Here is a 54,768-nt window from a genome sequence, read left to right on the forward strand (position 1 = left end):
TCCTCGGGATCGGAGATAGGGGTGAAGCCCCAAAGGACGATACCGGAGGGGCTGAACCTATGGCGGCGAACCCCGAGTCTGAAAGCCCGTCGGCTAGTGACCGACTGATGGAAGAAGTCTGTGAACGGGAGAACCTGAAACAGGCGCTGAAGCGTGTGCAAGCAAACAAGGGGGCGCCTGGCGTGGACGGTATGACGGTCCAGGCATTACGGCTGCACCTGCGTGAGCATTGGCCGTCGATACGGTCGTCATTGCTGGACGGAACCTACCAACCCCAACCTGTGAGACGGGTCGAGATACCCAAGCCGGACGGTGGCGTGCGCAAGCTCGGCATCCCGACGGTGATTTCATAATGCACCTCTGCCAGTTGAGTGTTGGAATGTTACCGCTGAAGATGTCCTGAAGTGCGTATCCAACGCCGCAGTTGTTGTTCTTTGGTGCGATTGAGCGTGATCCACCAAGGACCGCGTCCATCGAGCTTGCGGGCCTGGACAACCTGGCGCTCGATCCAGTAATACACCATGTGTGTACTGATGCCCAGCCGGTCAGCGACTTGCTGTACCGTAAGCTCGTCGGGCCGTTTGAAGCTGGTTGCGGCGATCTCGTATCGGTAGCGTATCCATTTGACCATGGAGAGCGTGAACGATTTACCAGTCGCACTGCGCAAGCCTTCCTGATTGAGGTGCGCAACGATTTGCAGGTCGGACAGACGCTGCGACAGTTTGCGGACTTGGTCGACGGTCTCCGCCGGATAGCGTATTGCTTCGGGGCGCGGCCTGGGCAGATCCACGGTGATTTCAGTGCATGCGCTGCCCTGCCAGCGGATATGCAGCACGGCTTGTCGCGTGGCAGATAGTTTCTCGACCGTGATGTCCCGGATGAGTAGTCGCAACATGCGCTTGCGGTCCTTCGCTGACGTCGTCGGCGCACGCCACAGGCGCGGCAGATTGCGCGCCAGTGCGAGGACCTGGGCCTTCTGTTCGGATGTGGCGACGTGTGCCTTCTGGCTCTGGAATTCGGCGGCTTGCGTCTTGATCTCATCGAGCCGAAGCATTGCGTCGTTCCAGCGCCGCTCGAGGGTACCCGCGACCAGACGGTTGGCCGGATCGCATTCCTGGTAGCGGCGTTCGGCGAGTGCGACTTCATACTCGGCTCGCTCGATGCGCATGTGCCACTGACGCATGATGGCATGATCGCGCTGCTCGAGTTCGTTCAGGGCAGTGACCGCGAGCTCGAGTTCGGCAGGTTGTAGCGCGGTGAGTACTGCCTCGCCAATCGCGTTGTCGAGCAGATTGCTGCGCATGCTCATGCAATCGGTGGTCGCCAGACCCTCGCGGCGACGCCTGCTGCACAGGTACAGTGGATGAAGGCCACCGTGACTCTGGTACCGCACGGTCAGCGCCCGGCCACAGCGGCCGCATATCAGCATCCCTTGAAGCAGCGCCAGACCTTCGCGCGCCGCACCGCTGAGCACGGTACCTTCGCCGTTGGTCCGGTTGCGCGCCAGGCGTACCTGGTTGCGTTCGAATTCGTCAGGGGTAATATACCCTTCGTGATGGTCGGGAAGATGGACCCGCCAGTCAGCCTTGGGTACCGGCTGTACGCGCTTCTGGATCTCTCCTTGTGCGGTTATGCGTTGACGATACTGATACCGTCCAAAGACATAATCGCCCGCATAGGAAGGATTCCTGATCAGACCGAGTACGCGTTCGTGGCTCAGGCGCCCCCAGATGAGTCGGCCTGCCCAGGCACCGCCATAGGCACGCTTCGGAAAGCGCAGGCCCTCTTCGGCAAATCGCTTGACGACGGCATAGGCGCTGCCGGTTTCCTGAAAGAGACGAAACACCAGCTGCACGGCGCCGCGTACCTCGTCATCGGGATCCAGGACGATGCGACCGTCATCGTCATAGCACAAGCCGACGGGCAGTGGAAAGCGCAACTCACCTTTCTTCGCCTTGTTGAGTTTGCCGCCCTGGAGGCGCCCGCGCAAGAAATGTAGTTCCGCCTGTGCCATCGTACCTTTGAGACCCAGTATCAGGCCGTCGTTGAAGTCGCCTGCGTCGTAGCAACCATCGGCATCGATCACGAGGGTATGGGTGAGCGCACACAACTCGAGCAGGCGATGCCAGTCCAGATTCGAGCGTGCCAGGCGGGAAACTTCCAGTGCGAATACAGCACCCACGTTCCCCATCGAAACGTCCGCCACGAGGGTCTTGAAGTCCTCGCGGCCCGTCATCTGCGCCCCCGACTGACCGAGGTCGCGGTCCAGGATCCGGATCGCTGTCTCCGGCCAACCCAGTGCCAGCGCTTTGTCGCGCAACGCGTATTGACGCTCGGTGCTCTCCTGATTGTGCCGTACCTGGGCCAGCGTACTTTGGCGGATATAGATGTACGCCGGTTTGCTCTGATGTTGCGGGGTGATCTTGGTGTTCATCGAAGGCCTCCTCGGTCAGCTCCAGCGCGGGCTCGGCGGTGAGCCAGGCCTCGAGCATGTTGGCGATGAGTACGCCGGCCGATTGCGGATCGATGATGTGGGTGAGTGACAGCGGCGACTGGCTCACCGGCGCCCCTCAGAGCGCCTCGCGGCGGCGCAATAGTTCGCGGTTGATCTCGCAGATCTCCTCGATGATCTCGCGGACGCGGTGATAGTTCGCCAGGCGTTCGGTGACGTCGGCGTAGTCGGCTTGCGGCACGTAGTCCATTTGCGGCCGGCGGCCGGGAAAGCTCACAGACAGGTAGTACTTGGGACCATGACCGGGACCCTCGGCGCACTTGCAGCCAGGTTTGCCGCAGCGCTTGTAGCGCTCGATGAGCGAGCCGCGCAGAAGCGTCTCCAACGCCGGCATTTGCTTGAGCAATTGCGCGCGGCGTCTGCGTAAAGTGGACGACGGAATATCTTCCATTGGCGGACCACGTTAAAAACTGGTCTGATAATAAGTGATGGAAGCTCATTGATCAAGCTCCTTTCTTCGAAGACTTCCTGGATGGAGCAAGCTGGTCGATCAACGCGATCAGCTCTAGCAACATGCCCAGATCGAAGTAGCACACGGGCGCGATGGCGCCATCGTAGACAGACGGTGTGCCCCAGTCGGTCCATTCGCGCGCAATGCTAAAGCTGCCGCGTTCTGTATCGCGCAGAAGTAGTGTCTCGGCGCCTGCGACGCGGCGCGCCTTCAGCACGGAAAAGCGTTGGCCCCTGAGGGGATGAAATGGATGACGGATCTCAGCCCATCCCAAATGCTCGTTGAGCACTTGTGCAGTTCGCACTGACCGTCCCGTGCGCGCTAGATCGCTTCGTTCAGCAGGCGGTGTTGCAGGTGCTGCAAAAGCGGTGGGACCAGACGTTCTCGGACTCCAGCTACGGATTCCGTCCGGGGCGTTCGGCACATCAGGCCGTGGAACGTGCCCAAAGCTACATTCAGGCGGGACACCGCTGGGTTGTAGATTTGGATCTCGAGAAATTCTTCGATCGCGTAAACCACGACATTCTGATGTCTCGGGTAGCCCGGCGGATCAGCGACAAGCGCATGCTCAAACTGATCCGCTCGTTCCTGACGGCGGGCGTGCTGGAAAATGGGCTGGTTGGTGTGACGGATGAAGGTACGCCGCAGGGCGGACCGCTGTCACCGTTGCTATCCAATCTGATACTCGACGATCTTGACCGGGAGCTTGTCCGACGCAACTTGCGATTCGTGAGATACGCAGATGACTGTAACGTCTACGTGCACAGCGAACGCGCGGGGCTTCGGGTGATGGCAGGGCTGAAGGCCTTCCTCACTAGCAAGCTGAAATTGAAGGTCAACGAATCGAAGAGTGCCGTTGCGCGGCCACACACGCGGAAGTTTCTAGGATTTACCTTCTCGGACCGGGAGCAGGTCCAGCGGCTCATAGCGCCCAAGGCACTGTCCCGGTTCAAGGAGCGAATTCGGGAACTGACCCAGCGCACGCGCGGCATCAGCGTCGACCAGATGATCGGCTCGCTGAAGCGGTATCTGACGGGTTGGCGCGGATACTTCTGTTTCTGCGAAACGCCATGGGTGCTTCGGGACTTGGATAAATGGATTCGTCGCCGCATTCGCTGCTTCTTCTGGAAGCAGTGGAAACGTGGCCGGACCCGATTCGAGGAACTCACTGCCCGTGGCGTGAAACGCAATCTTGCGGCCCAAACCGCCGGAGCACCGCACAGCGCGTGGCGGCTCAGTCACAGTCCTGCAGTGAACCTCGCCCTGTCAAACGGGTACTTACGTTCTCTCGGTCTCCCCTCGGTTAGCCGGTAGTTGATCAACCGATCCGAACCGCCGTGTACGGACCCGTACGCACGGTGGTGTGGGAGGGGTCGGGCCGCGAGGCCTGCCCCTATCCCGATCGCCCGCCGGATGGGTAAGTCCGGCGAGGCGCTGCGAATTCACGCTACGGCGCCGCATTGCACGGCGCCGTTTTTCTGCTGCTGCCGTTGCCCGGCTCCCTGCGCGCCCAGTCGTGATTCCAGGCGTGATCCCGGGCGTGACCTCAGTCGTGACGATGGACGATTTCTCCATCGCCGTCGTGGTCGTGCTCGTCGTCGAATTCCCAGGAAGGGAACGGATCGGCGTATGCCTGCCAGGCGTCGGGGCCCGCAGCAAATTCGGCGTCTGTCAGAAGGCACGCATCGAGCTTGGCCTGCCACGCTTCGCGATCGAGATCCACGCCGATCATCACAAGCTCCTGGCGCCGGTCGCCGATGCTCGTATCGTTCGCGTCGCCAAACCAGTCGGCCTCGATTTCCTTTTCCAGTTCGGCGTCCTGCGGCCACTCTTCGCGCGGTTGCGCGGCCCACCAGGTGCCCGCCGGGCCATGGCGGCAGACGCCGCCCGCCTGCGAGAGCGAGCCCGCCAGGTCATTGCGCGTCGCGAGCCAGAAGAAGCCCTTCGAGCGCAGCACGCCCTTCCACTCCTGGTTGAGCAGCGCCCACAGACGCTCGGGATGGAACGGCTTGCGTGCGCGATAAACGAAGTTACCGATGCCGTACTCGTCGGCTTCGCTGTGGCTATGGTGGCCGTGCGCCGCGCCGCTGTCTTCGTGTTCATGCTCGTGCAGCGACGTGAGCCAGCCCGGCGCGCTCGCGGCGGCGTCGAAGTCGAAGCGGTTCGTATTGAGCACTTCGGCAAGCGGCACCTCGCCAAAACGGCTCACCACCTGCACCGCGCGCGGATTGATGCGCGCGAGAATGCGCTGCAGGCGCGCGAGTTCGTCGGCGCTTACGAGATCGGCTTTGTTGAGCACGAGCACGTCGCAGAATTCCACCTGCTCGATCAGCAATTCGACGATCGTGCGGTCGTCGGTGTCGCTGGCCGCCACGCCGCGCTCGGCGAGCGGGTCGGCGCTCGCGTAGTCGCGCAGGAAGTTGAAGGCGTCCACGACGGTCACCATCGTGTCGAGACGCGCGATGTCGGCAAGTGTTGTGCCGTCTTCATCCGCGAAGGTGAAGGTTTCGGCGATGGGCATGGGCTCGGCGATGCCGGTCGACTCGATCAGGATGGCGTCGAAACGCTGCCCGGCCTGCGCGGGGTCGGCAAGGCGCCGGATCTCGGCGAGCAGGTCGTCGCGCAGCGTGCAGCAGATGCAGCCGTTGGACAGCTCGACGAGCTTCTCCTCGACGTGGGAGAGCGCGGCGGCGTCGCGCACGAGCGTGGCGTCGATGTTGACGGCGGCCAGATCGTTGACGATCACGGCCACGCGCAGGCCGGCGCGGTTCGCGAGGACGTGGTTGAGCAACGTGGTCTTGCCCGCGCCCAGAAACCCGGAGAGCACGGTGACGGGCAGTGGCGGCTGATTCATTGCAGTGTGCGTGCAGTTGGTGATGAGAAAGGCGGGAAGTCGGGCCGCGCGGGCCGGCAAGCGTCCGGCGATGCCGGAAGCGGCCAGAGCGGCGCAAGCCTGCATTTTGCACCATGCGCGCGCGGCGCGCTGACGGTGCGCACCCAGGCCCGGCCGCGAGCGGCGACAGCCCGCTTATTGCGGCCACTCAGTGCAGCCATTCAGTGCGCCCGCTCAGTACATCGATCAGGGCATCAACTTCCACTTGCGCAGGATGGCCGCGATCTGCTGCGCATACCGGTCGCGCAAGGCGGGCGTTTCGGAGTGGTATGCGCCCACGGCGGCCCAGGTGTTGCCGTACTTGTTCATCTTCTGGCGCAAATGCCAGGCGGCGATGTAGACGTTCTTGCACGGCTGCATGAGCGTATTGGACGAAATACCGTATTGCGCAAGCGCTGGCAGATGAATCGAGTTGATCTGCATCACCCCGTAGTCCACCGAACCATTCGTATTCCTATGCAATGCGTCGGGCGTATTGTGCGATTCCTGCCAGGCGATGGCGCGCAGAATGAGTGGATTGACCTTCTGGTAGCGAGCCGCCTCGTCGAAACAGTCCGCGCGCGCCGGCGCGCTCGCGCAGGCGGCGGCGAGCATCAGGGCAGCGGCAGTCGTGGCAAAGGCAACCTTTTTCATTGGAAGGCCGAGGGGAGTTGCACAGGGACGTTGCGGTACGCCGGCCGGTTTTGCCCGGGATGGGGGAAACCCGTGCCTGCCTTGCCTGTTCCGGGCGTTGTGCGCAATGGACCGACCGTATGATACCGGCAGGCGAAGTCGCGTCAAGACAGCCGAACGGCACGCGGACCGAGAGCGGCCGAGGGCGGCGAATCGGCAGTAGAGAGTCGGTGTGATTGGGGCTCGGGACTGTTCCCAATCCTTTCGGAAGGCTTCTGGGTGCGCTTCTGCGTGCAGGTGGGAGTTAGAGGAAATCCCCAGACGCAATTTCTTTGTGACAAATTCGACACGAAAAGCTGCTACTGTTGCACTTTTTGCTGGTCGTCGATCGCAGGGATGAGGGACGTCGGCGGGCCGTAGCCGGTGGGCCGATTAGTCGATGGTCGTTGCGGGCCGTGTCCCGCAGGCTGCCTGGCCCGAAAAGACGCGACGATTACAGCAAGCACGTTGAGCACGATAAGTACGACTGGCCGGCGGCGTCCGTTACCGGCCTCGATATGACACCCATGAGAAGAAATCGTATGGCTTTGCGTCGCGTCGCCAAGGCGCTGCTCCTGAGCGGGCTTATGGCGGCGCAACTCGCGCACGCCCAGGTCACGCTCAACTTCGTCAACGCCGACATCGACCAGGTGGCGAAGGCAATCGGCGCGGCCACCGGCAAAACGATCATCGTCGATCCCCGCGTGAAGGGGCAGCTCAATCTCGTTTCCGAGAACCCGGTGCCCGAGGATCAGGCGCTCAAGACGCTGCAATCGGCGCTGCGCATGCAGGGCTTCGCGCTCGTGCAAGATCATGGCGTGCTCAAGGTGGTGCCCGAGGCCGATGCCAAGCTCCAGGGCGTGCCGACCTACGTGGGCAATAGTCCCGCAGCGCGCGGCGACCAGGTGGTCACCCAGGTGTTCACGCTGAAGCACGAATCGGCGAACAACCTGCTGCCCGTGCTGCGCCCGCTCATTTCGCCGAACAACACGATTGCCGCGTATCCGGGCAGCAATGCGCTCGTCGTGACCGACTATGCGGACAACGTGCGCCGCATCGCCGCGATCATCGCCGGCGTGGACACGGCCGCGGGCCAGCAGGTGCAGGTGGTGCCGCTGAGGAACGCCAATGCGCTCGACATCGCGCCGCAAATTTCGAAGATGCTCGATCCGGGCGCGATCGGCGCCTCGGACCCGTCGCTGAAGGTTTCGGTTGTCGCCGACCCGCGCACCAACTCGCTGATGCTGCGTGCATCGAATGCGCAGCGTCTCTCCTCTGCGGTGCAACTGGCAAAGCAGCTCGACGCGCCAACGAGCATGCCGGGCAACATGCACGTCGTCATGCTGCGCAACGCCGATGCGGTGCAGCTGGCCAAGACGCTGCGCGGGATGCTGGGCAAGGGCGGGAACGAATCGTCGTCGGGCAGCAGTGCGAATTCGTTCAACCAGAATCCGGGCAGCTCCAGCGGTGGTGGTGGCGGTGCCGGCTACGGCAACACCTCGACGGGTCTTTCGGGCACGCCGCCGCTGCCCAGTTCGCTCGGCGGCGGCGGTGGTTTGTCGTCGGGCAACTCGATGGCGGGCGGTGCTTCCGGCGGCAGCAACGAGTCGCAGTTTCTCGGCGGCGACAAGGACAAGGGCGACGAGAATCAGCCAGGCGGCATGATCCAGGCCGATCCGGCCACCAACTCGCTGATCATCACGGCGTCGGACCCGGTGTACCGCAATCTGCGCTCCGTGATCGACCAGCTCGATGCGCGGCGCGCGCAGGTCTACATCGAAGCGCTGATCGTCGAGCTGAACTCGAACACGAACGCCAATCTCGGCATCCAGTGGCAGATCGGCAATAGCAACGTGGTGGCCGGGACCAACCTCGCCACCGGCTCCGGCAACAGCATCATCAACCTGACGGCGGCAGCGGCGGCCAGTGCCGCCACCGGCGGCCTCGCGGGCGCGCTCGCAGGCCAGGGCATCCAGCAGGGTTTGAATGTGGGCTGGATCCATAATGTCTTCGGCGTGCAGGGGCTCGGCGCGTTGCTGCAGGCGCTCTCGCAAACGAGCGACGCCAACGTGCTGTCCACGCCTAACCTCATCACGCTCGACAACCAGGAAGCGAAGATCGTCGTCGGCACGAACGTGCCGATCCAGACCGGCACGTATTCGAACCTCACGAGCGGCTCCACGAGCTCGGCGTTCAACACCTACGATCGCGTCGACGTTGGCTTGACGCTGCATATCAAGCCGCAGATCACCGACGGCGGCATTCTGAAGCTCCAGCTCTACACGGAGGATTCGGCGATCGTGTCCGGCACGACCAACGCGACGACCAATCCGGCCGGCCCGAACTTCACCAAGCGCTCGATCCAGTCGACGGTGCTGGCCGACAACGGCGAGATCATCGTGCTCGGCGGCCTGATGCAGGACAACTACCAGGTCAGCAACAGCAAGGTACCGCTGCTCGGCGACATTCCATGGATCGGCCAGTTGTTCCGCTCGGAAAACAAGACGCGCCAGAAGACCAACCTGATGGTGTTCCTGCGTCCGGTGATCATCAACGATCGCGACACGGCGCAAGCGGTGACGTCGAACCGCTACGACTATATTCAGGGTGTGACGGGCGCCTACCGGTCCGATAACAACCTGATCAAGGACCGCGACGACCCGGTGGTGCCGCCGATGCCGGTTGGCCCGGCCGAAGGTGGATCGGCGTTGAACCTGTTCGATCTCGACAGGATGCGGCGCGAGCAGGCAGTGCGGACGCTGCCTGGGGTTCCTGCCACCGCCCCAGCGACCGCGACTGCCACCGCGCCCGCGCCTGCGACCACGGCGCCCGCAAACGCCACGCAGATGAAGCCGGCTTATCCGCAACAAGGCGCGCCCACGCAAGCGATGCCCTCGCCGCAATACGCGCCCGCGCCATCGTCGTCGGTGCAGCAGCCGCTCAGCGGCCAGCCGAGGGTGCAGCCTTGAGCATGGCCGATACGCCTCGCCCGTCTTCGGCGGCTGCGCGCGACAGTGCAGCGCCCCGCGAGGCGCCCTCGCCCGTCGCCGCGCGGCTCGTGCCATACGGCTTCGCGAGGAGCGGCCAGATCCTCGTCGCGCAACAGCACGCCGACGGGCTCGAGGTGTGGATCAGCGAGCGCACCACCGGCGCGGCGATTGCCGAAGTGGCGCGCAACTTTGGGGCGATCTCGCTCGTGCGCATTCCCGCCGACGAGCTCGCGCAGGCGATCAACCAGGCCTACGCGCGCCAGGACGGCAGCGCGGCGCAGGTGGTGGGCGAGGTGGAAGGCGAAGTCGATCTCTCGCGCCTGATGCAGGATATCCCCGAGGTGGAGGACCTGCTCGAATCCGAAGACGACGCGCCGATCATCCGCATGATCAACGCGCTGCTCACGCAGGCCGCGCGCGAGCAGGCCTCGGACATTCATATCGAGCCGTTCGAGAATGCCTCGGTGGTGCGCTTTCGCGTGGACGGCACGTTGCGCGACGTGGTGCGCCCGAAGAAGGCGCTGCACGGCGCACTGATCTCGCGCATCAAGATCATGGCGCAACTCGACATCGCCGAGAAACGCCTGCCGCAGGACGGCCGCATCACGCTGCGCGTGGGCGGCCGCCCCGTCGACGTGCGCGTGTCCACGCTGCCCACCGGCCACGGCGAGCGTGCGGTATTGCGTTTGCTGGAAAAGGACGCGCAGCGCCTGAATCTCGAAGCGCTCGGCATGGCCGCCGACACGCTCAAGCAGTTCGATCAGCTGATCGCCAAGCCGCACGGCATCGTGCTCGTGACGGGGCCGACCGGCTCGGGCAAGACCACCACGCTTTATGCGTCGATGTCGCGGCTCGAGACCACCACGACCAACATCATGACCGTCGAGGACCCGATCGAGTACGACCTCGCGGGCATCGGCCAGACCCAGGTGAACGAGCGCATCGGCATGACGTTTGCGCGTGCGCTGCGCTCGATCCTGCGTCAGGACCCGGACATCATCATGATCGGCGAAATCCGCGACCTCGAAACCGCGCAGATCGCCGTGCAGGCCTCGCTCACGGGCCACCTCGTGCTCGCGACGCTGCACACCAACGACGCCGCCTCGGCGGTCACGCGTCTGACCGACATGGGCGTGGAGCCTTATCTGCTGGCTTCGTCGCTGCTCGGCGTGCTCGCGCAGCGTCTCGTGCGGCAACTGTGCCCGCACTGCAAGGAGGAGCGCCTGGAGGACGATGGGCGCAAGCGCTGGCATCCGGTCGGTTGCGACCGCTGTGGCCATTCGGGCTACTCGGGCCGGCGCGGCGTGTACGAGCTGCTCACCATCGACGAGCCGATCCGCAACCTCATTCATCGCAACGCCGCCGACGCCGAAATCTTTACCGCAGGCCGGGCGCAGGGCATGCGCACGCTGCGCGACGATGGCGAGCGCTGGCTCGACGCGGGCACGACCTCGCTCGAGGAAGTGCTGCGCGTGACGGGCGGCGTGTAAAGCGGCCGGACTGAGCCAACGAGGGGGCGAAGAAGACGATGCCGGCATTCCGTTTCGAAGCGATCGACGCTGCGGGCAAGGCGCAAAAAGGCGTGCTCGACGCGGACAGTGCGCGCGGCGCGCGTGCGCAGTTGCGCGGCCAGGGCCTCACGCCGCTCGTGGTCGAGCCGGCGGCGACCCGCACACGCGGCGCGCGCGCCCAGCGCCTCGCGCTCGGGCGGCGCCTCTCGCAGCGCGAGCAGGCGATCCTCACGCGTCAGCTCGCGAGCCTTCTGGTTGCCGGGCTGCCGCTGGGCGAAGCGCTCGCGGTGCTCACCGAGCAAGCCGAGCGCGACTACATTCGCGAGCTGATGGCGGCGATCCGCGCCGAAGTGCTGGGCGGTCATTCGCTCGCCAACGCGCTCGCGCAGCATCCGCGCGACTTTCCCGACATCTACCGCGCACTCGTCGCGGCGGGCGAGCATACGGGCAAGCTCGGCATCGTGCTCTCGCGCCTCGCCGACTACATCGAGCAGCGCAACGCGCTCAAGCAGAAGATCGTGCTGGCCTTCACCTACCCGACGATCGTCACGCTCATCGCATTCGGCATCGTCACGTTTTTGCTGAGCTATGTAGTGCCGCAGGTGGTGAACGTGTTTGCGAGTACGAAGCAACAGTTGCCGTTTCTGACCATCCTGATGATGGCGCTTTCGGCGTTCGTGCGGCAATGGTGGTGGGCTGTGCTGATTGCGGTGGCGATCGTCGCGTGGATCGTGCGCGCGACCTTGCGCCGGCCGGGGCCGCGGCTCGCGTTCGACCGCTGGCTCCTCACGGCGCCGCTCGCGGGCAAACTCGTGCGCGGCTACAACACGGTGCGTTTCGCGAGCACGCTCGGCATTCTGAGCGCGGCGGGCGTGCCGATTCTGCGCGCGCTGCAGGCGGCCGGAGAAACGCTCTCGAACCGCGCCATGCGCATGAACGTGGACGACGCCATCGTGCGCGTGCGCGAAGGCACGTCGCTCTCTCGCGCGCTAGGCAATACGAAGACGTTTCCGCCCGTGCTGGTGCATTTGATCCGCTCGGGCGAGGCGACCGGCGACGTCACGACCATGCTCGACCGCGCCGCCGAGGGCGAGGCGCGCGAGCTGGAGCGGCGCACGATGTTTCTCACGAGCCTGCTCGAGCCGCTCCTGATTCTGGCGATGGGGGGCGTGGTGCTGGTGATCGTGCTCGCGGTGATGCTGCCGATCATCGAGTTGAACAACCTGGTGCAGTGAGTGGCTCGACCCGTCGCGCAACGGGTCGCGCGAGCGGTGCAAGCGCGGCGCGCGGTGTGGGTGGTGTGCGCAGTGTCGACGCGGTATCGACGCAGTATCGATTAGCGCAGGTAATCAGCGCACGTAGATGGTGGGGCCGGCGGCGTTAGCCGGCAGGAAGATTTCGGAGTGCACGCCGTGGCGGTCGATGACGATCGAGCGGGCGCGCACTTCGGCGAGCGTTGCGTCCTGGCCGACGGGGCCGCCCAGCGAGATGGCTCTTGCCGGGTCGCCGCCGACGCTCACGATGGCAGCCGCGCCTTGCTGGAGCGCGAGGATGCCGAAGAGATGGATGTCCTGCGCGACGTTGTGCTCGAGCTTGCCGCCGAAGAGCGTGCCGGCCTCGGCGACCGAGACGGGCGCCTGGGCAGCGGCGGCCTGTACCTGAGTGGCGCGCGAGGCGGCGATTTCGAGCGTCCACCACGCAGCCGTGGCGCAGAACGCCGCGAACGCGGCGAGTGACAGAAGGCGGATTTGCAGTGGGTTCATGCGCGCCATTGTACGGAGTATTGTGGACGTTTTGATGGCGTGCAGCGGGTCCGCAAGCGCGGGTCTCAAAGGCGTCATCGTGTGACATTACAATGACCCGTCATGTGCGCGCGAACATGGATTTCGCGCGCTGGATGGTGCACAGGGCGCACGCGGGTGTGCCACAACGATCATTTGCCAGGAGGGAAGGAACTCATGTCCATATGGACCCGTAGCCATGCCGAAATCGGGCGCCAGCGCACACGCCGCCAACGCGGCTTCACGCTGATCGAAATCATGGTCGTGATTGCGATCCTCGGTATTCTCGCGGCGCTGATCGTGCCGAAGATCATGAGCCGTCCCGATGAAGCACGCCGCGTGGCCGCGCGCCAGGACATCGGCACGATCATGCAGGCGATGAAGCTCTACCGGCTCGACAACGGCCGCTATCCCGCCCAGGATCAGGGCCTTCAGGCGCTGGTGCAAAAGCCCACCACCGACCCCGTGCCGAACAACTGGAAGGACGGCGGGTATCTCGAGCGCCTGCCCAACGATCCGTGGGGCAATGCGTATCAGTATCTGAATCCGGGCGTGCACGGCGAGATAGACGTCTTCAGCTACGGCTCCGACGGCAAGCCCGGCGGCGAAGGCAACGATGCCGACGTCGGATCCTGGCAATAGACCGAATAGGCCGAATAGACCGGGGCTAACTGCCGTTCATCTCCAGCTTCGCGTTCCTCAGCCCCATGCACTCCCGCCCCTTCCGCCCTTGCGACCGCACGCCGATGCACCCCACGCGGGCGGCGCGCGCACGTTCGGCGGGCTTCACGCTGCTGGAAATGCTGGTCGTGCTGATGATCGCCGGGTTGCTGGTGTCGCTCGCGTCGCTCTCGCTCACGCGCAATCCGCGTACCGATCTGAACGAAGAAGCGCAGCGACTTGCGCTGCTGTTCGAGTCTGCGGGCGACGAAGCGCAGGTGCGCGCGCGTCCCATCGCGTGGCAGCCGGTCGAGGGTGGATTTCGCTTCGACGTGCATACCGAGGACGGCTGGCGTCCGCTGCGCGACGATCTGCTCGGCCCGCGCAACTGGGAAGGCGGCGTGACGGGCGTATCGATCACCTACCCCGGCGGCGACGACGACCTGCATGCGAACCGCGTCGTGTTCGGCACCGAGGCCGTCGAGCAGCCCGTCGAAATCACGCTCTTCTCGGCGGCGGGCCGCGCCACCATCGTCGGCACCGGCACGGGCCGGTATGAGGTCCGCTGAGATGCGCCTGCTCACCCGTTTTTCCACCCGTTGCTCCGCTAGTCTCGCTGCCGTGCGCCGTTTGCACTGTTTGCGCCGGCCGCCGCCGCGCCGCGCCGCCCAGGCCACTCACGCCACGATGAGCGGCTTCACCATGATCGAGGTGCTGGTCGCGCTCGCCATCGTGGCGATTGCGCTCGCGGCTTCGCTACGCGCCGTGGGCAGCCTCGCAGCGAGCGAGGCCGATCTGCACGCGCGCCTGCTCGCGGGCTGGAGCGCCGACAACGCGCTCGCGCAACTGCGTCTCGCGCATGCGTGGCCCGAGGTCGGCGAGCGCAGCTTCGACTGCTCGCAAGGCAATCTGCAGCTCACCTGCACGCAGCACGTCACGGCCACACCCAATCCCGTCTTCCGCCGCGTGGAGGTCTCGGTGGCGACGCCGGGCCGCGACGGCAATCTCGCGCAACTCGTCACGGTGCTCGGCAATGAGACGAACCGGTCGCTGTGATCCGTCGATGAGCCGTGCGCGCGCCTCCTTGGAGCGGCGGCTCGAACTGCACGGGCGACATGGATTGCCCGTGGGACGCGAGCCCTCGCGTGCGCGCCGCGCCGCCGGCTTCACGCTGATCGAGTTGCTCGTTGCTATCGCGATTCTCGCCGTGGTCGCGATCTTGTCCTGGCGCGGTCTCGACCAGATCGTGCGCGGCCGCGAGATCGTCACGCATTCGATGGCCGAAGAGCGCGTGTTCGCGCAGATGTTCGACCAGATGCGTATCGACGCGCGCCAGGCCGTCAGCGACGACGAAGCGGGCGCGCCCGCGGTCTTCGTCGACGGTGGCGCGCTGCAGATCGTGCGCGCATTCGCCGTGCCGCCTGGCGCCGCGCCACGCCTGCAGGTGGTGCGCTACCGCGTGAGCAACGGGCGCGTCGTGCGCTACGCGTCGCCGCCGCTCGCCAATCTCGGGGAGCTCAGGCGTGCGCTGCGCGGCGGCGAGGGCGACGCCTGGAGCGCGTTGCCGATGATGCAGGGCGTGGGCGCTATCGACGCGCGGCTCTATCTGCCAAAGGAAGGCTGGACCTCGAACATGGACGGGGTGCGCCAACAGATCGCGGCGAACAACAGTAGCGTGAAGGTGCCGCAACTCGGCAACGCACCCGTGCCGCGCGCGGTGACGGGGCTCGAGGTGAGCGTCAGTGCCCGCTCGCTTGCGCGGCCGGTCACGCGCGTCTTCCTCGTGGGGGAATGAGCGTGCGCCGACATCGAATTTCCCGCCCCGCTGCTCGTCTGGTCACCCGCATGGCTGTTCGCACGGCAGCCCGCGCTATGGCAATTACCACTGCAAGTGCCGCTTCAGGTGCAACCAGGCGCCGCCGTCCGCAGCGCGGCGCGGCGATCATCAGCGCGCTGCTGGTGGCTGCGCTCGCCGCGATTCTCGTCTCGGGCATGCTGTGGCGTCAGCAGGTGCAGGTGCGCCGCATCGAAAATCAGCGGCTGCTCGCGCAGGGGCAATGGATCGCGCGCGCCGCGCTCGACTGGACGCGCCTCGTGCTGCGTTCGGAAGGCGATACCTCGGCGGGCGTCACCTATCTGGGCGGCGCATGGGGCATGCCGGTCGCGAAAACGCGCCTTTCGGACTTCCTCGGCCAGATTGGCGAAGCGCGCGCGCAACAGGGCGCCGACACCTGGCTCTCCGGCTCCATCGAGGACGCCCAGGCGCGCTTCAATCTGCGCAATCTCGTTTCGGCGTCCGCGCCCGGCGCGCTGCAACTCAATCTCGCGCAGATCCAGGCGTTCGCGCGCCTCTTGCAACTGCTCGGCATCGACGGCCAGCTCGCGAAGAATGCGGCCGTCTACGTGCGCTCTGGGCTCGCCCACTCGATCACGCGTTTTCAGACCGGCTCGACGGTGCCGGGCAGCACTGGGGCGGCCACGAACACCACGAACCCGCAGCAAGTGGCGGGCGGCGCGGGCGGCGGTGCGAACTTCACCGACAACCCCGGCATAACGGACGCCGATTCCAACAGCGCGGTCGCGCCCCTGCTGATGACGAGCGTCGATTCGCTGCTCGACGTGCCGGGCTTCACGCCCGACGTCGTCGCGCGCCTGCGCCCGTTCGTGACGATCCTGCCCACCACGACGCCCGTGAACATGAACACGGCGAGTGCCGAGGTGATCGCGGCGACCGTGCAGGGCATGAGCCTGTCGAGCGCGCAAGCCTTCGTGGCGCGGCGCCAGACGGTGTTTTTTCATAACCTCGCCGATGTGCAGCTTGCGCTGCAAGGCGCAGGTGCCGGGCAAACCAGCGTCGATTCGACGCAAGGCGACGTCAATACGAGCTATTTTCTGGTCCATGGGCGCGTGCAGCACGAACGCGCCGTCGTGAACCGCACCACGCTCGTATGGCGCGACCCGCTCACCCATATGACGCGCATCGTGCGCGTGCGCGACGAACCATGAAACCGTACCCGTCCAACATTGAAAAGAGGTGCGTTTGAGCACGCTGATCGTCCTGATGCCGCCGCGCGATCCGGCGGTCCACTCGCAGGAATGGCAATTGCCGGAGCTGCCGTTCGTGCTGCTCGACAAGGCGGGCCAGACGCAGCGCGCGGGCCGCGCGGCGCTTGGCCTCCTGCCGAAGGCATCGGCCACCGTGCTGCTGATCGCCGCACGCGATCTGCTTATGGTGGCCGCCGCCGTGCCGCCGCTCAAGGGGCCGCGGTTGCGCCAGGCGCTGCCGAACGTCGTCGAGGATCATCTGATCCAGGATCCGCAGACCTGCCATCTCGCGCTGGATTCCGTGCGCCTGCCCGGCGGAAAGCAGACCGTCGCGGCCGTCGACCGCGGCTGGTTCCGCTTCCTCGTCGAAGGCTTTACGGGCGCGGGGCATCGCAACCTGCGCGCGGTGCCGGTGGCGCGCTGCCTGCCCGAGGCGCCAGGCGAAGCATCAAGCGAAGCGGGCGCCGCAGTGGCACAAGCCCTGCAAGCCGGAGCGAATGCCGCTGATGCGCAAGCGGGCGAGCCCGCCATGCCGGCCGAATCTGCCTCTGGTCATGCCGAAGCCGCCGTCAGCGCGAGCGTCCCGGTGACGGCTTGCGTACTCGGCCCGGTCATGTCGACGGCGCCGGCATTGCTGCCGGACCTGGCAGTGCCGGCGGCCAGCACCGCGACAGTCGCGTCGGGCGCGCTGCTCGAGCTCACGATCGCGCGCGGTGCGATGGCGGAAGGCTTCGCGGTGCCGGCGGCGAGTCTTGCCGCGACCGTGGAGGCGCTGGCCGGCGCCGCGCCCGTCGCGCGCTATGTGCTGACGGGCGTGCCAGGCGAGCCCGCGAGCGCCGCCGAGAAGGCCGCGCTCGCCGCTGCATTGCCCGGCGCACAGTCGCTCGGCTTCGAGACGCTCGCCAGGCGTGCGCTTGCTTGCAAATTCGATCTCTGCCAGTTCGAGTTCGCGGTGCAGCCGTGGCGTCTCGATCGCGCGACGCTGCGCCGGCTGCGCGTGCCCGTCGCGCTGGTGGCGGCCTCGCTCGCGGTAGCGATCGTCGGCGCGAACGTGCAGTGGCTGATGCTTGCGCGTCAGCGTGACGCCATCAACACGCAGATGACCGAGCTGCTGCTCAACGCCTTCCCGAAGACCACGGTGGTGCTCGATCCCGCCGGACAGATGGCGCGCCAGCTTTCGCAGTTGCGCGTGGCCGCGGGCGAGCCCTCGCCCGACGATTTCCTCGCGCTCGCCGACGGCTTCGCCCGTTCGCTCGGGCCGGTGCCCGCGAATGGGATCGCGGCGCTCGACTATCACGACCGGCGTCTCGACGTGACCTTCAAGCCGGGCATCAATGTCGACCCCGACTTGAGCAAACGCCTCGCGCGCAATGGCCTTGCGGCCACGCAGGACAGCAGCACCGGCAAATGGACGATCAGGAGCGCATCGTGAAGACATCAGGTTCGAGCAGCGCGTGGGCCCAGACCCTGAGCGACCAGTGGAGCAACTTCTGGGAAGCCCGCTCGGCGCGCGAAAAAATGCTGCTGACATGGGGCGGCGCGGTGCTGGCCGTGGCGATCGGCTACTCGGTGCTGTGGCAGCCGGCAGCGGACGGGCGCGCGCGCTTGCGCGAGAACCTGCCCGCGATGAAGCGCCAGCTCGCGCAGATGACCGCGCTGGCCGACGAGGCGCGCTCGCTCGCGGGCGCGGCGGCGAGCGTCGCGCCTGGCGGCCAGGCGCTCAAGGATGCGCTCACCGCTTCGCTGTCCGATCACGGTATGCCAAACGCACAGGTGCAGTTGATCGGCACGACCGCCCAGGTGCAGATGAAAAACGCCTCGTTCCCAGCCTGGTCGGCCTGGCTCGACGACGTGCGCAAACAGTACAAGGTGCAGGTGGTCGAAGCCCACATCACAGCGCTCAAGGCCGACGGCCAGGTCGATTTGACCGCGTCGCTGCAGCCGGCGAACGCGCGCTAAAGCGGCAGGTCCGCTTGATCCGCCAAGTCCGCTTGGTCCGCCAGACAGGAGTTCCTTAGCATGTCTTACTGGATGCGGCGCGCAGGCGCCGTGTTGCCCTGGCTCTTCGTCGCCGTGTTGTCCGTGGGCGCGGTGCTGCTCGTGCGGTTGCCCGCCGCGTGGATCGCGCCGCAGTTCGCGCGCGCGACCCAAGGCCACATCAATCTCGTCGATCCGCAAGGCTCGCTGTGGCGCGGCTCGGCCACGCTCATGCTCGCCGCCGGCCACGACGTGCAGGGCGCGACGCTCCTGCCGGGCCGCATCGAATGGAACACGTCGTTCTGGGCGCTCCTCACGGGCCGTGTGCGCATGCAGATGCGCCAGACCGAAGCCATGCCCGAACCCGTCGACGTCGAAGCGACGTTGCGCGGCGCCACTGTCACGCCGGGCGCGATCGCGGTGCCGGCGTCGCTGCTCGCGGGCCTCGGCGCGCCGTTCAACACGCTCGATCTGGATGGCAATGTGCGGCTCGCCTGGAGTCCCTGGCGCGTATTCGGCGCCGATGCGTTCGGGCGGCTCACCGTCACGCTCGCGGACATGAGCTCGCGCGTCTCGCTAGTAAAGCCGCTGGGGTCGTACGAGGCGGTGCTTCAGGCTCAGGGGGCTTCGTCCACGCTCGATCTGAGCACGCAGAAGGGGCCGTTGCAGCTCGAGGGGCACGGCACGTTTTCGCGCACGTCGGCGTCGTTCAACGGCACCGCGAGCGCGACGCCCGACCAGCGCGAGAATCTGGCGGGGCTGTTGAATCTGCTGGGACGGCCCACGGGGACCGGCGCCGTGGCGCTGACCTTCATGCGCTAACGTCCATACCGGGCCTGCAATCCGCAAGCGCGAGCAGGCGCGGCGTATGGCTGCGGCCCGAGGCAACCTCGTGGCGTCGCCTGCTCGCCGCACCGCCGGACTTACTGCGGCTGAGCGCCCTGCGCCGCCGCGTCCCGCATTGCGCCGTGCGCGGACGGCACCGGGCCTTGCACGCCCGATGTGGCGGCGCCCGACGCGGCGACAGGCGCAGGCGCCATTACACCGCCTGTTTCGCGACCCATCTGCGAGACGTCCCAGCCGCCGCCGAGCGCTTTCACGAGTCCCACCGACGACACCATGCGCTGCCCCGCGATGCTCGCGAGCTTCTGCTGCGCCGTGAACGCCGTGCTCTGGGATGACAGGACATTCTGGTAATCGGTCGTCCCCGCCTTGTATTCGTTCGTGACGATCCGCAGCGCGTGCTGAGCCGACTCCACGGCCTGCTGCTGCACCACGATTTCCTGCGCAAGAATGCGCTGCGACGCCAGGTTGTCCTCGACGTTCTGGAACGCGGCCAGCACGGTCTGCCGGTAGGCCGCGACCTGCTGGTCGTAGGCCGCGCGGGCCGCTTCGGTCTGCGCGCGGCGCAAGCCCGCGTCGAACACTGTGGCCGCGAGCGACGGCCCGAGCGTCCAGAAACGCGACGGCATGGACAGCAGTTGCGAGAGCACCGAACTTTCGAAGCCACCGCTCGCGGAGAGCGTCAACGTAGGAAAGAAGGCGGAGATTGCCACGCCGATCTGCTCGTTCGCCGCCGCCGCCTTGCGCTCCGCCGAGGCGATGTCGGGGCGTCGCTCGAGCAGCGTCGAGGGCATCGTGACCGGCACCACGGGCGGCGTGGCCGTGAGCGGCGACGGGGGTATCGAGAACGCGGAAGCCGGCTGGCCGACCAGCACGGCAATCGCGTGCTCGTCCTGCGCGCGCGCCACGCCATTGTCGATGGCGGCCGCCTGCGCGGACTGCAATTGCGTTTGTGCCTGGATCACATCGGCGCGGCCCGCCACGCCCTGTGCGTACTGGTTCTGCGTAAGCTGCAGCGACTGCCGATAAGCCGCGACGGTATCGTCGAGCAGCTTCTGCTGGGCGTCGAGCGAGCGCAGCGTGAAGTAAGTCTGCGCGAGCGTGGCCTGCGCCGAGAGGCGCGCATTGGCCAGATCGGCGGCGGCGCCCTGCTCGCCGGCTTCCTGCGCGCTGACGGTGCGGCTCACCTTGCCCCAGAGATCGGGTTCCCAGGTGGCGTCGAGGCCCAGGTCGACGTTGTTCGCGATCGAGCCGCCACCCGCGAAGCTGCTGCTGTTCGAGCTCGATACCCGCGAAGGGCTGCGCGAGCGCGAGCCCGAGAACGAGGCACTCACCACCGGGAAATACGCGGCGCGCGCCTCGCCCACCAGTGCGCGCGCCTGACGGTACGCGGCGGCGTACTGCGCGACGGTCTGGTTGCTGGCGTTGAGCTGATCCATCAGCCCGTTGAGCTGCGCGTCGTCGTAAATGAGCCACCAGGGACCGCGATCGGTGGTATCGGCGGGTTGCGCGACCTTCCATCCCTCGGGGGCTTCCTTGTAGGACTCGGGCACGGCGGCGGCTGGCTTGTGATAGTCGGGACCCACGGCGCAGCCGCTCAGCTGGAACGCGAGCGCTACCGCCGCGCACAGCAGGGCAAGTCTGGGTGCGCGGCGCGCGGTGCGGGTTGCGCGGACGACGTCATGACCAACTGCGCCCTCGCGCAAGGGGTTCGACGATGGGACGTAATGGCCGGGATGGACGAAACGGCAAGACATGCAAGGAATTCCTGTCGATGCGGCTGGCGAAGCGGGCGAAAGTCGCGAATAGCCGGTGCGCGGACGCGCGCGGCGTGGCGCTCCACGGGTTACAGCAATGCTGTGAGCCCGGCTCCAGTCGAGGGGCCAGCAAGCTGCGGCAATGGTAGCGCACGCACCGCGCACAACGCGGAACCTGCAAGGTTAAGCCGGGAGGGGGTGAGGATGTGTTACTGCGCGCAGATCGTAAATTACGCGTCGTTACGGCGCCAGCGGCGCAGCGCATGGACGGCATGAAGAGCAGCGGTGCCCGCGCGGGTGTGCGCGCCACGCGCGGTGCTGGAGCGGCGGCACGCGACCTGGACACCGGATCACGCCGCTTTTGCCGCCGCCGTGGTGGCCGCTGCCGCGCTCATGGTCGTCGCGACCATAGTCGGGCCCGATGCGCAAGGCAACGGAGACGCGGCGCCGCTGGTTGCCACGGACGCCGCCACCGACCTGCCCGCCCCGCCTCGCTGAGCGCGGCGGCGCTCGGCCCACATCATCAGCACGACGGCGATCGAGCCGCCCGGCAGCACGAACATCGCTGCATAAAGCGCGAACTTGCGCCAACGCGCCACCCCGCCGGCTTGCGCGAAAGCAAGCCGGGCAGTGCAGGAGACCGAGCGGCCAATGCCGCCGAGTGCGTTTTTGAGGTACAGCATGGCGCAATGAACAGGAGAATCAGGGAATACCAGGGGATCAAGTGCTTGCCTGTCATAATATTGACTATGCAATCAAATCACAACATACTTTGCATCGCATCAAATCCGCTGTTGTTTTTACGCCGCTCTAGCGACAAATCGATGGCCGATACGTCACCCAATTTACCTGCCCAGGCAGACATATAACGGGCTAGAATTCGCCTGTCTTCGAGATGCATGAGAACGACTTCCCATGAGCGACGGTTCGTATGTGTCAGGCAAGGTCGGCGTTGTGCCTAGCCTTGGCTATTTCCTGTCGACGGCCCGCAACGTGCTGGCCGCGCGGATGGACCGCGCCGTCGCGCCGCTCGGGCTGACGTCGTCGCAGATCGGCGTGATTCTGCTGCTGTGGTTCGAGCGCGCCCGCACGCCCAACGAGATGTCGCGCGTGCTGTCGTACGATACCGGGTCGATGACGCGCATGCTCGACCGGCTGGAGAAGAAAGGTTTTCTGGCGCGCCAGCGCAGTCACGCGGATCGCCGCGTGGTTGAACTGGCGCTCACGCCGCTCGGGCGCGACGCGGCGCAGCAATTGCCGGATCTGATTGCCTCAGTGATGAACGACCAGCTACGCGGCTTTTCCGCCGACGAAGTGACGACGCTCGTCAGCCTGCTGCAACGTTTCATCGCAAACGACGCCGATACGACGAGGGTGTGCGGCCATGCCGAAACCCATACGGATGCGCCATCCGGAGCATCCGGCGAAGCTCACGACGCGACCTGAGGCCGGTTATACGGCGCTTTGGCGCAGGCCAGGCTTTGCCCCGGCCGGGTCGTATCGCGGATAGATTACTGTCTGGGCAGACAATGCCGCGACATGAAAATACGGGCAACCGCTTCTGAGCGGTACGTTGCAGCAGCAACGGTCCCCTGAACCGGAAACCCCGGCAAGCAGCCGGGCAAGGACCTTGAAAATGGACGCTTCCACCACCGCGCCCTCCCCCGCACCTGCGGGTGCGCAGCCCGCGCCGCTCTCCGGCGGCACGCTCGCGTTGCTGACCGTGGGCCTCGCGCTCGGCACCTTCATGGAGGTGCTCGACACCTCGATCGCCAACGTCGCCGTGCCCACGATTTCCGGCAATCTCGGCGTCGCCAATAGCGAAGGCACGTGGGTGATCTCCTCGTATTCGGTCGCCTCGGCTATCGCCGTGCCGCTCACCGGATGGCTCGCGCGGCGGGTGGGCGAAGTGCGGCTCTTCACGCTTTCGGTGATCCTGTTTACCTTCGCCTCGGCGGCCTGCGGCTTCGCCAGCAATTTCGAGACGCTCATCGCCTTCCGTCTCGTGCAAGGCCTCGTCTCCGGCCCGATGGTGCCGCTCTCGCAGACGATCCTCCTGCGCTCCTATCCACCCGAGAAACGCGGGCTCGCGCTGGGGCTCTGGGCAATGACGGTGATCGTCGCGCCCATCTTCGGTCCGGTCATGGGCGGCTGGATTACCGACAACTTCACCTGGCCGTGGATCTTCTATATCAACGTGCCAATCGGACTCTTCTCGGGCATCTGTGCGTTCCTGCTGCTGCGCGGACGCGAAACGAAGATCACGAAGCAGCGCATCGACGCCGTGGGCCTCGCGCTGCTCGTGATCGGCGTGTCGTGCCTGCAGATGGTGCTCGACCTCGGCAAGGACCACGACTGGTTCAACTCGAAGTTCATCGTTGCGCTCGCAATCATCGCGGTAGTGTCGCTGGCGTTCATGCTCGCGTGGGAAGCCACGGAGAAAGACCCGGTCGTCGATCTCTCGCTCTTTCGCGACCGCAACTTTGCGCTCGGCGCACTGATTGTCTCGTTCGGCTTCATGGCATTCTTCGGCTCGGTCGTGATTTTCCCGCTCTGGCTGCAGACGGTGATGGGCTACACGGCCGGCGTTGCGGGCCTCGCGACTGCGCCCGTGGGACTGCTCGCGCTCGTGCTCTCGCCGCTGATCGGACGCAATATGCACAAGCTCGATCTGCGCATGGTGGCGAGCTTCGCGTTTATCGTGTTCGCGGGCGTCTCGCTATGGAACGCTACCTTCACGCTCGACGTGCCGTTCGGCAAGGTGATCTTGCCGCGCCTCGTACAGGGCATCGGTGTGGCCTGCTTCTTCGTGCCGATGACGACGATCACGCTGTCGAGCATCTCCGACGAGCGCCTCGCCAGCGCCTCGGGTCTGTCCAATTTCCTGCGCACGCTTTCGGGCGCGATCGGAACGGCGGTGAGCACGACGTTCTGGGAAGACGCGGCGATCTATCACCACGCGGTGTTATCGGAGTCGGTGAGCGTGTATTCGCCGAATACCACGGCGTACAGCGATGCGTTGACGAGCGTCGGCTTGTCAGGGCCGAGCCTGACTGCGCAGCTAAACCAGGTCGTGACGGCACAGGGCTACATGATGGCGACCAACGACTTCTTCCGCATTTCGTGCGTAGTGTTCATCGTGCTCGCGGCGCTGGTCTGGATTACGAAGCCCCAAAAGGGAGCGGGACCGGCAATGGGCCATTGATGACCCGCTGACGACCCCGTTGTGACCGCCCGCGATAAACCGCGGGCGTGTGTTGTTGCTGCCGCGATGAAGTACGCGTGTTAGCGTGTTGTGACGCCGCTGGTCTGGATTTCGACGCGACGGTTTTGCGCGCGGCCTTCGGCCGTTGCGTTCGAGGCGATGGGCTTCGTTGCTGCGTAGCCGTGCACCTGGTACTGGCCGGCGTGCAGGCCATGCGACTGCAGGTAGTTGCGCACGGTTTGCGCGCGACGCAGGGAGAGGCGGTCGTTCAACGCCTTCGAGCCCGTGGAATCCGTATGGCCGTCGATCACGACCGTGCCGATATTCACGCCGTCGCTATCCGCGATGAACTTGTCCAGCGCCTGCTTGCCCGCCGGCAGAAGATCGTACTTGTTGATGGCGAAGTTGGCGTCGGCGTTCAGCGTGACGGTGCGCGGCTGCGTGTTGACCGTCGGAGGGGGCGGCGGGGGCGGCGGCGGGACCACGGGCGGCGGCGCCTGGCAAACGAACAGGATCTCGCGCGGATCGTTTTCGGGCTTGAACCCGGAGGCGGCGCGGTCGGTCGAGGAGACGCGCAGCGGCTCTTTGTCGCCGCAAATCTCGGTGACCTTCTTCATACAGGCCTTCGAGCTTTCCAGCAGGCCCAGACACTGCACGCGATACGCCTGCGAGCCGTTGGCGAGCGTCACGATGTCGAGATTGTAGGTCGGGCCTGACGCGGTCGTGCAACCAGCCGCGACGACGATAAGGGCAGCCAGTGCGCTGGCTGGCAGAAGTCGCATTTTCATTTTCAATTCGAATGATGGAGGAGGAAGGTACTGTCGTCCGGCGCACGCCGAAGCAGAGCCACAATACGATTCCTCGACACGTCACCCAATCAGAAAATGCCTAAATGCACAATCGAAGTGATTCGATTCGAAGGAGGCGCAATCACGATGAGCGGGCCATTCGCTCTCATTCGCCGCGCGCGCCCCGACCGGCACAGTGCGTAGTCGGGGCACCCGTTCAACATCGACGCGCGGCTTCAGGGAGAGGAAGCCGAGGGCGCCGAGCCCGGCACCGCCGATGCGGGAGCCGCAACGGTGCCGTCCTTGCCGTCCGGGTCGTCGGCCTGGAGCGGCTGTTCGATGCCGGTGCGCACGTATTGCTTGAATGCCGCGCCGGCAGCCCATGGATCGGGTTTGCAGCCGAGCGAGCTGTCGCAATGGGCTGCGAAGCCGATAGTCGTGCCGTCGCTGTTGTGGGTTCGCGTGATTTCATAGGCGAGAGCGCGCTTGCCGCCGCCGGGTCCGCTGGTCTGGATCAGCGTATCGGTCACGGTCTGTACTTCGTACTTCGAATTGCCGCGCACCCAGTCCTGGGCGCGTTGCCACCAGATGTCGCACTGCGGCTTGTCACTGCAGGTGAGCGGCGCCGTAGCGATCTGCATGACGTCGGGGTTGACCTGGCCGCGTGGCGCGCAGGCCGCTAGCGCCGCGCAGAGCAGGATCGGCAGGGTTCGTTTCATCGCGTGGGTTCCTCCCTGTATGGGCGCGCGTCGCACGCGGCCCGGTCGTCTTGTTGTTGGCATGTGGAGGTGTTCGCGTCGGTCGACGTGGACTGTCCATGAATGATTGGACCGCGTTCGCACGCCCATGTTTCAAGCAAATGGAATGCCCGAAACACGATGTGCGGGCAACGCGCGGCGCGTTATGCCGCCCGTGCCCAGGCGTGTTTTGCGCCGCGCAAGCGTCGGCACCAGGCACGCCACGGGCAGGGTCAAACGCTGAAGCGGTTGAGCGTGTAGGCGCGATACGCGGTCACGAAGGCGTCGAACGAACCGACTTCCTCGCGCTCGAGCTTCGCTTGTTCTTCTAGCGACTCGCGCGCGAGCGCCTCGAATTGTGCCATCGCCTGGGTATCGAGCGGACGCGAGAGGAAATGCGCCGCATGGCGCTCGCTTTGCGTGAGCGCAAATTGCAGGAAGGATTGCTGGTTATCGCGCATCGTCTGCAGCACGCGCGCGGAAGGCGTGAGCGACACATCGGCGAGCTTCGCGCGCTGCGCCGCGAGCGAGCGCGCATGCTCGTCGCTACCGTGCAGCGCGTCCAGCACGGCTGCACTGCGCTCGATCTTCGAGAGCAGCTCGGCGGCCCAGTCTTGCAGCGAGACCGTGTCGTTGCCGCGCTTGAGTTCGAGGCCTGGGCGGCGCCCTTCCTTCGTGACGAGGCCGAAGTTTTCGTTCGCCTGCGCGTAATCGGCCGCGGGCAGCTGCGGACTGTCTTCGAGCGCACAGGTGAGCAGATAGGCGTCGAGAAAGCGCGCAGCTTCGAGCGAAATGCCGGTGGGCTCGAACGGATCGATGTCCATGCAGCGCACCTCGACGTATTGCACGCCGCGCGCGGCGAGCGCATGCAGCGGCCGCTCGCCCGGATACGTGACGCGCTTCGGACGGATCGTCGAATAAAACTCGTTTTCGATCTGCAGCACGTTGGTGTTGATCTGCACCCATTCGCCGTTGCGATGCGTGCCGATGGCCTCATACGGCGGATACGGCTGGCTCACCGCCTGCGCGAGCGCGTCGAGGTAGCCCGTCAGCGTGTCGTAGTCGGCGTGCAAGGCGGACTGGCCCGTGGTGTTCGAGTAGCCGAGGTCGCTCATGCGCAGGCTCGTCGCGTACGGCAGATAGAGCGTGTTCGCGTCGAAGGTGTCGAGCGCATGCGCGCGGCCGCGCAAGAAGCGCGCGTCGAGCGCCGGCGAGGCGCCGAACAGATACATCAGCAGCCAGCTCGTGCGGCGGAAGTTGCGGATCAGCGCGAGGTAGCGCTCCGACTGGTAGTCGGTCTGCGTGGCCGCCGACTGCTCGTGCGTGTGCAGCACGCGCCACACTTCTTCGTTAAGCGAATAGTTGTAGTGGATCCCCGCGATGCACTGCATGGTGCGACCGTAACGCAGCGCAAGCCCCATGCGGTAGACGTACTTGAGGCGGCCGATATTCGAGCTGCCATAGCGTGCGATGGGGATGCCGTCGTCGGTATCGGGCAAGAGGCCCGGCATCGATTCGTTCCACAGCATCTCGCCGTCGCGCGCGAGCGTGGCATAGACAAAGCGATGGAGTTCGTCGAGCTTCTCGAGCGTGATGGACGCGTCGAGCTCGGCGGGCGTGATGATCTCGATCAGCGCTTCCGAATAATCGGTCGTGAGCGACGGATGCGTGAGCGCCGAGCCGAGCGCCGCCGCATGCGGCGTCATGGCGAGCCGGCCGTCGCGCGTCACCCGCAGGCTTTCCTTTTCGATGCCGCGCAGACCGCGCGTGAGCGCGTCGCGGTGCGGCCCGGCGCTCAGCACGGAAAGGCGCTGCGTGAGAACGTCGTTCGTGCGTGTAGAGGTCGTGTCTGGCATTGAAGGCAGGTCGGGCTCTGGCCGGCGACGCCGTGCTGCACGCGCCGCCGACAAGGGATTTTCAGTAGCGGGCACTTTAACATCTCGCCGAAAGACCTGCTTGAGGCCCTTTCGGACGGCATTTAGCGGCTGGCCCGGCGGTTCGCGCCGTGGCCCGAGGGTGCCTCAGAACGCCCGATGTTGCCCCCCTCTTTGCCGGGTATGCGAACCGGCGGGCGTCTGGCGCGCTCGCGCTGGCATGAGCGCGAGCGCCACGATCGATCCGGTGTTGTGGGGACGCTAGCCGCCGCGTGCCGCGCCGGCGCGATCGGCAATCTCATTCCACAGGTGCATCGCGGCATAGGCGCGCCAGGGCCGCCACGCGTCGGTGCGTGCGCGCTGCTGCGTGGCGCGCACGAGCGCGGGGTCGCGCGCGGCGATGGTCTGCATGAGCACGAGGTCGGTGGCGGGCCACGCATCGCTGTCACGCCACGCACGCATCGCCACGTACTCGACCGTCCAGGGACCGATACCAGGCAGTGCGAGCAATCCGGCGCGCATGGCGTCGAGGGTGGCGCGCTCGGCGGCGGCGTCGATGCTGCACTCGCCACGAGGACTGCGCCGTCTGGCGGCTGCGCGAGGCGCGGCGTCGTGCGCCGGGGTGGGCTCCAGAGGACGTCTCGGGGTGATTTCCGGGATACTTTCGGGGCTACGTTCGGGGTTCCGTTCGATAGCCAGCTCGCCGCTCGCCACGGCCGCAGCGAACCCCTGTAGCGCGGCCACCCGTTTGCCTGGCATGCCGATCCCGGCAAGATCCGCGGCGGCGAGCGCTGCCGGCGTTGGAAAGCGCCACGCCGTGCGCGCGTGCGGGTGGCCGTCGATGCGCTTGCCCACGCGCTCGACGAGGCGGCCCACGATGGTCGTCGCGGCTTTCACGCTCACCTGTTGGCCGACAATCGCGCGCACCACGAGTTCGAAACCCGACCACGCGCCCGGCACGCGCAATCCCGGCGCGGCGGCGACGAGCGGAGCGAGCCACGGATCGGCGGCGAGACCCTCGCCGATCGCGACCGGATCTGCGTGCACATCGAAGATGCGTGCAAGCGGCACAGCAAGCGCGGCCGCATGAGCACTCACCGCCCCGTCGATCTCGACGACGAGGCAGCGCTTTCGCGCATGGCGGCGCACGGCGAGCGTGCCGCTCGCGCCGTTGAAGTCGATCGCGCGCAGCCACGCGCCGTCCTCCACGGCTTCGACGCCCGGCGTCGCACGGCCAGCCAGAAAGCGCAGCATGCGCGGCCAGTCGTAGGGGGCGCGAAACGGCAACTCGAGGGTGGCGCCGGGCTCGGGCACGGCGGCGTTTCGCGGTTGTTTCGGTTCGTTCGGCAGGACGGCGCTCAAGCGGTGGTCTCCGGCGTGCTGGTGGTGCGACCGCGCTTTGAATCTCGCTTCGGGTTTTGCTTTGAACCGGGTTTCGAACCTTGCTTCGAGCCATGCGGCGGCGGGTTATCGGCTTGGGTTGCGGCCCGCGCCGTGGCCGCTATGCGGACTTCGCCCGCGCGTGCCTCGGCGTCGATGAGCGCAGCCTTGCGCGCGAGCCCCCAACGGTAGCCCGCGAGCGCGCCGCCCTTTTGCACGACGCGGTGGCACGGAATCGCCAGCGCCACCGGGTTCGACGCGCACGCGCTCGCCACGGCGCGTACCGCGCGCGGCGCGCCGAGCGTTTCGGCAATCTGCGTATAGCTGCGCGTCTCGCCATACGGAATGCGCTGGAGCGCGTCCCAGACGCGCTGCTGGAACGCCGTCGCGGCAATGTCGAGTGGCAGTTCGATATGTTCGCGGCGACCATGCAGATAGGCGTCGATCTGCGCGACGAACGGCGCGAGTGCCGCCGTGTCCTCGATGCAGCGCGCGTTCGCGAAGTCGGTGGCGAGGCTCGCGCTCAGCGCGCCCGGATCGTCGCCGAACGCGATCCGGCAGATGCCCTTGTCCGTCGCCGCGATCAGCACGCGCCCGAGCGGGGTGACCGCGCCCGCATAGCGGATCGTGAGCCCCGCACCCTTGCGGCGGAACGCCGACGGCGCCATGCCCAGCTCGCCCGCCACGCTCTCGTAGAGCCGCGACGACGAGTTGAAGCCGGCGTCGGCGCTCGCACGGGTGACGTCAGTGCCTTGCGCGAGCGCATCGCGCAGCACGGCGCCGCGGCGCGCCGCCTGATATTGGCGCGGCGAGACGCCCAGCACGCGCTTGAAGAGGCGCTGCAGATGGAACGGGCTCAGGTGCGCGGCCTCGCCGAGTTGCGCGAGCGTGAGGCGCGCCTGCGGATCGGCGTCGAGGGCGGCGCAGGCGCGCCGAACGATCTCGAGCTCGCGCGGCAGGCCGCCGGGGCGGCAACGCTTGCATTCGCGGTAGCCGGCCGTGCGCGCGGCGTCGGCATCGGCGAAGAACTCGACGTTCTCGCGGCGCGGCAGCCGCGATGCGCAGGACGGGCGGCAAAACACGCCGGTCGTGCGCACGCCGTAGAAAAACTGGCCGTCGGCACGCACGTCGCGCGCCTCGATGGCGGTCCAGCGCTCGTTATCGGTGGTGAATGCGGAGGCCGACCCGGAGGCCAGCACGGTGTCGAAGGCGGCGAGTTCGTCGCGCGCGACGGTCGAGATGGCATTCATTTCGTGACTCCCGGAAAGGGCGAATTCGATGGTCCCACTGTAGCGGCTTGCACGCATGCTGGCCTGCCGGATCTTGCGCTGTCGTTCGGGTCGTTTAGACAATCAGGCCCCGTTTGCGTGCCGCCTTCGCCCCTCACTGCGAGGCGCCTGCCATAGAAACGCGACCCAAGTGCGGCAATTTGGCACTATTGCGGGTTTTCCCTTAAAAACTTGTTGCATCGCGTCAGGCCGCTGTGTATAGTGGTTCCTGTCTCCTCCATGTCTCCTCCTGATATGGATTAAGCCCGCTCACAGCAGCGGGCTTTTTTTCGTCCAGTGATTTTGTCAGCTCTGCTGGCGCGGTTTACAGCGCTCGCACTTCTCCATTTTCCGCCTGATCTCCCTCTCCTACACTGGGTAGATCGTGCGCACGCACACCGCTTCGGGAGAACCATGCATATCCAGATTCGCGAAATCGATCACGTCGTCATCCGAGCGGCCGATCTCGCCGCCATGACCCGCTTCTATTGCGACGTGCTGGGCTGTCGCGTCGAGCGCGAGGAGCAAAAGTTGGGGCTGGTGCAATTGTGCGCAGGCCGCTCGCTCGTCGACCTCGCCGCGATCGGCGGAGCGCTCGACCGCGATGGCGGCGCGGCGCCGTCGGGCGCGGCCGGCAACATGGATCATCTATGTCTGCGCGTGGAGCCGTTCGACGGCGAGGCGCTCAAAACGTGGCTCACGCAGATGGGCGCGCGCCCTGGCGATGTGGTCGAACGCTACGGTGCGGAAGGTCTCGGGCCTTCGTTGTACCTGTTCGATCCCGAGGGCAACATGGTCGAGCTGAAAGGGCCGCCGGTGCGCTGATTGCCGCGCAGGCGGCAATCCGGCCCGCCCTGGCCACCTGGCCCAGGTACGCGAGCGGGCGCTGGGGCCGCAAGCCCCGCCCGCTGCGCAATCAAACGTTCTCGGGCGCTTTCAGGACGGTCCATTCGACCGCCACCGGCTCGCTCGTGGTGTTGCCGATCCACGCGGCGTGGTCCTGCACCGTGCACTGCAGGCGCATCGTCCGTTCGGCCAGAGCCCCGAGCGATGCCGCCACCTCTTCGCCCAGCGACCAGACGGTCACGTTGCGCAGCCGTTCTACCTTGCTGCGCACACCCTGCCACCAGATATCCGAGGTGCGGCCGCCGTAGGCGATCACGATCACCTCCTCGGCACGCCCGCTCGCCTTGGCGATGCGGCGCTCGTCGGGCTGCCCCACCTCGATCCAGGTCTGCACCGCGCCGGTGTAGTCCTTGCACCAGAGATCGGGTTCGTCGGTGTCCGACAGACCCTTGCAGAATTCGAGACGCTCGCTGGCGAAAAGCGCGAATGCGGCGATGCGCACCATCATCCGATCATTGGTTTCGGACGGATGGCATGCGATCGTGAGCGCATGGTCGGCGTAGTAATGCCGGTCCATGTCCGCGATCTGCAGTTCTGTCTTGTAGATTGTCGATTTGAGTGCCATACCGAGTCCCGCGCGAATTCCGCGCCGCGCAAAAGCCGCACATGATAGCGAGTTTCCAGCACATGCTGTGCCGCATTCATCGGACGGCGGCGTGCCGGATCATCGCGATGGTCAATCGCGAAAATGACGGCGCAATGACGGGACTGAGGCTAGCGGACTGATTGAATCCGGACCAAGGCCGGATTAATGGCTGGGTTGGTAGCTGGATTGAAAGCCCGAACGGGGCTCGCAAGCCACGTAGCGCGCGGGGCGCAAAGCCCGCCGCGCGGAAGGCGAACTGTTGGAGAGCGGGGAGCCGGCGCAACAGGTGCGTCACGGCCTATTCGCTTGCGACGCGTAGAAGCCAGCGGCCCGCGGCCGCGCTGGCCTCTAGTGCGCCTGCATCACTCCTTGATGAAGCGATCGGTGGTCCAGAGTCCCTGATCGTCTGCGTTCGCCGCATTGACGAACTCGACGTCATGACCCACCACGCGCACCACGCGGAACGATTGATTCTCGGGCGTCGAGAGGCAGCGGTAATCGGCGAAATACTCCTGCATCTGCTGATGCTCGCCGGCTTGGTCGTGCATGGATACCGCGTCGAGCTTGTCCTTCGAGAGGCAGCCATACGAACCGGGCTTGAGTTGCACGGTTTGCTGCGGCTTCACGACGAAATCCTGCGCCTGGGCGGAAGCGGCGCAAAAGAGACCGGCGGTGAATGCGGTCATCGCGAATAGCATTTTCATGGTTGTCTCCTGTCTTATCAGAGCTGGCACTTTACGGTTTACGCCGATCCCGTATAGCGCTGCAGCCTTATACCCAGGTTAGCTATGTATTTAACTTCTACGCACGACACACGTTTTTCAATCTAGAAGACCACAAGAAGACTGCAAGAAGAATTTGTGTGCAAGCGCAGCATTGCGGGCCAAACGCGAACCAAAGGCTTCGGAATAAGCGTCTCAGTGCGAATCCCGGGCATATGACGCGGCGCACATAAAGTCGAAGCTCGCACACTCGAACGCAAGGCCATTTAGCCAGCAGATGCAGAATAAAAACGATGCCAGCCTCGTACAGAAGCCATCTGCTTCTACCTCGCGTCCGGTGCCTAAAGCGCGTCCTCGCCTTCGCTTGCGCTGCGGCAATCTTCGTGGATAAATCGGGCTTCCCTACCGGAGAAACCCATGACCCTCGCCCACTGGCTGCCGTTCGCGATCGCGTCGGCCATCCTCGTTGCCATTCCCGGACCCACGGTCCTGCTCGTCGTCTCCTACGCGCTTGGGCATGGGCGCCGCTACGCGCTGGCGACGACCGCAGGCGTTGCGCTCGGCGACTTCACCGCGATGACGGCATCGATGCTCGGCCTCGGCGTGATCCTTGCCGCCTCCGCAGCGCTTTTTTCGATGCTCAAGTGGGTCGGCGCCGCGTATCTGATCTATCTGGGCATCAAGCTCTGGCGCGCGCCGGTCATCACGGCGGATGCGCCCGATACCTCCGAAACCCGCACGGGCCGGATCTTCGCGCACGCCTACGCCGTCACCGCGCTCAACCCGAAGAGCATCATTTTCTTCGTTGCGTTCGTGCCGCAGTTCATCGACCCGCATACGGCCGCGCTGCCGCAGATCGTCGTATTCGAGGCCACATTCCTCGCACTCGCCACGCTCAATGCGTTCGGCTACGCGGTGCTCGCGGCTGCGGCCCGCAAGGCGGTGCGCAGCCCGCGCGTGCAGCGCCTCGTCAATCGCACGGGCGGTTCGCTGCTGATCGGCGCAGGGCTTTTCGCTGCCGTCTGGAAGAAGTCGGCGGCCTGAGCGAGCACAACTGCCTGAACGCCATGGGCGCGCGCCTTTCAGCTTGACATTTCAACTTGGGATTTCCACCTGGGCATGCGCGCTGCTGCACGTGGTTCGTGCGGCGGCCAACCTTCGCTCACTAGAACGGGTAGTCACCCGTCGCGCAAGCTGTGGCTTTCCGGCTACAATGGAATCGCAACCGCTTGACAACCAGGAGGTTATCGTGATCGAGCACGTAATACTGGGCGCGTTTCTGGTTATTCCCCTCGTCATTGTCGTTTTCCTGTTTTCGGACGAAATCCTCGAGGAGCATAGGCAGCGCGTGGAAGCGGGGGCTCCTCATATCGACTGGCGTCATCCGCTGCGCAGCATCCTGCACCACTGAGTCCCGGTGGCAGGATTGCAGCCTGGGCCGAGTCCCGGGCAGATGACCCGCGGGCCACGCGGGAGGAAGCGTTTGCCGACGTAATTCGTCGTTACCACTTGCAGCACCTGTATCCGCGCTTCGCACCCACAATCGCACGCATGGTTTCGAACGGTTCTCGAGGAGAACGACATGCGAAAGATTGCAGCCGTACTGGTGACGGCAGGATGCGTGGTAGCGGCTGGCCCGGCCAGCGCGCACGACCGGGGTGGCGATGTGGTGGGCGCACTGGTCGGCGGCGCACTGATCGGTGCGGTGGTGGGCGCTGCGATGAGCAGCGGTCCGGCAGTCGTGTATGGGGCACCGCCGCCGGTCTACGCCGAACCGGCCCCGGTCGCCGCGCCGGTCTATGCCGAGCCGCCTCCCGTCTATGCCGCAGCGCCGGCGCCCAGTAGCTGCTATGACCAATACTCGGGTCGTTATGTGTCGTGCGTTCCGCAGCAACCCGTACCACTGCCGCCGCCCTTACCCTATGACGACGACTACGAGCAGCCCTCTGGCTGGTAAGTCAGATCATTCGGCATGCCAATTAATTCAAATGCCGTATTAATAACGCGCCGCCGCCTTTCGAAAGCCGGAAAGCGGCCGCCGACGCGTTTGTGTGCAGCGGCCAGCAGGCTTTCGCTTACATCAAAACTGCCTGTTCCACCGGCGTGACCCGCAGATTCAGCTTTTGCGTGAACCGGATCACCGTGAATTCCGCCACCCGCCCGATGCGCGAAGCGTCGAGCAAGCGCTGCAACGCGTCGATTCCGTCGACGGCTACGCCATCGATCGCCACGATCGTATCGTCCACCCGCAGACCACCGAGCGCCGCAGGGCTTTCCTTGACGATCTCCATCACACGCACGCCAGTAGTCGTTTGGAGTTCGAAATAACGTTGCACCTTGCGCGCGATTGGCACCGTGGTTCCGGCAATGCCGACGTGTGCGCGCCGCACGCGTCCGTGCGCGAAGAGTTGCGTGATGACCCATTTCGCGGTGTCGATGGCCGTGGCGAAGCAGATCGCCTGCGCACCGGGAATGATCGCGGTGTTCACGCCGATCACCTGGCCCGCCGAGTTCACGAGTGGTCCGCCGGAATTGCCTGGGTTGAGCGCGGCGTCGGTCTGGATCACGTCGTAGATCATGCGCCCCGAGTTCGAGCGCAACGAGCGGCCGAGCGCGGAGACCACGCCTGTGGTGACGGTCTGCGCGAGGCCGAGCGGACTGCCTACGGCAATCGCGATCTGCCCGACGCGCAGCTTCGCCGACTCGCCGAGGTCGGCGTGCGGCAACACCTCGGTCGCGCCGATACGCAGCACGGCGAGGTCGGTGCTCGGGTCGTCGCCGACGAGATCGGCATCGTAGGTCGAACCGTCGGCAAGCGTGACGCGCAGCGCGCTTGCGCCGTGCACGACGTGGCTGTTGGTGAGCAAATAGCCATCGGGTGTGAACAGGAAGCCCGAGCCGCTGCCGCCACGCGCGGCGGTGCTGCCCGGCGTTCGGCGCTCGACGGCGATATGAGCGACTGATTGCTGGATACGTTCGAGCGCGCCGATGACGGTTCGCGAGTAGGCATCGAGGAGGGCGTCATCGTCCTTGGTGCCTGGACACGCGCCGTCAGACGAAAGGTCGCGAGCGAGATCGTCGATGAAGGAGGGGCGACTTCCCACGATCAGAATTCTCCGATGAAAGTGGGCCGTACATGCAGGGAACAACGGGCAATTTCAAGAGACCCACCCACTTCGCAAGTTGTCGAAGGCGTGCGCATGGAGGGTCGGAAGAACTTGGGTCCAATTGTTAACGATTGTCAGATTGGCAGCATAGTCATTGATGGTCCGAAAGCGACCCGCGACAATGACCTGGCGGCGACGTCCCCTCGCGCCGTGTAGTTAGTAGTGGCAAGCTCTTGGCCGCGGCCCCTGCCGCGGCATTTTTTTTGTCTGCGAATTGGCTATTGATCTGCGGAAATCGCCACCGCGCGCCCAAAAAGAAAAAAGCCCGCTCATTGGCGGGCTAATCCATGCTCGGGTTACATGGTGAGGTTAATCTGGGTCTATCAGGGTCAATCGGTCGTGCCGGACTGCTGCGAAGGCTGGTGGCAGGTCTGGCGATACGAGCCGTCACTCTAGTGCGCCGGCGAAGCGTGCACAGCTATCACAATGGATAGGGCGCAGTGAATAGGGCTCAGGCAGGCCGACGCGGCTCCTGCACCGGAGCCCTTGCTGGCAGGCGCGTTCAGCCTTCCCGACGTGCCCATCATGGGCTTGAATCGGGAGATATCCTGGGGTCGCGCGGGTGCGCTCAGTGTCGCCAGCCGTGGCCATAGTAGCCGCCGACGCCAATCCCAATACCGACGGACGGCACCGCATAGTAGCCAGGCGCGTAGCCGTAGCCATAACCGTATGCGGGAGCAGGCGCGTAGGCATAAGGCGGGGCCACGACGCAGCCCGTGAGGCTCGCCAGTGTCATGGCCAGCGCGATGGCGCAGCAAAGTCGAATTGTGTTCATCGTTTTCTCCCAATGCACGTATTGTCGGTGGGAGCGTCGTTGAAAAAGGAAACGATATGTGACGGGAGTTTACAAAGCCACAAGACCCGCGCAGCAAGAGCCACAGGCGGACGGATTCGCTACAAGCCGCGTATTTACGCGTCTTGCTTACACTTGCTTTCGATTCCTTACGGTAGCGGCTTAGTGAGGAATTTAGGATGCGGAATTTCCAGGGCAGCTTCTGGGCAAATAGCGCGTCTTGATTTTAGTGTCGGACCGCATTTCATATGAATAAACCAGCGGAATGGCCGCAATAAATGAATGCTTTCGACTCAGTCATTCTGACTTTTCTTACACAAATACATCTCGCCCCGCTCGCGGATCACGCGATAAGAGTGATTGCGGGGCTTTATACCTTCAAAGGATTTTTACTGATCCCATTGCTGTGGTGGATCTGGTTTCAGCCTGGTGAGAGCCGCGAATGGCGGCGCGAGATGGTGATCGCGACAGTGGCGAGCGGCCTGCTCGCGCTTGCTGTCGGCCGTTTTATGGCGCATTTTCTGCCATTCAGGACGCGACCGATCTTCAATCAGGATCTGCACTTGCATTTCGCAATGGAATCGCTGCGCGATAGCGGATTGACCGGTTTCAGTTCCTTCCCGAGCGACCACGCCATGCTATGGGCGGCGATTGCGATGGGGATCTTTCTGGTCTGGCGCACAGTGGGCGCATTGGCGCTTTTGTACACGGCGATTTTTATTTGCCTGCCGCGCGCGTATCTTGGCTTTCACTACCCGACCGATTTGCTGGCCGGTGCCGCAATCGGCATTGTCATTACCTGGATCCTGACGCGCGACTCCGTGCGCGGGCGCACCGCCGCGCCGACTCTGCGCTGGATGATGCGCTTTCCGGGGCCCGCTTCGGTGTTCGCATTTCTCGTGTGTTTCGAGCTGGTCACGCAGTTCAACGATCTGCTGATGCTCGCGCATTCGGTCGCGAAAGTGATGCTATGAGCGGCGGGGAGGGGCGTTGACGAGCTTGCGCCGCGCTCACTCCTCGCACCGAACGTCCTGCTTGCGGACGACGATAATCACCGGATACGTGCCGTGTTCGAGCTCTACGCGCGTGACCACGGACATCGTCGTATCGCCGCTGTCGTCGTACACGCTGACTCGCTCCTTGCGCAGATTCACGACGCCGACGCAGCCGGAGGTGCGTCCCTCATCGGACACCTGGCACTGGATGGGATGGTCGGCCAGGTAGCGATATTTGTTGTCGCTCGACTGGTATTCGCGAAAGCTTTGCGCCGATCCGCCCACGCCGGTGACGTACCCGATGGCGCACGATTCCTTCGAAGTGTCGCTGACCGCGGATGTCCCGGCCACAGCGAGTGCGCTCGTGGCCGCCATGGCCACGGAAAATAGCGATACGACAATGCGTTTCATGGAGCCGTGTTTCATTGGGTCGATCTTGGATAAGGTGAGGCGGGTGGTTATTTTCCGATACAAAATCGGCTGAAAATCACCCCAAGCAAATCATCGGACGTGAACTCGCCGGTGATCGAATTGAGCGATTCCTGCGCGAGTCTCAGCTCTTCGGCAAACAGATCGAGCGCCTGCGCGTTCTGATCCGCATGCGCCGCCGCCTGCGCGAGATGTTCGCGCGCCGTGCGCAGCGCAATGAGATGGCGCTCGCGCGCTAGATACACGCTCTGAGCGTCGGCCTGCCAGCCTGCGATGCGCAGCAATTCGGCGCGCAAGAGCGCGACGCCGTCGCCTTGCTTGGCCGATAGCCGCACCTCGCACACTTCAACGCCAGCGTCCGCCTGGCGCCTGGTCACTTCGGGCGCCACGCCGGTCAGATCTGTCTTGTTGAGCACACGCACGACCGGCACGCCCGCAGGAAAGCGCAGGGCGATCGCGTCGTCTTCAACGGTCATGCCGGCACGCGCATCGAGCAAGTGCAGCACCACGTCCGCGCGGCCGATCTCGTTCCAGGTGCGCTCGATGCCAATTTTCTCGACTTCGTCCTCGGTGTCGCGCAGGCCCGCCGTGTCGATTACATGCAGCGGAATGCCTTCGATCTGAATCGTCTGCGAAATCTTGTCCCGCGTCGTGCCGGCAACGGGCGTGACGATCGCGAGTTCGGCGCCCGCAAGCGCATTGAGCAGCGACGACTTGCCCACGTTCGGCTGTCCTGCGAGCACGACCGCGAGCCCTTCGCGCAGCAGCGCGCCCTGGCGCGCCTCCGAAAGCACGTGATCGAGCTGTGCCCGAATGTTCGAGAGTTTGCCGCGCGCGTCGGCGGCTTCGAGGAAATCGATCTCTTCCTCGGGGAAGTCGAGTGTCGCTTCAACGAGCATGCGCAGCGTCACGACATCGTCCACGAGCGCGTGGATGTCGCGCGAGAACGCGCCGTCCAGTGAGCGGCCCGCCGAGCGGGCGGCGGCCTCTGTGCTGGCTTCGATCAAATCGGCGACGGCCTCGGCCTGCGCGAGATCGAGCTTGTCGTTCAGGAATGCGCGACGCGTGAATTCGCCAGGTTCGGCGAGGCGCAGGCCGAATGCGCGGCCCGCATCGATACAGCGCTGCAGCACGAGCTGCAGCACGATCGGACCGCCGTGGCCCTGCAATTCGAAAACATGTTCACCGGTATACGAATGCGGCGCCGGAAAATAGAGCGCAATGCCGCGGTCGAGCACGGTGCCTGCGCCGTCGAGGAACGGCACGTAGCTGGCATGGCGCGGGCTCAGCGTCTGGCCGGTCAGCGCTTGCATCAGCGCCTCGGCGGCGGCGGCGCCCGCGCGGCCCGCCGAGACGCGCACCACGCCAATCCCACCGCGTCCGGACGCTGTGGCAATGGCGACTATGGGATCGGTATCGGTGGCGAGCATGGCGGACTGATTCAACGTGATTCGACGAAATTAGATGCGGCCGGTGAGGTGTGGCCGGCAAAGCATGACAGGCGGGGGCGGCCGACGATTCGGGGCTGGCGAGGCATCGCGCAAGGCGGCGTACCGGCCTCGCCTGGCCGCGCCCGCGAAAGTGCGTGGATTGTAACGCGATGCATAGACGCGCCTCCCGCGAAAATTACACCAGGACTCATCCGAATTTATCTCAATTTAGATAAGATTAGTCCTGTGTTAGACTGCGATTCATCAGAATAAGAACACTGCTGGCCAAGAAAAACGCCCGTCAGGATGGACGTCTGGCGTTACCGTAGCGAGCTTGCGCTGCCTACGACTTCAGGCGACATGTAGCCTTCATGAGCCATGTATCGCCTAACCGGTTGCTAACTTCGGTGAAAGCTGGTTGCACAATTTAAAACATGCCGACCATCGAAGAAAAAGCCGCCTTCTCCGAACGTCTCAAGTTCGCAATGAAGCGCGCCCCGGAAAAGCTGCGTGGCAGCACCGACCTCGCCAACAAGTTCAACCTGCGCCATCACGGCGAGCAACCGGTGTCTCCGCAAACCGCCCACAAGTGGCTGAGCGGTCGCACCATTCCCACCAACGACAAGCTGGAAACGCTTGCGAAGTGGTTCGACGTGGACGCCCACTGGCTCCATTACGGACCGTCGCCGGGCCATGCCACAGCCGCCGTTCCCCAGCCACGCAAGCCTGATGAGAAATATCCGCTTTCCGAGGAAACACTCGAACTGGCTTCGAAGATCGAGGCGCTGAGCGTGCATCACCGCTATCTGGTCGAGGAGCTGGTTTCGCAGTTCTACGGCGTCGGCAAGAAGATCTAGCGCCAGTATGGCCTGGTCGCGCTTTGGCGCGGCAAGCAGACAAAACGCCGCACACTGGAGAAGGCCCCCGCAGGGCGCAACCAATAAAAAAGCCGCCGGGCTCGAGCCGGGCGGCTTTATTTTTTTGCTTGCCTCGCTGTGAGGCGAGGGCGGCGGTTCGGCGCCGCCCTTGTGCTTACGCAGCGTCCTTTTTCGGAGCGACGTCTTTCTTCGCCTTGTTTTTGCCCATCATGCGCGTGATGTAGTACTGCTGCGCGATCGACAGCACGTTGTTCACGACGTAATAGAGCACGAGGCCGGCCGGGAAGAAGAAGAACATGACCGAGAAAGCGATCGGCATGAACATCATCATCTTGGCCTGGACCGGGTCCGGCGGCGTTGGGTTCAGCTTGGTCTGCACGAACATCGAAACGGCCATCAGAACCGGCAGGATGAAGAACGGATCCTGCTGCGAGAGGTCGTGAATCCAGAGAATCCACGGCGCGCCGCGCATTTCCACCGACGAGAGCAGCACCCAGTACAGCGAGATGAACACCGGAATCTGGATCACCACCGGCAGACAGCCGCCGAACGGATTCACCTTCTCGGTCTTGTAGAGCTCCATGAGCGCCGCGTTCATCTTCTGCGGGTCGCCCTTGAGGCGCTCGCGCAGTGCCTGCATACGCGGCGTGATCTCCTTCATGCGCGCCATCGACTTGTAGCTCGCGGCGGAGAGCGGGAAGAACACGGCCTTGATGAGCAGCGTGAGCAGCACGATCGCCCAGCCCCAGTTGCCCACGTAGCTGTGGATCTTCTCGAGCAGCCAGAAGAGCGGCTTGGCGATGATCGTCACCCAGCCGTAGTCCTTCACGAGCTCCAGACCCGGCGCGATGCCTTCGAGCATGCGCTCTTCTTCCGGACCGGCGAAGAGGCTGGCCTGCACGTTGTCGGTCGCACCTGGTGCGATCGTGCCGAGCGGCTGCTTCACGCCTACGCGGTAGAGGTTGTTGTCGAACTTCTCGACGTAGATGTCACGCTTTGCGCCCTGCGGCGGAATCCACGCCGTTGCGAAGTAGTGCTGCACCATCGCGATCCAGCCGTTGTCGGCCTTGTTCACGTAGTCGGCCTTGTTCTTGTCGATGTCGCTAAACGAGATCTTCTGGAAGTGATGCTCATTCGAGTACACCGCCGGGCCGATGAAGGTATGCGAGAAGCGCGGCGTATCCACCGGCTCGCTGTCGCGCACGAGCTCCATGTAGAGCGTGGGCGAGACCGGCGTGCTGCCGACGTTCTGCACCTTCGTGTCCACGCCGATCACGTAGCTGCCCTTCGTGAACGTGTAGGTCTTGCTGACCTTCACGCCGCCCTTTTCGGGCGACTCGAGGCTGATGTGGAACGAGTTGGCATCGCCGGTCAGCTCGCGCGGGCCGTTGACTGCCGTGTACACGTCGTTGTGGTTCGGGAAGTCGCCACCCAGCAGACCCGTACGCGCGAGGTACGTGTGGTCCTTGGTGTGGTCGAACAGCGTCATGTACTGATCGGGGCTCTTGCCGTCGGCGCTTTCTTTCACGAGCGAGAGCTTCGCGAGCGTGCCGCCGCGCGTGTCGATCTCGCCGTCATAGACGTCGGTGCGGAAATGCACGAGCTGCGCGGCCGCCTCGGCGGGCTGAGCCGTGGTCGCGGGCGCCTGGCCCGCGCTCGTTGCCGGCAGGTCGGAAGCGGCGTTAGCCGCGTTCGCTGCACTTGCAGGCTTCGCGCCGCTGGCGGCGCCTTGCTGGGTTTGCGTCGCGCTCGGGAAGAACATCGACTGGCGTCCATGGTCGCGCTGCCAGTTGTCGTACAGCATGACCGCTGACATGAAGAAGATGACCCATAGGACGGTGCGTTTGATATCCATGCGTTGTCTCAGTGTCGATGGAGTGGCGCGTCAGCGCTTTTTCGGGGGTGCAGGGGGGACCAGGTCGACGCCGCCCGCCGAGAACGGGTGGCAGCGGCACAGCCGCCTCGCGGCGAGATAAGTCCCACGCGCGGCGCCATGATACTGGATTGCCTCGCGCGCGTAATCCGAACAGGAAGGGTAAAAGCGGCACCGGTTGCCGAGCAGAGGGCTCACGGCAAGCTTGTAGAAACGCAGTAAAGCGATCAGTACCGTTTGCATGGCGTGGCGGTCGGACTGCTCCGCATAGAAATACGAACCTCGGGCCGTGCCATCGGGCGCGGCCCGCTCAGCGCAAACGCCGGGTTCGTGGGCCGTGCTCATGAGCCGGCGGGCCGATCGAGCACTTGCGGCCCGGACTCATGGGTGCGGCGCTTTCCGGCTTCGCGAGCCGCCTTCTCGAGCAAAGTCTCGATTTCGGCGCGGCACAACGCCTTGAGCGGCGGCGACGAGGCGCCCGGCATGGCCTTGCGGTCGAATTTCGTGTGCAGACGCAGCAGCAGATCGAAGCCTTCGAACTGCGCGCGGCGCACGCGAAACGCCTCGCGGGCAACGCGGCGCACCAGGTTGCGCGTGACCGCGCGCGGCGCGTACTTCTTGCCGATCACGAGCCCAAGCCGCGCGTCCTTGCCTGTGGGCCGACCGTACACGACGAAGTGCTCGGTGCGGCGCCAGGGGCGCAAACGAAAAACGGATGAGAACTCATCCGTTTTCAATAGCCTTGCGGCTTTCGGGAAAGCGGCCTGCGTTCGCAACAAGGTAGTGCGCGCGTCGTCCGCTTCTTCCGACAGTTTCACGTCAGGCCCGCTATCTTCGATTGTGGTCGATTCTGCTGATAGCGATGCTATCGACAAAACTGGAAAGCGGCGCGCTTAGATGGCGAGGCGCTTGCGACCCTTCGCGCGGCGCGCGTTGATCACTTTGCGGCCACCGGCGGTCTTCATACGCACGCGGAAGCCATGGGTACGCTTGCGGCGGGTAACGGAAGGTTGGTAAGTACGTTTCATGTTGCTCTCACTTGTTGAGAATTGACCGCGGCGAGCATCGCGGAAAAAGCAATGGCCGGTGGTACAAAAAAATTGGTTTTCGCGGAACCCGCTATTTAATCCCGTTTTTCGTTGGCCGTCAATAGGTTAGGGCATCGCGGCGGCTGGCTCTGCTCTCACCCGGTTCTGTCGCTAAATGAAGGGACCGTGGCGCGCCGCGATGATCCGTCCCTGTGGATAACTTCCAGGTAACGGGATTTCGGCGTTAGAATCTCGGCTATCCCAAGAATCCTGCATGCCGCTCTGGCCCGCCTGCTTGCCGCAAAACCCTTGCCGCGCGGGCGCCCGGAGCATTTGTTGTCGCCTCGTCAGGGCCTCGTTGCATTTGTGCGACATGAACGGCGCGACCGCAATGCATGCAAACAAAACGACCACAGCAACTCGATGAACGAATTCTGGCAACACTGTTCCGCACTGCTGGAGCGCGAGCTGACGCCCCAGCAGTACGTGACGTGGATTAAGCCGTTGGCCCCGGTTGCCTTCGATGCTGCGGCAAATACGCTGCAGATCGCCGCCCCCAACCGCTTCAAGCTCGACTGGGTCAAGAGCCAGTTTTCGGGCCGCATCACCGATCTGGCCCGCGATTTCTGGCAGACCCCCGTCGACGTGCAGTTCATCCTCGACCCGAAGGCGGGCATGCGCGCGCCGCACGTAGCAACGGCTGCTGCCCCGCGCGCGCCGCTGGCGGCAGCGCACGCCGAAGCCACGCACGCCGCGGCTCAGTCGCAATCTCAACATCTGGGCGCCGCGGCGGGTATGTCCCACACTGGCATGTCCCAGCCGGGCCCGGCCTCCGCTGCGCTCGCGGGCTTTGTGGGCATGACGCACGCAGCGGCGCAGGGCGCGGCTGGCGCGCAAGCCGCCGAAGATGCCGCCGACCTCGACCTGCCGAGCCTCGACGCCAACGAAGCCGCCGCAGGCCGCCGTGGCTGGCGGCCCGGCCAAAGTGCGGCGGCTGCTGCCTCGAGCGGCGAACCCGACCCGACCTACGAGCGCTCGAAGCTCAACCCGGTGCTCACGTTCGACAACTTCGTGACGGGTAAGGCGAACCAGCTCGCCCGCGCGGCGGCTATTCAGGTGGCCGACAACCCCGGCATCTCGTACAACCCGCTGTTTCTGTACGGCGGCGTGGGCCTCGGCAAGACCCACCTGATCCACGCGATCGGCAATCAGCTTTTGATCGACAAGCCGGGCGCGCGCATCCGCTACATCCACGCGGAGCAATACGTGTCCGACGTGGTGAAGGCGTACCAGCGCAAGGCGTTCGACGATTTCAAGCGCTACTACCATTCGCTCGACCTGCTGCTGATCGACGATATTCAGTTCTTCTCGGGCAAGTCGCGCACCCAGGAAGAATTCTTCTACGCGTTCGAGGCGCTGGTCGCCAACAAGGCGCAGGTGATCATCACGAGCGATACGTATCCGAAGGAAATTTCGGGTATCGACGACCGTCTGATCTCGCGCTTCGACTCGGGCCTGACCGTGGCGATCGAGCCGCCAGAGCTGGAAATGCGCGTGGCGATTCTGATGCGCAAGGCGCAGTCGGAAGGCGTGAGCCTGAACGAGGACGTGGCGTTCTTCGTCGCCAAGCACCTGCGCTCGAACGTGCGCGAACTCGAAGGCGCGCTGCGCAAGATCCTCGCGTACTCGAAATTCCATGGCCGCGACATTTCCATCGAGCTCACCAGGGAAGCGCTCAAAGACCTGCTGACGGTGCAGAACCGCCAGATTTCGGTGGAAAACATCCAGAAGACGGTGGCTGACTTCTACAGCATCAAAGTCGCCGACATGTACTCGAAAAAGCGCCCCGCGAACATCGCGCGGCCGCGCCAGATCGCGATGTATCTGGCCAAGGAGCTCACGCAGAAGAGCCTGCCGGAAATCGGCGAGCTGTTCGGCGGGCGCGACCACACGACGGTGCTGCACGCCGTGCGCAAGATCGCCGACGAACGCACCAAGGACGCCCAGCTCAATCACGAGCTGCACGTGCTCGAACAGACGCTCAAGGGCTGAGGCCCCGGGTGGTGCCGTTAGCGTCCGCGCGGCCCGACCTCGTCGGCGCCATCTGTATATTTCGCGGATCGCCCCCAATTTAGGGGAGTGGTCCGTTTTCAGGCACAATATGGGTTTAACCGCCCTGCGGCCAGGCCGCCGGGCGGATTTCACGCCGCGGCCTGCGCTGCAGGGCGGCTCCAGGGTTTGTGGCGCCGGGTGAATGCCAAATGAACGCCGGGCGCCGGCCCTGGACGGGGTGCGCAGACCGTCACATCAACGAAGGAACTCTATGCAACTGGTCAAGACCGAACGCGATAACCTGCTGAGGCCGCTGCAAACGGTGAGCGGCATTGTCGAACGCCGCCACACGTTGCCGATCCTCGCCAATCTGCTGATCACCAAAACCGGTTCCGACGTCTCGTTCCTGTCGACCGACCTCGAGTTGCAGATCACCACGACCGCCGACTTCGGCGTCGGCAACGACCAGGTGGCCACCACCGTCGCCGCGCGCAAGCTGCTCGACATCCTGCGCGCGATGCCCGACGGCCAGGTCACGCTCACGCTCGCCGACAAGCGCCTCACGGTGCAGTCGGGCAAGAGCCGTTTCGCCCTGCAAACGCTCGCTGCGGACGAGTTCCCCACGGTGGCGCAGGCGAAGGATTTCGGCGCGAACCTCTCGGTGCCGCAAAAGACCTTCCGCCAACTGCTCGGCATGGTCTACTTCGCGATGGCGCAGCAGGACATCCGCTACTACCTGAACGGCATGCTGCTCGTCGTCGATGGCGACCAGCTCATGGCCGTGGCCACCGACGGCCACCGCCTCGCGTTCTCGTCGATGAAAATCGAAGGCTCATTCGCGCGCCAGGAAGTCATCATCCCGCGCAAGACCATTCTCGAACTCCAGCGCCTGCTCGAAGACATCGACGACTCGCTGAATATCGACATCGGCTCCACCCAGGTGAAGTTCACGTTCGGCCAGGTCGAGCTCGTCTCGAAGCTCGTGGAAGGCAAGTTCCCCGACTTCCAGCGCGTGATTCCGAAGGCGCACAAGAACACCTTCCAGATCGGCCGCGAAGAACTGCAACGTTCGCTGCAACGCGCGGCGATTCTCACGTCCGACAAATTCAAGGGCGTGCGCTGCATCATCGAGCCGGGCCAGCTCAAGATCATGTCGACCAACGCCGACCAGGAAGAGGCGCAGGAAGAGCTGGAAATCGCCTACCAGGGCGACACCATCGACATCGGGTTCAACGTCACGTATCTGCTCGACGTCCTCGCGAACCTGAAGGTCGACATGCTGGAAGTGAGCCTCGGCGACGCCAGCTCCAGCGCGCTCATCACGATTCCCGAGAACGAGGAATTCAAGTACGTGGTGATGCCGATGCGCATCTAAAAAGCGCGACAGAAGAAGAACACCAGGGGGCGCTGCGCCCCTTTGGCGTTTTTATGGCTTTTTGAAAAAGTCTCGAGCAGTAACACAGGCAGTACGCAGAACCGGAAAATTCCATGACTGATACGAACAACTCGCAACCCGACAACAGCTACGGCGCCTCGTCGATCCAGATCCTCGAGGGTCTGGAAGCGGTGCGCAAGCGGCCCGGGATGTACATCGGCGACACGTCGGACGGCACCGGTCTGCATCACCTCGTTTTCGAAGTGCTCGACAACTCCATCGACGAAGCGCTCGCAGGGTATTGCAACGACATCCACGTGGTGATTCACGCGGACAACTCCATCTCGATCACCGATAACGGCCGCGGCATTCCCACGGGCGTGAAGATGGACGACAAGCACGATCCGAAGCGCAGCGCCGCCGAAATCGTGATGACCGAGCTGCACGCGGGCGGCAAGTTCGACCAGAACAGCTACAAGGTCTCGGGCGGCCTGCACGGCGTGGGCGTCTCGTGCGTGAACGCGCTCTCGAGCTTTCTGCGCCTCACCGTGCGCCGCGACGGCAAGAAGCACTTCATGGAATTCCACCGTGGCGTGCCGCAAAACCGCGTGCTCGAAGAGCGCGACGGCCACGCCGTCTCGCCGATGCAAGTGCTCGGCGACACCGAAAATCGCGGCACCGAAGTGCACTTCATGGCCGATGAAACCATCTTCGGCAGCGTCGAGTACCACTACGACATTCTCGCGAAGCGCATTCGCGAACTCTCGTTCCTGAACAACGGCGTGCGCATTCGCCTGACCGACCAGCGCACCGGCAAGGAAGACGATTTCGCATTCGGGGGCGGCGTGAAGGGCTTCGTCGAGTACATCAACAAGGCCAAGACTGTCCTGCACCCGAACATCTTCTACATCCAGGGCGAGAAGGACGGTGTGGGCGTCGAAGTGGCGATGCAGTGGAACGACAGCTACAACGAAAGCGTGCTGTGCTTCACGAACAACATCCCGCAGCGCGACGGCGGCACGCACCTGACCGGTTTGCGCGCGGCGATGACGCGTGTGATCAACAAGTACATCGCCGATAACGAAATCGCGAAGAAGGCGAAGGTCGAGACCTCCGGCGACGACATGCGCGAAGGTTTGTCTTGCGTGCTTTCCGTGAAGGTGCCGGAGCCGAAGTTCAGCTCGCAGACGAAGGACAAGCTCGTTTCCTCCGAAGTGCGCGCGCCCGTGGAAGAAGTCGTGGCGAAGGCGCTAGAAGAATTCCTGCTGGAAACGCCGAACGACGCCAAGACCATCTGCGGCAAGATCGTCGACGCCGCGCGTGCGCGTGACGCCGCGCGCAAGGCGCGCGAAATGACGCGCCGCAAGGGCGTGCTCGACGGCGTGGGCCTGCCGGGCAAGCTCGCGGACTGCCAGGAGAAGGATCCGGCGAAGTCGGAAATCTACATCGTCGAGGGCGACTCGGCAGGCGGCTCGGCCAAGCAGGGCCGCGACCGCAAGTTCCAGGCAATCCTGCCGCTGCGCGGCAAAGTGCTCAACGTGGAGAAAGCGCGCTACGACAAGCTGCTTTCCTCCGAGCAGATCGTCACGCTGATCACTGCGCTTGGCTGCGGCATCGGCAAGGACGACTACAACCTCGAGAAGCTGCGCTATCACCGCATCATCATCATGACCGACGCGGACGTGGACGGCGCGCACATCCGCACGCTGCTGCTCACGTTCTTCTATCGCCAGATGCCGGAGATGGTCGAGCGCGGCTACATCTACATCGCTCAGCCGCCGCTCTACAAGCTCAAGGCGGGCAAGGACGAGCGCTATCTCAAGGATGAGGCGGACCTCAACGCGCACATGCTGCGCCTTGCGCTGCACAGCTCGGAACTCGTGCCGAGCGAAGGCGCAACACCCATTTCCGGCGACGCGCTGGGCGAGCTTGCGCGCTCGTACCAGCTCGCGCGCGGCGTGGTGGATCGCCTCTCGCGTTTGTACGACGAGCGTGCACTCGAAGCGATCATGGACGGCGTAGCGATCGATCTGTCGAGCGAAGCTTCCACGGAGGCTTCGGCACGTGCGCTCGAAGCGCAGTTGCGCGACGATCCGCTGAAGCCCGAAGTGACGGTCGTGCCGATGTACGACGCGGTGCGCGAGCTGCGTTCGCTGCGCGTGGAGCGCCGCCATCACGGCAACGTGAAGGTCTCGGTGATCGACGAGGAATTCCAGCTCACCGCCGATTATCAGCAGCTCGTGAATACGGCCAATACGTTCAAGGGCTTGATCGGCAAGAACGCGCTCATCAAGCGCGGCGAGCGCAGCATGGCCGTGACCAACTTCAAGAGCGCAATGAAGTGGCTGATTGCCGATGCCGAGCGCAATGTTTCGAAGCAGCGTTATAAGGGGCTTGGCGAGATGAACCCCGAGCAGCTTTGGGAAACGACGATGGATCCGTCCGTGCGGCGTTTGCTGCGCGTGCAGATCGAAGATGCGATCGCCGCCGATGGCATTTTCACGACGCTCATGGGTGATGACGTCGAGCCGCGCCGCGCGTTTATCGAGAGCAATGCGTTGAGGGCGGGGAATATTGATGTTTGAGGGTGGTGTAGCGGGAACCATAATATGAGATTTTGAGAAGCATCCACTGAGACAGTTATCGATGGATGCGGTCCGATAGCTCGGATGACGACACTTGACTGACGTCATAGCCGCGAGAACGACGGCCCCCTTATTGATGTGGCCGTCGATTTCGCGGTTTCGCCAAATCATGGAGCGGGGTTTTAGGCGACTTCTGCTGCTGGCGCTGGTCGACCGCCCTACGTGCATAGTGCGCGAGCGACTTTCTTCAGAGCTTCAAATCGTGCAGCCTCGTGACCATAAATTCGTCGTTCCTTGCCATCGGCAATCGTACGACGCATACCGCCTCCGAAAGACTCGGAGCGGGTTTAGCCGTTGATGCCTTTCTATCTAACGTCGACAAAGTGTGGAATGTGGCGAAGTCGGTGACGGTGGAGTGAGTGGGCGGCTGCGTTGCGGTCCGTTGTTTGATTAGATTAGAAGCGTATACGCGTAAACACATCTCGACCTCCGGAAGCCAGTTTTTGCTTCTAGGTGACTGTTTTTACAAGGAAAGCGCTTCTAATTCCGCCGCGAGAATTTCCGACTTTCGAAGGGGAAATCCGCAAAAAATGGCACAAGAATGACGCCAAACTGAGCGGCCATCCCGGGCTTCGTCCCCGGGCGCATCACTTGACGCGGTCGCCGCTTCCCGGCGCCGCCACGCCATCCGCTCAGCTACAACATTCAATCACACAGCGGCGTTCATAATTAGTTCCGCATCGACTTCGGCGCCAGAGCCTCCAATCACATGACCATTTTGGAAACGAACGAGAGGCTGGCCGAGACCTATAGCGAAGCTTGCTACTTCTTGCGTCTGGACCAAGCCGCGCGCGTGGACTCCGATTGGTTCAAGGGTTTCGTGGCCTATCCCAGCGTACGCAGCTTCTTCAAGCAATCCGTCTTCGGCAAAGGCGCTGTGCTGCAGGTGGCTGCCGTGACGCAAATCGCGCACGCGTACGTGGCCTGCTTCGAGCGCGAGCCTTCCGAGCCACTGCCCACAGCTGCTGCAGTTCGCGGGCTGATGAGGAAAGCAGGTGCCTTTGAGTCCGAGCTTGCGGCTGAAAGCTCGTCTTGGGTTCCGTCGGAATTGGAGAAGAGCTTTCGCGGCTCGTTGAAGAGCCTTCGGGACGCTGCATCGACCGTCGAACGCCGGTCGGCGGGGCGTCCGGCATTCAGCGAGAGGCGCATCTTCGTGTTGCATCTTGCTCGCGCGCTTTACGGAATGTGTGACGACTTTCCGGGCAGGTTCATTGCCACGGTCGCTGCTCGGGTATGGGAAGACACGGACGACCGCACCGTCCGGAAAATACTGACCGACGACGAGCGGGACGCCATCAAGCGGCACGCCGCGGAGAACCGCCGGCTGGTTGCAGAAAGCGAAAACACTACGCAATTGCTGCTGAACCGCGCCAGCATCCCACCGAAGGCTGCCCTCCAGGCCCGAGAGCCGCAGACGACCAGCGAGATATTCGAAATGATGCTGGCGCTCGCGAAGCGCATTCCTGACGAAACGACTTCAATCTCCGCCGTCAATCTCATGCACATGCTTCGCGATGAAGCCGGAATTGAGCCCGACTTTCCAGCAGAATGAGGCGGCCGAAATAGGCGTCAAAATCTGCCGAATTTCGGCCGGATGATTTTCTGGTCGGTTTGCGGGGTATTTCGGTAGCAGTGTCTCGAGGCAGAAGGCGAACAATACGCCTTGTCTCAACTACCACTGCTTCGAATGCACAATTTCCTGTCCTTCAGCCGCATCATCGACAACTGGCCGGATAACACCGCCGCGCATCAGCGTGCACGCCTGCTTCTGGCTATGAGGTTTCGCGGAGGGGTGACGACGCTCGAGGCAATGCGGTTTCTCGACATCGTCGACCCGCGGGCGCGTATTGCTGAGTTGCGCAAGGAGGGGTACCGCATCAACACGTCCTGGGTGCATCAGCCATCCGAATGCGGCCGGATGCACGTTGTGGGCTTGTATGCCCTCACGGGCAACGTTGAGGGCGTCGCAGTCACCACGACCTCGAAGGCGCCTCGCGACCTGGCAAGCCGACAGATGAGGCTCGCGCTCTAGCATCGGAGCCAGCGCGCCCATCGCATTCTCACGCGAAAAGGTCCCTAACGCGCTCGAAGGGAAGTCCCGACTCCGCCGCGCGTCGAACCTTCCGTTCGAGCACATGGTTCAAGGGCAGTTGTCTGTCCAGCGCGTCGAACAGGTCGAGTCCATCCATACAGATGACACGCTTGCCTCGACCGAAGGCAGCTAACCCGTCTGCCGTGAACCCGCTGTTGCTCACAAACAGGCCGCGCGCCCATGCGGCTTTCTGCTCAAGCTTCCCGTGAAACGCATGCAAATCGGCCGCTCCAGTGAGTTCGGACTGCCACTTCGCTTCGACAAGATAGGTTTCTCCCTGCAGCACGAAGCTGCCGTCTATCTGCTCCCCGCGATGGCGAAAAGGTTCTCGCGCTTCGAGGCCGAAACAGTCAAACGCGTCCTTGAGCCACGCCTCAAACGCGTAGCCTCGTGGCTGAGGTGCCAACGACGACAGTTCAAGAAGTTTGCTCTTGAGTCCCGCGATTCGTTGGACATCCAGCGCCGGCTTGGGGGGAGGATTTGTTCTACCGGCTCCTTCCGGCTTGCCCTCGAGGCGGTTAATCAACGAGAGGAACTGTCCTTCGGCGTTGACTACCCAGTCTTCCCGCCCCTGCGACTGCCGAACGGCTTCGCGATATTTCCACAGAACCTTGAGCGTCTTAACGGCGGTACCCAAGTCCACCTTGTTCAAAAAGCACCTTAATCGTTTCGCTTTGGATGGGCCGTTATCGCGGTAGGCTGGGTCATCGATGTCGACGTCGAGCTCTTCCAGAAAGAATATGCCCATGGTTCGGTCAGAGAAATTGAGCACATACCCGCCATTCATTTCAAACAAGTCATCCACGAGTTTCATGTCGAAGGTTCGAATATTCGGCGTCTTCATGCGTTGCATAAGGTCTCTGCCTGGTGGGTAATCATGCCGGCATCAGTCTTCCGCCTGCACCGCAGGCTGCCGCTCTTCTGGCTTCCAGTCTTGGGAAACGAAGAAAGTATGCCTGAACATGAGCCAAGCATTGCACCCGTGTGAAGCATCGACGAAGGCGGCCAACGACACGTAACCGTCCGCGCGCATCGTTACGAACTCAGCGTAGTATCGACAACCCTACGGACAGCCTCTTCGTATTATTCTGCGCAAGCTCTGCGTTTCATCGACGCGTCCGAACATCAAGGAATTATCTTGACTGACCACATTTGCTACGCCTGCTTCGAAGATTCCGTCCTCCGTGAAAGAGTACAACGGGTCGGGGGTGTTGACGAGTGCAGGGTCTGCGAGGAACGGCGGGAAGGTATATCCGTCGAACAACTCGCCGAATGGCTCGAGCCCGTCATGCGCGAAAACCTGGGTTGGGGCCGTGAGGTACCTTATTTCGGTGAGGGCGACAGCGACAGCGTTAGTTACCGCCGCCTTGGCGACCCGCTCGAACATTGGGTGCAGAACTTTCTCGGACAGTATTTCGACTTCCAGAACGAAATAATCGACGCCGTTATAGAAAGCGAATTCTTCTATCCCGGGGATGGCGGAGAGCCTTTCTGGGATGAGACGATGGATTACGAGGAGGTCAGGCACAGTGGAGGGGAGTTCGGGCTCGCGTGGCAGGAGACCCTTCAGGACGTGCGGCATAGGAGGCGTTTCTTCAGCGAGAAAGCCCACAAGTTTTTCGCTGAGTTGTTCGCCGATGTCGAGCATATGCACTTGCCCGGCAAGCCGCGGTCACCGGTCGTACGTACACTCCGAACCGGTACGCGACTCTTTCGAGCACGGGTGGTTACGAGCTCCTCACTGCTTACCGAGATGGTCGACGACCCTTTGGCGCACATCGGCCCACCGCCGCCGCACCTCGCGCGGGCTGGCAGGATGAACGCGGAAGGGATTTCCGTCTTCTATGCGTCGCTAGAGTCGCCAACCTGCCTAGCAGAAATGCGCCCCGCGATTGGCAATGACATCGCGCTGATTGAACTGCGAACAAACAGGCCCCTGCGCGTATTGGATTTCGAGCGGCTTGAGACTGCGCGTTCAAGCAAACCGCTTAGCTATTTTCAACCTGACTATCAAAAGCAACTGAAGCGCCGGAACTTTCTGAAGATACTTCATACTCTGATTGCCCAACCCGTCACGCCTGGTCACGAGTCTGACTATCTCATCACCCAAACGATGGCGGAATTCCTTTCCCACGTCGCCGCTCCGTCGTTCGATGGCATCTTGTTCAAATCGACCCAGCGCCAGAACGGGACGAACATCGTGCTATTTCCGAATGCGGTGCTCAACGAGTTTGGCGAGCCTCTCGCCTTGCCAGTGTCTCTCGCCGCCGAAAAGGTGAACCTGTTTCGAACCCAATCCATCTCTTATGCGCACGTGAAGCTGGACTTCTATCGGCCGGACGACGCAAATGACGTTATCGTCTTTCAAGATGACGAACCACATCCGGATGACACGTATTCGGACGATTGGCCGGATTAGGTTAAGGTATATCACCTCTGCAATGACCGCGCGGCCTCGACGAGCCAGCTTGGCCGCGCAACGGCCAGCGACGAATTCGACGGATTCAAAGGCCGGCAAAACGGCAAGCGCATGGAACGCTATGGCACTCGAGACTTACGACTGGTTGAAAATTGCGGCGTCATCTGCTGTTATCGGCTCGGTGGTGAGCTCTGTAATTAACGGCTTGTTCGCACGAGGCAAAGACAGGCGTGAACGAGACCGGGAGTCGTTCCTCGCTGCGCTGCTAGCGGTCGAAGAACTCGAAGGCTACATGCGTGCTTGCGTTCAGATGATTTACACAGACAGCGAAGCGCAGGCGGAGGCAAGTCGGTACGTTAGCTACGAACCCTTGCGTCAAGTGCGGCTTCCAGCTTTCTCGTACCCTAACGAAATCCAGTGGAAGTGGCTGCCGAAGGATACAGCAGCGCAACTGCGCGAGTTTCCCAACGCACATAGGGAGATTGCCCAGTACATTCGGAACAGTAGCGAATTCGATGACCCATTCGGCACGTGTGACGAGGTAACGCTCGGCTGTGCGCGGCTCGGAATGCAAGCTTGGGAACTGGCTGCCAAGGTGCGATATCGGTCGGGACTACCGACCGCACAGCTTCATCAGCACGGGGGAGACGCGTTGAAAACACTAAGCGACCGTGTTTTGCAGTATGAGCAGCGCGTCAAGAATCGTGAGTCGGCGCCGCCCATCTAGCCCATGCCCGAAGGGAATAGCACGCAGCAGCCGGAGTCTGGCAGTCGGACTACGTGACCCTCGAGCACTGCACCGCGTGGCTTCCAGATGCAGACTCGGATTCGACAGCCTAACCGACGGCCATGAGAAGCTAAGCTGCGCGCAGCAGTATCGCAGCGCTCCGCGCGCTGCCTCCACGCCATTGTTGCGAGACGAGGACGTCACTGAACTCGTGAGTGCCGAATTCGAGCCCATTTTCGGCTAGGTTCCCAGTCGGAACATCTCGAATGTCTCGGGGTCCTGCCTTTCTGTGATGAATTTTGCGAAGAAATGGGTTCCGGTGCTATTC

The 54,768-nt window shown here is 64.0% G+C and carries 52 protein-coding genes and 1 pseudogene; 28 read left to right on the forward strand and 25 right to left on the reverse strand.

Translation table 11 applies throughout. The annotated features are described in order from the left end of the window. A pseudogene (locus L5014_RS31270) lies at positions 1-353 on the forward strand (group II intron reverse transcriptase/maturase); the annotation flags it as partial. Positions 354-382: 29 nt separating this feature from the next. On the opposite strand, the gene L5014_RS31275 reads toward L5014_RS31270, so the two are convergent. The 3 genes from L5014_RS31275 to L5014_RS31285 form a co-directional block, all read right to left on the reverse strand. Beyond that, positions 383-2,434, reverse strand: coding sequence for a recombinase family protein (locus L5014_RS31275; RefSeq protein WP_238467670.1), 2,052 nt, complete (start codon positions 2,432-2,434; stop codon positions 383-385). 136 nt (positions 2,435-2,570) lie between these two features. Further along, entirely contained in the window at positions 2,571-2,903 is a 333-nt protein-coding gene (locus tag L5014_RS31280; RefSeq protein WP_338019358.1) for a DUF6788 family protein, read from the reverse strand. A 52-nt stretch (positions 2,904-2,955) separates the two neighbouring features. Continuing rightward, entirely contained in the window at positions 2,956-3,252 is a 297-nt protein-coding gene (locus L5014_RS31285) for a Y4bD/Y4pK family protein (protein ID WP_238467671.1), read from the reverse strand. A 2-nt stretch (positions 3,253-3,254) separates the two neighbouring features. Between L5014_RS31285 and ltrA the strand changes: the two genes are divergently transcribed. Further along, positions 3,255-4,277: a group II intron reverse transcriptase/maturase gene (gene ltrA / locus L5014_RS31290; protein ID WP_238467672.1), complete on the forward strand. Its 1,023-nt coding sequence runs from the start codon at positions 3,255-3,257 to the stop codon at positions 4,275-4,277. 232 nt (positions 4,278-4,509) lie between these two features. Here the strand turns inward: ltrA and L5014_RS31295 are convergent, their stop codons facing one another. Both L5014_RS31295 and L5014_RS31300 read right to left on the reverse strand, forming a co-directional pair. Further along, positions 4,510-5,817, reverse strand: a complete 1,308-nt coding sequence (locus L5014_RS31295; protein WP_238467673.1) for a GTP-binding protein — start codon at positions 5,815-5,817, stop codon at positions 4,510-4,512. 225 nt (positions 5,818-6,042) lie between these two features. After that, a complete protein-coding gene (locus tag L5014_RS31300) occupies positions 6,043-6,450 on the reverse strand; it encodes a lytic transglycosylase domain-containing protein (protein WP_238467714.1) in 408 nt (135 codons plus the stop codon). 599 nt (positions 6,451-7,049) lie between these two features. On the opposite strand from L5014_RS31300, the gene gspD reads away from it, so the two are divergent. Genes gspD through gspF form a run of 3 tightly spaced genes read left to right on the forward strand, consistent with a single transcriptional unit; the run spans position 7,050 to position 12,243 of the window. Next, the gene (gene gspD, locus L5014_RS31305) at positions 7,050-9,476 is read left to right on the forward strand and encodes a type II secretion system secretin GspD (protein ID WP_238467674.1); all 2,427 of its coding nucleotides are present in this window, start codon (positions 7,050-7,052) and stop codon (positions 9,474-9,476) included. A 2-nt stretch (positions 9,477-9,478) separates the two neighbouring features. Then, positions 9,479-10,987: a type II secretion system ATPase GspE gene (gene gspE, locus L5014_RS31310; protein WP_238467675.1), complete on the forward strand. Its 1,509-nt coding sequence runs from the start codon at positions 9,479-9,481 to the stop codon at positions 10,985-10,987. Positions 10,988-11,025: 38 nt separating this feature from the next. Beyond that, positions 11,026-12,243, forward strand: coding sequence for a type II secretion system inner membrane protein GspF (gene gspF / locus L5014_RS31315; protein ID WP_238467676.1), 1,218 nt, complete (start codon positions 11,026-11,028; stop codon positions 12,241-12,243). Positions 12,244-12,357: 114 nt separating this feature from the next. On the opposite strand, the gene L5014_RS31320 is transcribed toward gspF, so the two are convergent. Beyond that, on the reverse strand, positions 12,358-12,771 hold the full coding sequence (locus L5014_RS31320; protein ID WP_238467677.1) for a general secretion pathway protein GspC: 414 nt from the start codon (positions 12,769-12,771) through the stop codon (positions 12,358-12,360). 195 nt (positions 12,772-12,966) lie between these two features. Here L5014_RS31320 and gspG point away from each other — a divergent pair, with 195 nt between their 5' ends. The 8 genes from gspG (at position 12,967) to L5014_RS31360 (ending at position 19,293) form a co-directional block, all read left to right on the forward strand. Next, positions 12,967-13,431, forward strand: coding sequence for a type II secretion system major pseudopilin GspG (gene gspG / locus L5014_RS31325; RefSeq protein WP_238467678.1), 465 nt, complete (start codon positions 12,967-12,969; stop codon positions 13,429-13,431). Between the two features lie 65 nt (positions 13,432-13,496). Beyond that, entirely contained in the window at positions 13,497-14,018 is a 522-nt protein-coding gene (locus L5014_RS31330) for a GspH/FimT family pseudopilin (protein WP_420800171.1), read from the forward strand. Between the two features lie 118 nt (positions 14,019-14,136). Continuing rightward, entirely contained in the window at positions 14,137-14,505 is a 369-nt protein-coding gene (gspI, locus tag L5014_RS31335; RefSeq protein WP_238467680.1) for a type II secretion system minor pseudopilin GspI, read from the forward strand. A gap of 7 nt (positions 14,506-14,512) precedes the next feature. Further along, the gene (locus L5014_RS31340; protein WP_420800173.1) at positions 14,513-15,244 is read left to right on the forward strand and encodes a PulJ/GspJ family protein; all 732 of its coding nucleotides are present in this window, start codon (positions 14,513-14,515) and stop codon (positions 15,242-15,244) included. Between the two features lie 77 nt (positions 15,245-15,321). Further along, positions 15,322-16,455, forward strand: a complete 1,134-nt coding sequence (gene gspK / locus L5014_RS31345) for a type II secretion system minor pseudopilin GspK (RefSeq protein ID WP_238467682.1) — start codon at positions 15,322-15,324, stop codon at positions 16,453-16,455. 34 nt (positions 16,456-16,489) lie between these two features. After that, positions 16,490-17,926: a type II secretion system protein GspL gene (gspL, locus tag L5014_RS31350; RefSeq protein WP_238467683.1), complete on the forward strand. Its 1,437-nt coding sequence runs from the start codon at positions 16,490-16,492 to the stop codon at positions 17,924-17,926. Next, entirely contained in the window at positions 17,902-18,453 is a 552-nt protein-coding gene (locus L5014_RS31355; RefSeq protein WP_238467684.1) for a type II secretion system protein M, read from the forward strand. Before gspL ends, L5014_RS31355 begins: the two co-directional genes overlap by 25 nt. 60 nt (positions 18,454-18,513) lie before the next feature. After that, the gene (locus L5014_RS31360; RefSeq protein WP_238467685.1) at positions 18,514-19,293 is read left to right on the forward strand and encodes a type II secretion system protein N; all 780 of its coding nucleotides are present in this window, start codon (positions 18,514-18,516) and stop codon (positions 19,291-19,293) included. A gap of 101 nt (positions 19,294-19,394) precedes the next feature. On the opposite strand, the gene L5014_RS31365 is transcribed toward L5014_RS31360, so the two are convergent. The 3 genes from L5014_RS31365 to L5014_RS31375 all read right to left on the reverse strand — a co-directional run bounded on the left by L5014_RS31365 (position 19,395) and on the right by L5014_RS31375 (position 21,972). Further along, complete coding sequence (locus tag L5014_RS31365; protein ID WP_238467686.1) at positions 19,395-21,071, reverse strand: efflux transporter outer membrane subunit; 1,677 nt, start codon at positions 21,069-21,071, stop codon at positions 19,395-19,397. A 350-nt stretch (positions 21,072-21,421) separates the two neighbouring features. Then, positions 21,422-21,754, reverse strand: coding sequence for a hypothetical protein (locus tag L5014_RS31370; protein WP_238467687.1), 333 nt, complete (start codon positions 21,752-21,754; stop codon positions 21,422-21,424). Between the two features lie 77 nt (positions 21,755-21,831). Then, positions 21,832-21,972 carry a hypothetical protein gene (locus L5014_RS31375; protein ID WP_238467688.1) on the reverse strand — a complete coding sequence of 47 codons (141 nt, stop codon included), beginning with the start codon at positions 21,970-21,972 and terminating at the stop codon, positions 21,832-21,834. A 14-nt stretch (positions 21,973-21,986) separates the two neighbouring features. Here L5014_RS31375 and L5014_RS31380 point away from each other — a divergent pair, with 14 nt between their 5' ends. Next, positions 21,987-22,517 carry a MarR family winged helix-turn-helix transcriptional regulator gene (locus tag L5014_RS31380; protein ID WP_238467689.1) on the forward strand — a complete coding sequence of 177 codons (531 nt, stop codon included), beginning with the start codon at positions 21,987-21,989 and terminating at the stop codon, positions 22,515-22,517. Positions 22,518-22,707: 190 nt separating this feature from the next. After that, a complete protein-coding gene (locus L5014_RS31385) occupies positions 22,708-24,276 on the forward strand; it encodes a DHA2 family efflux MFS transporter permease subunit (RefSeq protein WP_238467690.1) in 1,569 nt (522 codons plus the stop codon). Between the two features lie 80 nt (positions 24,277-24,356). On the opposite strand, the gene L5014_RS31390 is transcribed toward L5014_RS31385, so the two are convergent. The 5 genes from L5014_RS31390 to ada form a co-directional block, all read right to left on the reverse strand. Beyond that, positions 24,357-25,064, reverse strand: coding sequence for an OmpA family protein (locus L5014_RS31390; protein WP_238467691.1), 708 nt, complete (start codon positions 25,062-25,064; stop codon positions 24,357-24,359). Between the two features lie 236 nt (positions 25,065-25,300). Beyond that, positions 25,301-25,783 (reverse strand): hypothetical protein, encoded by a 483-nt coding sequence (locus L5014_RS31395; protein WP_238467692.1) that lies wholly within the window; start codon positions 25,781-25,783, stop codon positions 25,301-25,303. Between the two features lie 251 nt (positions 25,784-26,034). Further along, positions 26,035-27,657 carry a glutamate--cysteine ligase gene (gshA, locus tag L5014_RS31400; protein WP_238467693.1) on the reverse strand — a complete coding sequence of 541 codons (1,623 nt, stop codon included), beginning with the start codon at positions 27,655-27,657 and terminating at the stop codon, positions 26,035-26,037. A 279-nt stretch (positions 27,658-27,936) separates the two neighbouring features. Beyond that, positions 27,937-28,929, reverse strand: a complete 993-nt coding sequence (locus L5014_RS31405) for a DNA-3-methyladenine glycosylase family protein (protein ID WP_238467715.1) — start codon at positions 28,927-28,929, stop codon at positions 27,937-27,939. A 104-nt stretch (positions 28,930-29,033) separates the two neighbouring features. Continuing rightward, complete coding sequence (gene ada / locus L5014_RS31410; protein ID WP_238467694.1) at positions 29,034-30,305, reverse strand: bifunctional DNA-binding transcriptional regulator/O6-methylguanine-DNA methyltransferase Ada; 1,272 nt, start codon at positions 30,303-30,305, stop codon at positions 29,034-29,036. A gap of 432 nt (positions 30,306-30,737) precedes the next feature. Between ada and L5014_RS31415 the strand changes: the two genes are divergently transcribed. Further along, a complete protein-coding gene (locus L5014_RS31415; RefSeq protein WP_238467695.1) occupies positions 30,738-31,148 on the forward strand; it encodes a VOC family protein in 411 nt (136 codons plus the stop codon). 91 nt (positions 31,149-31,239) lie between these two features. On the opposite strand, the gene L5014_RS31420 is transcribed toward L5014_RS31415, so the two are convergent. Continuing rightward, on the reverse strand, positions 31,240-31,794 hold the full coding sequence (locus L5014_RS31420; protein ID WP_238467696.1) for a YaeQ family protein: 555 nt from the start codon (positions 31,792-31,794) through the stop codon (positions 31,240-31,242). Positions 31,795-32,177: 383 nt separating this feature from the next. After that, on the reverse strand, positions 32,178-32,519 hold the full coding sequence (gene sap1, locus L5014_RS31425; protein WP_238467697.1) for a surface attachment protein Sap1: 342 nt from the start codon (positions 32,517-32,519) through the stop codon (positions 32,178-32,180). Between the two features lie 435 nt (positions 32,520-32,954). Here sap1 and L5014_RS31430 point away from each other — a divergent pair, with 435 nt between their 5' ends. From L5014_RS31430 to L5014_RS31440, 3 genes are all read left to right on the forward strand, one after another. Next, positions 32,955-33,581, forward strand: coding sequence for a LysE family translocator (locus L5014_RS31430; RefSeq protein WP_238467698.1), 627 nt, complete (start codon positions 32,955-32,957; stop codon positions 33,579-33,581). A 205-nt stretch (positions 33,582-33,786) separates the two neighbouring features. Further along, positions 33,787-33,948, forward strand: coding sequence for a hypothetical protein (locus L5014_RS31435; RefSeq protein WP_027815941.1), 162 nt, complete (start codon positions 33,787-33,789; stop codon positions 33,946-33,948). A 171-nt stretch (positions 33,949-34,119) separates the two neighbouring features. Beyond that, complete coding sequence (locus tag L5014_RS31440) at positions 34,120-34,494, forward strand: ecotin precursor (protein WP_238467699.1); 375 nt, start codon at positions 34,120-34,122, stop codon at positions 34,492-34,494. 118 nt (positions 34,495-34,612) lie between these two features. Here the strand turns inward: L5014_RS31440 and L5014_RS31445 are convergent, their stop codons facing one another. Both L5014_RS31445 and L5014_RS31450 read right to left on the reverse strand, forming a co-directional pair. Beyond that, on the reverse strand, positions 34,613-35,641 hold the full coding sequence (locus L5014_RS31445; protein WP_238467700.1) for a S1C family serine protease: 1,029 nt from the start codon (positions 35,639-35,641) through the stop codon (positions 34,613-34,615). A gap of 631 nt (positions 35,642-36,272) precedes the next feature. Beyond that, positions 36,273-36,479 (reverse strand): hypothetical protein, encoded by a 207-nt coding sequence (locus L5014_RS31450; RefSeq protein ID WP_238467701.1) that lies wholly within the window; start codon positions 36,477-36,479, stop codon positions 36,273-36,275. Between the two features lie 296 nt (positions 36,480-36,775). Here L5014_RS31450 and L5014_RS31455 point away from each other — a divergent pair, with 296 nt between their 5' ends. Then, positions 36,776-37,471, forward strand: a complete 696-nt coding sequence (locus L5014_RS31455; protein WP_238467702.1) for a phosphatase PAP2 family protein — start codon at positions 36,776-36,778, stop codon at positions 37,469-37,471. Between the two features lie 36 nt (positions 37,472-37,507). Here the strand turns inward: L5014_RS31455 and L5014_RS31460 are convergent, their stop codons facing one another. Next, complete coding sequence (locus L5014_RS31460; protein WP_238467703.1) at positions 37,508-37,903, reverse strand: hypothetical protein; 396 nt, start codon at positions 37,901-37,903, stop codon at positions 37,508-37,510. Between the two features lie 47 nt (positions 37,904-37,950). Then, on the reverse strand, positions 37,951-39,351 hold the full coding sequence (gene mnmE / locus L5014_RS31465; protein WP_238467716.1) for a tRNA uridine-5-carboxymethylaminomethyl(34) synthesis GTPase MnmE: 1,401 nt from the start codon (positions 39,349-39,351) through the stop codon (positions 37,951-37,953). A 434-nt stretch (positions 39,352-39,785) separates the two neighbouring features. On the opposite strand from mnmE, the gene L5014_RS31470 reads away from it, so the two are divergent. After that, positions 39,786-40,208: a transcriptional regulator gene (locus tag L5014_RS31470; protein WP_238467704.1), complete on the forward strand. Its 423-nt coding sequence runs from the start codon at positions 39,786-39,788 to the stop codon at positions 40,206-40,208. Between the two features lie 175 nt (positions 40,209-40,383). Here the strand turns inward: L5014_RS31470 and yidC are convergent, their stop codons facing one another. The 4 genes from yidC to rpmH all read right to left on the reverse strand — a co-directional run bounded on the left by yidC (position 40,384) and on the right by rpmH (position 43,130). Further along, complete coding sequence (gene yidC / locus L5014_RS31475) at positions 40,384-42,084, reverse strand: membrane protein insertase YidC (protein ID WP_238467705.1); 1,701 nt, start codon at positions 42,082-42,084, stop codon at positions 40,384-40,386. 30 nt (positions 42,085-42,114) lie between these two features. Then, positions 42,115-42,345, reverse strand: a complete 231-nt coding sequence (gene yidD / locus L5014_RS31480) for a membrane protein insertion efficiency factor YidD (protein ID WP_238467717.1) — start codon at positions 42,343-42,345, stop codon at positions 42,115-42,117. A 98-nt stretch (positions 42,346-42,443) separates the two neighbouring features. Further along, positions 42,444-42,920, reverse strand: coding sequence for a ribonuclease P protein component (gene rnpA / locus L5014_RS31485; protein ID WP_420800172.1), 477 nt, complete (start codon positions 42,918-42,920; stop codon positions 42,444-42,446). Between the two features lie 75 nt (positions 42,921-42,995). Next, positions 42,996-43,130, reverse strand: a complete 135-nt coding sequence (rpmH, locus tag L5014_RS31490) for a 50S ribosomal protein L34 (protein ID WP_004198824.1) — start codon at positions 43,128-43,130, stop codon at positions 42,996-42,998. Positions 43,131-43,553: 423 nt separating this feature from the next. On the opposite strand from rpmH, the gene dnaA reads away from it, so the two are divergent. The 5 genes from dnaA to L5014_RS31515 all read left to right on the forward strand — a co-directional run bounded on the left by dnaA (position 43,554) and on the right by L5014_RS31515 (position 51,234). Further along, positions 43,554-45,182, forward strand: coding sequence for a chromosomal replication initiator protein DnaA (gene dnaA, locus L5014_RS31495; RefSeq protein ID WP_238467706.1), 1,629 nt, complete (start codon positions 43,554-43,556; stop codon positions 45,180-45,182). Positions 45,183-45,453: 271 nt separating this feature from the next. After that, positions 45,454-46,557: a DNA polymerase III subunit beta gene (dnaN, locus tag L5014_RS31500; RefSeq protein ID WP_238467707.1), complete on the forward strand. Its 1,104-nt coding sequence runs from the start codon at positions 45,454-45,456 to the stop codon at positions 46,555-46,557. Between the two features lie 113 nt (positions 46,558-46,670). Continuing rightward, positions 46,671-49,142, forward strand: coding sequence for a DNA topoisomerase (ATP-hydrolyzing) subunit B (gene gyrB, locus L5014_RS31505; protein WP_238467708.1), 2,472 nt, complete (start codon positions 46,671-46,673; stop codon positions 49,140-49,142). A gap of 769 nt (positions 49,143-49,911) precedes the next feature. Then, positions 49,912-50,754 (forward strand): hypothetical protein, encoded by an 843-nt coding sequence (locus L5014_RS31510; RefSeq protein WP_238467709.1) that lies wholly within the window; start codon positions 49,912-49,914, stop codon positions 50,752-50,754. 135 nt (positions 50,755-50,889) lie between these two features. Continuing rightward, positions 50,890-51,234 (forward strand): helix-turn-helix domain-containing protein, encoded by a 345-nt coding sequence (locus tag L5014_RS31515; protein WP_238467710.1) that lies wholly within the window; start codon positions 50,890-50,892, stop codon positions 51,232-51,234. A gap of 28 nt (positions 51,235-51,262) precedes the next feature. Here the strand turns inward: L5014_RS31515 and L5014_RS31520 are convergent, their stop codons facing one another. Further along, positions 51,263-52,147 carry a restriction endonuclease gene (locus L5014_RS31520; protein WP_338019359.1) on the reverse strand — a complete coding sequence of 295 codons (885 nt, stop codon included), beginning with the start codon at positions 52,145-52,147 and terminating at the stop codon, positions 51,263-51,265. Positions 52,148-52,432: 285 nt separating this feature from the next. Here L5014_RS31520 and L5014_RS31525 point away from each other — a divergent pair, with 285 nt between their 5' ends. Beyond that, on the forward strand, positions 52,433-53,713 hold the full coding sequence (locus L5014_RS31525) for an RES family NAD+ phosphorylase (RefSeq protein WP_238467711.1): 1,281 nt from the start codon (positions 52,433-52,435) through the stop codon (positions 53,711-53,713). Positions 53,714-53,834: 121 nt separating this feature from the next. Beyond that, positions 53,835-54,440 (forward strand): hypothetical protein, encoded by a 606-nt coding sequence (locus L5014_RS31530; protein ID WP_238467712.1) that lies wholly within the window; start codon positions 53,835-53,837, stop codon positions 54,438-54,440. Positions 54,441-54,768: the final 328 nt, after the last annotated feature.

The sequence above is a fragment of the Paraburkholderia tagetis genome, from assembly GCF_022213065.1.
Lineage (GTDB): Bacteria > Pseudomonadota > Gammaproteobacteria > Burkholderiales > Burkholderiaceae > Paraburkholderia > Paraburkholderia tagetis.

Excerpts from the sequence above, each read along its gene's own strand:
- L5014_RS31355 (WP_238467684.1), top strand. The coding sequence starts at position 17,902 with ATGGACGATCAGGAGCGCATCGTGAAGACATCAGGTTCGAGCAGCGCG.
- L5014_RS31365 (WP_238467686.1), bottom strand. The coding sequence starts at position 21,071 with ATGTCTTGCCGTTTCGTCCATCCCGGCCATTACGTCCCATCGTCGAAC.
- L5014_RS31320 (WP_238467677.1), bottom strand. The coding sequence starts at position 12,771 with ATGAACCCACTGCAAATCCGCCTTCTGTCACTCGCCGCGTTCGCGGCG.
- gspK (WP_238467682.1), top strand. The coding sequence starts at position 15,322 with ATGGCAATTACCACTGCAAGTGCCGCTTCAGGTGCAACCAGGCGCCGC.
- L5014_RS31420 (WP_238467696.1), bottom strand. The coding sequence starts at position 31,794 with ATGGCACTCAAATCGACAATCTACAAGACAGAACTGCAGATCGCGGAC.
- L5014_RS31300 (WP_238467714.1), bottom strand. The coding sequence starts at position 6,450 with ATGCTCGCCGCCGCCTGCGCGAGCGCGCCGGCGCGCGCGGACTGTTTC.
- L5014_RS31295 (WP_238467673.1), bottom strand. The coding sequence starts at position 5,817 with ATGAATCAGCCGCCACTGCCCGTCACCGTGCTCTCCGGGTTTCTGGGC.
- L5014_RS31330 (WP_420800171.1), top strand. The coding sequence starts at position 13,497 with ATGCACTCCCGCCCCTTCCGCCCTTGCGACCGCACGCCGATGCACCCC.
- dnaN (WP_238467707.1), top strand. The coding sequence starts at position 45,454 with ATGCAACTGGTCAAGACCGAACGCGATAACCTGCTGAGGCCGCTGCAA.
- L5014_RS31370 (WP_238467687.1), bottom strand. The coding sequence starts at position 21,754 with ATGCTGTACCTCAAAAACGCACTCGGCGGCATTGGCCGCTCGGTCTCC.
- mnmE (WP_238467716.1), bottom strand. The coding sequence starts at position 39,351 with ATGCTCGCCACCGATACCGATCCCATAGTCGCCATTGCCACAGCGTCC.
- L5014_RS31340 (WP_420800173.1), top strand. The coding sequence starts at position 14,513 with ATGAGCCGTGCGCGCGCCTCCTTGGAGCGGCGGCTCGAACTGCACGGG.
- L5014_RS31415 (WP_238467695.1), top strand. The coding sequence starts at position 30,738 with ATGCATATCCAGATTCGCGAAATCGATCACGTCGTCATCCGAGCGGCC.
- L5014_RS31390 (WP_238467691.1), bottom strand. The coding sequence starts at position 25,064 with ATGAAAATGCGACTTCTGCCAGCCAGCGCACTGGCTGCCCTTATCGTC.
- rpmH (WP_004198824.1), bottom strand. The coding sequence starts at position 43,130 with ATGAAACGTACTTACCAACCTTCCGTTACCCGCCGCAAGCGTACCCAT.
- L5014_RS31530 (WP_238467712.1), top strand. The coding sequence starts at position 53,835 with ATGGCACTCGAGACTTACGACTGGTTGAAAATTGCGGCGTCATCTGCT.
- sap1 (WP_238467697.1), bottom strand. The coding sequence starts at position 32,519 with ATGAAAATGCTATTCGCGATGACCGCATTCACCGCCGGTCTCTTTTGC.
- gspE (WP_238467675.1), top strand. The coding sequence starts at position 9,479 with ATGGCCGATACGCCTCGCCCGTCTTCGGCGGCTGCGCGCGACAGTGCA.
- gshA (WP_238467693.1), bottom strand. The coding sequence starts at position 27,657 with ATGCCAGACACGACCTCTACACGCACGAACGACGTTCTCACGCAGCGC.
- L5014_RS31510 (WP_238467709.1), top strand. The coding sequence starts at position 49,912 with ATGACCATTTTGGAAACGAACGAGAGGCTGGCCGAGACCTATAGCGAA.
- L5014_RS31470 (WP_238467704.1), top strand. The coding sequence starts at position 39,786 with ATGCCGACCATCGAAGAAAAAGCCGCCTTCTCCGAACGTCTCAAGTTC.
- L5014_RS31520 (WP_338019359.1), bottom strand. The coding sequence starts at position 52,147 with ATGCAACGCATGAAGACGCCGAATATTCGAACCTTCGACATGAAACTC.
- L5014_RS31450 (WP_238467701.1), bottom strand. The coding sequence starts at position 36,479 with ATGAACACAATTCGACTTTGCTGCGCCATCGCGCTGGCCATGACACTG.
- gyrB (WP_238467708.1), top strand. The coding sequence starts at position 46,671 with ATGACTGATACGAACAACTCGCAACCCGACAACAGCTACGGCGCCTCG.
- L5014_RS31440 (WP_238467699.1), top strand. The coding sequence starts at position 34,120 with ATGCGAAAGATTGCAGCCGTACTGGTGACGGCAGGATGCGTGGTAGCG.
- L5014_RS31280 (WP_338019358.1), bottom strand. The coding sequence starts at position 2,903 with ATGGAAGATATTCCGTCGTCCACTTTACGCAGACGCCGCGCGCAATTG.
- L5014_RS31385 (WP_238467690.1), top strand. The coding sequence starts at position 22,708 with ATGGACGCTTCCACCACCGCGCCCTCCCCCGCACCTGCGGGTGCGCAG.
- yidD (WP_238467717.1), bottom strand. The coding sequence starts at position 42,345 with ATGCAAACGGTACTGATCGCTTTACTGCGTTTCTACAAGCTTGCCGTG.
- L5014_RS31380 (WP_238467689.1), top strand. The coding sequence starts at position 21,987 with ATGAGCGACGGTTCGTATGTGTCAGGCAAGGTCGGCGTTGTGCCTAGC.
- L5014_RS31395 (WP_238467692.1), bottom strand. The coding sequence starts at position 25,783 with ATGAAACGAACCCTGCCGATCCTGCTCTGCGCGGCGCTAGCGGCCTGC.
- L5014_RS31460 (WP_238467703.1), bottom strand. The coding sequence starts at position 37,903 with ATGAAACGCATTGTCGTATCGCTATTTTCCGTGGCCATGGCGGCCACG.
- gspD (WP_238467674.1), top strand. The coding sequence starts at position 7,050 with ATGGCTTTGCGTCGCGTCGCCAAGGCGCTGCTCCTGAGCGGGCTTATG.
- L5014_RS31375 (WP_238467688.1), bottom strand. The coding sequence starts at position 21,972 with ATGCATCTCGAAGACAGGCGAATTCTAGCCCGTTATATGTCTGCCTGG.
- ada (WP_238467694.1), bottom strand. The coding sequence starts at position 30,305 with ATGAATGCCATCTCGACCGTCGCGCGCGACGAACTCGCCGCCTTCGAC.
- L5014_RS31275 (WP_238467670.1), bottom strand. The coding sequence starts at position 2,434 with ATGAACACCAAGATCACCCCGCAACATCAGAGCAAACCGGCGTACATC.
- yidC (WP_238467705.1), bottom strand. The coding sequence starts at position 42,084 with ATGGATATCAAACGCACCGTCCTATGGGTCATCTTCTTCATGTCAGCG.
- L5014_RS31455 (WP_238467702.1), top strand. The coding sequence starts at position 36,776 with ATGAATGCTTTCGACTCAGTCATTCTGACTTTTCTTACACAAATACAT.
- L5014_RS31405 (WP_238467715.1), bottom strand. The coding sequence starts at position 28,929 with ATGCTGCGCTTTCTGGCTGGCCGTGCGACGCCGGGCGTCGAAGCCGTG.
- gspF (WP_238467676.1), top strand. The coding sequence starts at position 11,026 with ATGCCGGCATTCCGTTTCGAAGCGATCGACGCTGCGGGCAAGGCGCAA.
- gspG (WP_238467678.1), top strand. The coding sequence starts at position 12,967 with ATGTCCATATGGACCCGTAGCCATGCCGAAATCGGGCGCCAGCGCACA.
- L5014_RS31430 (WP_238467698.1), top strand. The coding sequence starts at position 32,955 with ATGACCCTCGCCCACTGGCTGCCGTTCGCGATCGCGTCGGCCATCCTC.
- dnaA (WP_238467706.1), top strand. The coding sequence starts at position 43,554 with ATGAACGAATTCTGGCAACACTGTTCCGCACTGCTGGAGCGCGAGCTG.
- L5014_RS31515 (WP_238467710.1), top strand. The coding sequence starts at position 50,890 with ATGCACAATTTCCTGTCCTTCAGCCGCATCATCGACAACTGGCCGGAT.
- L5014_RS31360 (WP_238467685.1), top strand. The coding sequence starts at position 18,514 with ATGTCTTACTGGATGCGGCGCGCAGGCGCCGTGTTGCCCTGGCTCTTC.
- gspI (WP_238467680.1), top strand. The coding sequence starts at position 14,137 with ATGAGCGGCTTCACCATGATCGAGGTGCTGGTCGCGCTCGCCATCGTG.